This window comes from Nocardia sp. NPDC004151 (genome assembly GCF_042874235.1).
Taxonomy (GTDB): Bacteria; Actinomycetota; Actinomycetes; order Mycobacteriales; family Mycobacteriaceae; genus Nocardia.
In genome coordinates, this window is sequence record NZ_JBIAMR010000019.1 from 1 (window position 1) to 55,362 (window position 55,362).

The window sequence follows — 55,362 nt, forward strand, 5'->3', positions numbered from 1 at the left end:
TCCCGGAGGACCAGGCGGCCATTCTCCTGGAGCCCTCGAGGGCAGAAACCCATCAGCCACACCCGGTCCTCCTGGACCGCCTAAATCTTAAGGAACCCCATGACCAGACCCGAGTCCGCTGCTCGGCCCGCCGGCGCCCCGCCGGAGCCCACACGCGCCGGCAGCACCCTCGCGGTGCTGGCCTACACCGGCGTCGTCGCCTCGCTGATGCAGACCCTGGTGGTCCCGCTCCTGGGCGACCTGCCCCGAATCCTGAACGCCTCCGCGTCGAACGCGTCATGGGTCGTCACCATCACCCTGCTGGTGGCGGCGGTGGCCACGCCGGTCGCGGGACGGCTCGGCGACATGTACGGCAAGCGCCGCATGCTCATCGCCTCGACCATTCCGATCATGGTCGGCTCGATCGTGTGCGCCGTGTCGACCTCGCTGATCCCGATGATCATCGGGCGCGGGCTGCAGGGCCTGGGCGTGGGCACCATCCCGCTGGCCATCGCCCTGCTGCGCGACGTGATGCCGCCCGAGCGCCTCGGTTCGGCCATCGCGCTGATCAGCTCGTCGCTGGGCATCGGCGGCGCACTCGGCCTGCCGATCGCGTCCGCGGTCACCGAGTACAGCAACTGGCGTGTGATGTTCTGGGCCGCAGCGGTTCTCGTGGCGATCGCCACCGCGCTCATCGTCCTGGTCGTCCCGGAGGGCACCTCCGAAGGACCGTCGGGCCGCTTCGACGTGCCCGGCGCGCTACTGCTCGGCGCGGCCCTGGTGTGCCTGCTGCTGCCGGTGTCGAAGGGCGCGGCGTGGGGCTGGACCAGCGGCTCGACCCTCGGGCTGTTCGCCGCGGCCCTGGTGCTGCTGCTGGTGTGGGGCTGGTGGGAACTTCGGGCCCCCGAACCGCTGGTCGATCTGCGAATCACCGCCCGCCCGCAGGTCCTGGTCACCAACCTGGCCAGCATCGCGGTCGGCGTCGGCCTGTACGCGCTGCAACTGAGCCTTCCGCAGCTCATGCAGCTGCCCAAGGCGCTCGGCTACGGCCTGGGCCAGTCCATGGTCATGATGGGCGTGTGGATGGCCACCGGCGGCATCATGATGATGGCCATCTCGCCGATCGGCGCGAAGCTGTCCGCGGCGCGCGGCCCGAAGACCACGCTGGTCACGGGCACGCTGATCATGGCCGCCGGTTACGGTGTGGCACTGCCGCTGATGGGGTCCATCGGAGGCCTGGTGGTCGTCAACATCATCTGCAGCACCGGTGTCGCCTTCGCCTACGGCGCGATGCCCGCGCTCATCATGGGCGCGGTGCCGCAGTCGGAGACCGCGGCCGCCAACAGCTTCAACACCCTGATGCGCTCGATCGGCACCTCGGTGTCGGCCGCGGTGGTCGGCGCGGTGCTGGCACAGATGAGTGTGCAGATGGGCAGCCACAGCATCCCGACCGAGCACGGCTTCCGCACGGTGTTCCTGATCGGTAGCGTCGTGTGCCTGGTCGCCGCGCTGATCGCGGTGCTGATCCCGGCGCGGCGCGCGGTGCAGTCCGTACCCGCGCAACGGCCGGAGACCGCGAAAGCCCTCGCGGAGAACTGATTCCGAACCGGATCGGACGAGGCACAGCCATCCGTCCGCCGCGGCCACGAAGCCTCGGCGACGGATGGCTTACTTGTTCTCGCCGCTGTACTTCGCGCCGAGTTCGCGGAACCGGTCCATGGCCTCGGCCGCGCGCATCTTGTCGTTGGAGCGGATGGCCATCATCGGCACGTACTCGTCGTGGACCAGTTCCAGCCGGGCCCAGGACTTCTTGTCCGGGAAAGAGATCCCGCGGATGTCCTGCCACCCGAACTCGCTGTCGCCGACGATATTGCGCACCATGACCCCGCGCTTGCCGACCCGCACCCGGGGCCGGGTCAGGGTCAGCACACCCGCCGCCAGCACCAGGCCGAACGCCGCCAAGCCGATCTGATCGGAGACCCGGAAGTTGACGCCGGTGGAGCCCTGGCGCAGCACGATGCCGCCGAAGATGAAGACGGCGGCCAGCACCGCGGCCACGATCCGCACGGTGATGATGGCGTGGCGCGGGCGGACCTCGAGGTCCCACTCGCTGTCGGTGTTCGCGGCGGTGTCGGGCTTCGTCTGTGCCATGGGTGGATCGGACTCCGGCTTCTGCTGCTCGCTAACGGCCCGCGTCGGATGCTCGGCAGGCCCTTCCGTCGTCGCGGGGTCGCGCGGCGGTTCCTCCTCGGAGCCGCCGCGCTTCCAGATCCGGACGACGGGCATGACTAGGCGGTGAGTTCGCGCAGGGTGAGCGCGGCGTCCAGCGCGGCCGCGGCCGCCTGCTCGCCCTTGTTCTCCGCCGAACCCGGCAGGCCCGCGCGGTCGAGCGCCTGCTCCTCGGTGTTCACCGTGAGCACGCCATTGGCGACCGGAGTGCCCTCGTCCAGCGACACCCGGGTCAGGCCCGCGGTCACCGAATCGCACACGTACTCGAAATGCGGTGTGCCGCCCCGGATCACGACGCCGAGCGCGACCACCGCGTCATGGCTGCGGGCCAGCGCCTGCGCCACCACGGGCAGCTCCATGGCGCCGGCGACCCGGACCACGGTGATGTCGGCGACGCCCGCCTCGCGGGCGGTCTTCTCCGCGTTCGCGACCAGCGCGTCACAGATGGTGGTGTGCCAGCGCGAGGCCACGATCCCCAGCTTGAGGTTCTTGGCATCGGCGAGCTCGAAAGCCGGTACGCCGGTACCGCTCATCGTTGTTCCGCCCTCTCGGTTGTCAGTTCGCGGTCTCGCCCAGGTCCAGGTCTTCCAGGCCGACCAGGTCGTGGCCCATCCGATCCCGCTTGGTGCGCAGGTACCGCAGATTGTGCTTGTTGGCGCGCACCGGCATGGCCACGCGCTCACTGATGCTCAGACCGTAGCCCTCGATCCCGGCGCGCTTGTCCGGGTTGTTGGTGAGCAGCCGCATGGAGGTGATGCCCAGGTCGACCAGGATCTGCGCGCCGATGCCGTAGTCACGGGCGTCGGCGGGCAGGCCCAGGTTCAGGTTGGCGTCCACGGTGTCGTCGCCGCTGTCCTGTAGCTGGTACGCCTGTAGCTTGTGCAGCAGGCCGATGCCGCGGCCCTCGTGGCCGCGCATGTAGAGCAGCACGCCGCGGCCCTGCTTCGCGATCAGCTCCATGGCGGCGTCGAGCTGCGGGCCGCAGTCGCAGCGCAGCGAGCCGAAGGCGTCGCCGGTGAGGCATTCGGAGTGCACGCGCACCAGTACGTCGCGGCCGTCGCCGATCTCGCCCATCACCAGGGCGACATGCTCGGCGTCGTCGTATTCGCTCTCGTAGCCGATCGCCAGGAAGTCGCCGAACTCGGTGGGCAGCTTGGCCTCGGCGACCTGCTTGACGTGCTTCTCGTTGCGGCGGCGCCAGGAGATCATGTCGGCGATGGAGATGAGCGCCAGATCGTGTTCGTCGGCGAAGACGCGCAGCTCGTCGGTGCGCGCCATATCACCTTCGTTCTTCTGGCTCACGATCTCGCAGATCACTCCGGCGGGGCTGAGTCCGGCCATCCGGGCCAGATCCACGGCGGCCTCGGTGTGGCCGGGGCGGCGCAGCACACCACCGTCCTTGGCACGCAACGGAACCACATGCCCCGGACGAGTCAGATCATCGGATTTGGCGGTGGGGTCGGCCAGCACGCGCATGGTGGTGGCGCGGTCGGCGGCCGAGATGCCGGTGCTGATGCCTTCCCGGGCATCGACGGCGACGGTGTAGGCGGTGCCGTGCCGGTCCTGGTTGACCGCGTACATCGGCGGCAGGCCCAGGCGATCGCAGTCCGCCCCGGTGAGCGGCACACAGATGTAACCGGAGGTGTAGCGGATCATGAAGGCCACCAGCTCGGGGGTCGCCTTCTCCGCCGCGAAGATGAGGTCGCCCTCGTTCTCCCGGCCCTCGTCGTCGACGACGACAACCGCCTTACCGGCGGCGATGTCGGCGACTGCGCGCTCTACGGTGTCGAACCTGGTCACGTCTGTTGTGCTCCATCTCGAATTAGGTGCCTCATTACAGTAAGGCAGTGCCCGAATTGCGCCGCCTCCGGCGTCGCGGGCCCGGTCAGCCGCGCTGTACGAGCCGCTCGACGTACTTGGCGATGATGTCGACTTCGAGATTCACGACGGTGCCGACGGGGGCGGCGCCCAGGGTGGTGAGCTCGCGGGTGGTGGGGATGAGCGAGACCTCGAACCAGTCCTTGTTGCCGTCGGCGAAGGCGTCCTCGGCGAGGCCGATGCCGGAGACGGTCAGCGAGATGCCGTCGACGGTGATCGAGCCCTTCTCCACGACGTAGCGGGCAATGCTGTCGGGCAACGAGATTCGCACGACCTCCCAGTTCTCGTGCGGGGTGCGCGAGACGATGGTGCCGGTGCCGTCCACGTGACCCTGGACGATGTGCCCGCCCAGGCGGCTGTTCACCGCCGCGGCGCGCTCCAGGTTCACGCGGGAACCCGCGGCCAGGGCGCCGATGCTGGAGCGGTCCAGGGTCTCGGCCATCACATCGACGGTGAACGTGTCGCCGACGACCTCGCGGTCCACCACGGTGAGGCAGACGCCGTTGACGGCGATCGAATCACCGTGTCCCGCATCGGAGGTCACCAGGGGGCCGCGGATGGTCAGCCGCGCCGAATCGTCCAGCCGCTCGGTGGCGACGATCTCGCCCAGCTCCTCGACGATGCCTGTGAACATGCGTACCTCTCCCTGATCGCGACTGCGTACTCGCTCGAGCCAACAGCGCGCCCCGCACGCGGTATTCCCGCGCGGACGGCCGTCCCCCTCAGCCTAACGACGCGCAGTCGTAGGCGACATGCGGCCTCGTTCACTGGAGCGTTGGATACCGGTGGATGGACGAAATCGGGCATAAGCCAACTTGCGATCAGTAAATTGCTTGAATTGCTTGGAATCACCTATTACAGGATCGGAATCTAGTGGATTTATCCATGGTCTGACCGGGCCCAACGGCGGTTGGTACCCAATCCACGACTCGCTCACACCTGAATCTTGCGCGGCAGCGAAAACGGTCGCAAGATTGTTATGCAGCTGATTCCAACAGTTCAACTCTCCGCGAGCAGTTCAGAGCAGAACGGTCAACGCGTCCACGGCGATCGGGCCGGGTGACGATCCACACCAGCAAACGAACCGAAGGAAGTTGGACCCCGCGCGGGTCGGATCCAGGTGGCACACAACACAATCGGCACAGTCAGGGGTGCGGCGTGACAACGCTTCTCGATTCGACACTCGAAGTTCGCTGCGTGCAGTACCGACGCGAATTTCACCTGCCGGCATCGATCGATCCGACATCACGGCACATCCTGCTGGAGATAGGCAGCCGTTACGGGGCCGTCACCATGCCCGCCGACCTCGGCGAACGCGTCCGCCAGCAGCTCACCCAGGCTGATCTGGCCGGGCCGGTGGTGCACCACCCCCGGGCCCGGCGCTGGACCTTCATCACCGGTCCCGCCCGGCCCGAGACGCTCAGCACCGCGGTGACCGCGGCCCTGTTCCGGCTCTACGCCACCATCGCCTGCCCGGGCGCCCAGGTCGTGCTCCCCTCCGCCGAGGACGAGCGCACCGGCTACCGCACCTGGATCCGGTCGCCGGAGACCACCGACACGGTGCCACCGCTGGAATCGGTGATCGAAGCGCTCCTCGAGCACTGAGCGCCGATCCCGGCGGCGGCCGCGAGCTATTGGGCCGCCGCCGCCTCGACGGCGATCACCTTCTGCCGCAAGGCTTCCACCGTCGCGGCCGGATCAGGGGTGCCGTACACCGCGGAACCCGCCACGAAGCAGTCGATTCCGGCCTCGGCGGCCTGCTCGATGGTGTCCATATTGATGCCGCCGTCGATCTCCACCACCAGGCGCAGCTCACCGGCGTCCACCAGGCGGCGCACCTGACGGGCCTTGTCCAGCACGTGCGGGATGAAAGATTGTCCGCCGAAACCGGGTTCGACGCTCATCACCAGCAGGGTGTCGAAATCACGCAGGATCTCGAGGTAGGGCTCGATCGGGGTGTTCGGCTTCACCGAGAGCCCGGCCTTGGCGCCCGCCGCGCGAATGTCACGAGCGACCGCGATCGGGTTGTCGGTGGCCTCGGCGTGGAAGGTGACGTTGTAGGCGCCCGCCTCCGCGTACCACGGGGCCCAGCGCTGGGGGTCCTCGATCATCAGATGGCAGTCCATCGGAATGTCGGTGACCTTCAGCAGGCTCTGCACGATCGGCGGGCCCATCGTCAGGTTGGGCACGAAGTGGTTGTCCATCACATCGACGTGCACCCAGTCCGCGCCCTCGATCGCCCGCAGCTCGGCGGCGAGATTCGCGAAGTCGGCGGACAGGATGGACGGGGCGATCATCGGGGCCGGACGCTGGAACGGGGAGGAAGAGGTGCACACACGCGGCAGTCTATCGGCACCGCCGAGTGCGTCCCGCGTCACGGGAATGGCTGATTGCCGCGCACCGGAATGGGTAGCCTCTACAGGGTGATCAACATTTCGGCGGAACAAGGGTTGCGCGGCACACCGGTCGAAATCGGTGTCGCCGCCTCCGTATCCCAGTTGCCCATCGTGCGCGGACTCGCCGAAACCCTGGTGCTGCTCAGCGATTTCACCCTCGACGAGGTGGCCGACATCCGGCTCGCCGTCGACGAGGCCGCCTCCACCCTGATCGCCATCGCCGCCCCGGGTTCCACGCTGCAGTGTCTGTTCACCGTCGGCGAGTCCGACCTGATCGTGCGGGTCCGCGGCACCGCCGCCGCCGAAGGGCTACCCGACCAGCGCAGCTTCGGCTGGCACGTGCTGCGGACCCTCTGCGACGAGGTCACCGCCACCCAGGAACCCTTCGATCCGGCGATCTCCGGATACCCGACGGCGGTGGAGTTCCGGCGGGTCCGGGGGAAGGCGTAGTGACCGGAGAAGACGTGTTCCCCTCCCCCGACGACGCGGCCCGGCCCGAGGATCCGACCGCCGACACCGAAGCCCCCGAAAGCCCCGAATCCGAGGAACCGGCCGAGGACAGCGCCGAGGAGACCGTCGACGCCGAGGAGGCGGAGGAGGTCGCGCGCAGCGTCTCCGGCTACGACGACGTCGCGCTGCTGTTCGAGGAACTCGCGGCCGCCGCACCGGGATCCGCGGGGCGCGCCGCCCTGCGCTCACAGCTGATCAACCGGTGCATCCCGCTGGCCGACCACATCGCCCGCAAATTCAGCGGCCGCGGTGAGCCTTTCGACGACCTCACCCAGGTCGCGCGGGTCGGCCTGGTGCACGCGGTGGACCGGTTCGACATCTCCCGCGGCTCCAACTTCCTGTCCTTCGCGGTGCCCACCATCATGGGCGAGGTACGGCGCTACTTCCGCGACAACACCTGGGCCATGCGAGTGCCGCGGCGCGTCAAGGAAACCCACCTGCGCATCGGCTCCGCGATCGACGCGCTCTCCCAGCAGTTGGGCCGCTCCCCCACCGCCAAGGAGATCGCCGCCGCGCTCGACATCGACGCCGACGAGGTCACCCAGGCGGTCATCGCCGGAAACGCGTACCAGCCCAGCAGCATCGACGCCGTCTCCGTCGGCCGCGACACCGAGGCGTCACTGCTCGACACCCTCGGCGAGGAAGAATCCCAATTCGACCGGGTCGAGGAGTACGTCGCCATCCGCCCGCTGCTGGCCGGGCTGCCGGAACGCGAACGCCGCATCCTGACCATGCGATTCTTCGAATCCATGACGCAGACGCAGATCGCCCAGCAGATGGGCATCTCCCAGATGCACGTCTCCCGCATCCTGTCCAAGACCCTGGCCCGCCTGCGGGAGCAGTCCGCCCGCGAGTGACCCCGCCACTCGAGGCGGGCGACCTCGACGGATCGGCCACGCCTAGATTGGAGCGGCGCACAGCGACTGGTGGATCTGCGATGTCACCCGAATCCTGGTGGCCGAACAGCCCTTGCGCGCCGGACATGCATGCTCCGCCAGCGGGGACATCCCACGTGCGAAGGGGCCCGGCCAACCGAGGTGGAAGCAACCCGCCTGGGTGAGCGCTCCGTCATTCGGATGGTGCTGCTCGCGGCGGATCATAGCCGGCCAGGTGGACCGGCGACTCGGACCGCCGAGGCCGGGCCGAATTCGACGGCGAGGTCGATGCGGGGGCGGTCCGCACGGGATTGCCGGTGGCGCGGTTGGTGCCGAGGTAGCTGCTGCGACCGGTTGAGACGGCGCCCCGGACCCCGACAGGACATGCGAAAGCCCCTGCGGCGGTGAGTAGTAAATCACGCCGCAGGGGCTTTCGGTGTTCGAGCGGCTACGCGTCCAGTGGCTTGCGCAGGGCCGCGAGGAACATGGCGTCGGTGCCGTGGCGGTGCGGCCACAACTGAGCGCCGGGGCCGTCGCCGAGTTCCGGGACGCCGGGGAGCAGCTCGCGGGTATCGAGCTGTTCGGCGCCGGTGCGGCGGACCATGTCCGACACCACCGAGACCGTTTCCGGCAGGTGCGGGGAACAGGTCGAGTAGACCACCACGCCGCCCGGGCGGACGAGATCCCATGCGGCGGTGAGCAGTTCACGCTGCAAGGTGACCAGGTCACGGACGTCGGAGGGCTGGCGGCGCCAGCGAGCCTCCGGGCGGCGGCGCAGCGCGCCCAGGCCGGTGCACGGGGCGTCGACGAGGATGCGGTCGAAGCCCGGGGTCAGACCCGAGTCGCGGCCGTCGGCGACGTGCACGTCGACCGGCATGCCGCGAGTGGCCTTTCGGACCAGGTCAGCACGGTGCTCGGCCGGTTCGACGGCATCGACGCGGAAGCCGTCGATCTCGGCGATCGAGGCCAGAAAAGCGGTCTTACCGCCCGGACCGGCGCACAGATCCAGCCAGCGACCGCCGTCCTCACCCTCGAGGGGCGCGCGGGTAACCGCCAGTGCCACCAGCTGACTGCCCTCGTCCTGCACCGCGGCCATGCCCTCGCGGACCGGTTCCAGCTTCGCCGGATCGCCGCCGTCGAGGTACACCGCGTACGGCGACCAGCGGCCTTCCTCGCCGCCGGTGATCAGCGCCAGCTCCTCGGCGGTCATATCGCCGGGCCGCGCCACCAGATGCACCAGCGGCCGTGCGTCGTCCGCTTCGAGCACGTCACGCAGCTCGCCCGCCCGCGCGCCGAGCGCGTCCGCGAACGCCTGCGCGATCCACACCGGATGCGCGAATTCGAACGCCAAGTGCCCCAATGGATCCGACGGCGCGAGCCGCTCCACCCACTCCTCCGGAGTGCGCTCGGCCACCCGCCGCAGCACCGCGTTCACGAACCCGGCCCGCCCCTGCCCGTACTCGGCCCGCACCAGCGCCACCGACGTATCGACGGCCGCATGCGCCCCGATCCGGGTCCGCAGCAACTGATAGGTCCCCAGCCGCAACGCATCCAGCAACGGCCCGTCGATCTCCTCGACGGCGCGGCCCGCGCAATCGGCGATCACCGCGTCCAGCAACCCCACCGACCGCGAGGCTCCATACGCCAGCTCGGTCGCCAGCGCCGCGTCGCGCCCACTGATCTTCCGCTCCCGCAACAACCCCGGCAGCACCAGATTCGCGTAGGCATCCCGCTCCCGCACCGCCCGCAGCACATCCCGCGCCACGATCCGGACCGGATCGGCCCCGGCCTTCTCGGCCCGCCGAGCCGCCGCAGCTCCGGGCTCGCCACCCCGCGCACCAGCGTCTACCCGCTTGCCGCCCCGATCGCCGTGCGAAGGCCGCGCGCTGCCGGAGGACCTGCCCCGTCCGCCGCCGGTCTTGCCGCCGAACGAGTCACCGCCACGGCCGCCGGATGGCCGGCCACCGGTCGCCTCACGCTCCCGCCCCGTACCCCGCTCATCTCCACCGCGAGACCCGGCACCGGACCGACGGGAACCCGAATCATGGTCTCCCCCGCCGGATCCGCGACGGTCGTCGTCGGTGCGACGGCCGCCACCCGGCCGATCCCAGCCGCGGTCATCCCCACCCGCTCGACCACGACCGCCGGACGCGCCACGCCGGTCACCGCCGGAAGAACGGCCACCCGAGCCGGAATCACGCCCGCCACCGCCGAATCCACCGCGTTCGTCGTCGTTCCAGCGTCCGCCACCGGACCGCTCCCGACCACCACCGCGGTCCGCGTCGCGCCCACGCGCGCCGCCGAAGGACCGGTTCGAGCCCGAATCGCGGTCGCCCGCACCGGATCCATGACGGTCGTCATTGCCGCGTCCGCCACCCGCACCGTCCCAACCACCACGACCCGCGCTGTCGCGACGGTCATCGCCGAAGGAGCGTCCACGCGGGCCTCCGCCCGGACGATTCAATCCAGCATTACGTTCTCCGCCGCGCCGGTCGTCATTGCGACCGCGATCTCCGGTGTCGCCGCCTGCGCGTGAGCCGTAGCCCTCGCGGCCGCGCAGGCCGCCCGAGGAGCGGTTCGAGCCCGAATCACGCTCGCCGGCGGGGCGATCGCCGCGGCCGTAGCCCGCGCGGCGGTCACCGCTGTCGGCGCCGCGGGTCGTGTTCGAGTCGTCGGCCGCCCCGGCCGAGGAGCGGCGGAAGGGGCGGCGGGGAGGGTTGTTGTCGGGGTTGGTCATTCGGTCACCGTGCCGGGTTCCAGGCGGGCGCCACGGGCCCAGTCGAGGGCGGGCATCATGCGTTTGCCCTGGGGCTGGACCTGGGTGAGGCGGACCGCCGTGGTGGCGGTGCCGATGAAGACGCCGGACTTGCGCACGTCGATGGTGCGGGGCGGGAGGGTTTCCTCCACGAGTTCGACGGGGCCGAGTTTGAGGCGTTTGCCGTCGATCTCGGTGAACGCGCCGGGCGCGGGGGTGACCGCGCGGATGCGGCGGGAGATGGCGAGGGCGGGCTGGTCCCAGCGGATGCGGCCCGCTTCCGGTTCCACCTTGGGGGCGTAGGAGATGCCGTCCAGGGGCTGCGGAACCGCTTGCACGGCACCGTCTTCCACGGCGTCGAGGGTGGATTCCAACAGCACCGCGCCACTGTCGGCGAGACGCTCGAGCAGGGTGCCCGCGGTGTCGGCGGGCGCGACCTTCTCGGTCATGGTGCCGAAGACGGGCCCGGTATCGAGGCCCTTCTCGATGAGGAAGGTGGACGCACCGGTGTACTCGTCACCCGCCAGCAGCGCCGACTGCACCGGCGCCGCGCCGCGCCAGGCGGGCAGCAGCGAGAAGTGCAGGTTGATCCAGCCGAACCGGGGAATCGCGAGCACCGTTTCGGGCAGCAGCGCGCCGTAGGCCACCACCGGGCAGCAGTCCGGCGCGAGTTCGGTGAGCTGGGCGATGAACTCGGGCTCGGACGGCTTGCGCGGCGTGAACACCGGAATCCCGTGCTCGTCGGCCAGCTGCCCGATGGGCGAGCGGGTGATCTTGCGGCCGCGTCCGGCCACCGCGTCGGGCCGGGTCACCACCCCGACCACCTCGTGTCGCTCGGATTCGATGAGTCGCCGCAGCGACGGCACCGCCGGTTCAGGGGTTCCCGCGAAGACCAGACGCATATCAGCGGCTCCGTTCCCGGCTACCGGCCGAGGCGCGGCGACCGCCGCCGATCTCGGACGCGGGCAGCACCGTGATTCCCTGTGTGAACCAAGACGATTCGCGAATCGTGCGCATGGCCTCCTTGCGGAAGGCCGACTCCAGCCGCTGCAGGAACAGCACGCCGTCGAGGTGATCGGTCTCGTGCTGCACGCAGCGCGCCAGCAGCCCTTCGGCCCGGAACTCCACCGGCTTGCCGTCCATGTCGACGCCGCGCGCCCGCACGGTCATCGGCCGGGTCACGTCGAAACGCACGCCCGGGATCGACAGGCAGCCCTCGGGCCCGGTCTGGGTCTCCTCGCCCTCGACCTCGAAGACGGGGTTGATCAGATGCCCCTGGGCATCACCGGTGTCGTAGACGAATACCCGCAGCCCGACCCCGATCTGCGGGGCGGCCATGCCGACGCCCCCGCTCTCGTACATGGTGTCGATGAGGTCGGTGACCAGCTGGCGCACCTCCCGGTCGAACGTCTCGACCTCCGCCGCGCGGGCGCGCAGGATCGGATCGCCGAACAGGCGGACAGGCTGGATGGTCACGGGCAGCTCCCGATAGCGAACGAATACGGTCGTCTCATTTTACGGACGCCCGTGACCACCCCGATCAGGAATGCGCCGCCAACACGACATCGCTGATCCCGGTGCCGAACGGCACCGGGACGCAGGCCGGTGTCACGGCGTGTCCGGGATCGAGCAGATTGACCGCCAGCTGTTGCGCGAACGGGTCGTAGACCAGGTGGAAATGCCCGGTCAGGTCGGCTTCGCACAGATCCTGCAGCACGATATTGGTCGCGCCCGGACCGCGCAGGGCGATATTGGTGTTGGGCTGGATCATCTCATCCACCCGGCTGCCGATGGTCGTGTATTTCACACCCGGCACCGTGTCGCCACCCGCGTTGAGGTCGGTGATGAACGGCGATCCCGCGGCCTGCTGGACGGCGGCGAGCGAGGAGCCGAACTCGACGAGCTTGTAGATGCCCGGCACCGCGTCGGCGATCGGCACCAGCCCGTACATGATGCCGCCGTAGCTGGGCGAGGCCATCCCGATCCACTGCCCGACCTTGGGCGCGCCGCCGAGCTTGTTGATCCAGTAGCGAGTCACGCTCGCGCCCTGGGAGAAACCGACCAGATCCACCTGCGTGGCGCCCGTGGCGGCGAGCACCTGGTCGACGAAGACGCCGATCTGCGCGGAGCTGGCCCACACGTCCTCGGTGCCGAAGGTGTCTTTGCCGGGCTTGCCGCCGTAGTTCAGAGCGAAGACACAGATCCCGGCCTTGGCGAGCAGCGGGCTCAGGCCCGCCCAGTCGGAGTAGGCCGAGGAATCGGTGCCGTGGGCCAGGATCACCGGCCGCGGGTGTTCGGCGGTGGGTTTGCAGCCGAAGTCGTTGGCGCCCTGGGGCGCAGCGTCCGGATGCTCTTTCAGATACTTGGCCGCCGCCAGATGCCCGGTCTGCGGCGGCCCCTGCTGGGCAGGCACCCGCAGGACCGGTGCGGCGGCCGGTTCGGCCCGCGCGTAGGTCCCTGACGGGGTGGCGGCTGTACCGATCACGGCGGCCGCCAGCACCACTACCCCCACCGGCGCGACGCGATGCAAGAATCCGCGCGTCCGGTTCCTCTTTTGTCCCATGTCACAAGATCGCATGGGGCGCTGTTGTCCCATGTCACGATCTTGACCGGTTTCGAGCCGAAAGTCCCGGCGGTTTCCGGTGATTCGGACCCGTCATTTTTCGGGTGTGTCGTCCTCGGCGAGGATCCGGTACAGCGAGCGGCGCGCTTCGGTGAGCACCTCGGCCGCCTTGGCCGCCTGATCCTTGGTGCCGACGGCGGCCACCTGGGCCACCGCGCCCATCAGCTGACCGACCAGTCCGCGCAGGTCCAGGGCCTGATCGCCGACGCCGTCCTTGACGTCCTGCCAGGGGTCGCCCAGATCGGCGCGGTTGGCCTCGACGTACTCGAGTCCGGCGTCGGTGAGCTTGGCCGTCTTGCGACCCGACACCTTCTCGATGAGCACCAGGCCCTCGTCCTCGAGCTGCGCCAGCGCGGGGTAGATGGAGCCAGGGCTGGGACGCCAGACATCCTCGCTGCGTTCGCGAATCTGCTGAATCAGCTCGTAACCGTGCATGGGCCGCTCCTGCAGCAGGAGCAGGATGGCGGCGCGGACATCGCCGCGCCGGCCGCGTCCGCCGCGGCCGCGACCGCGACCGAAGTGTGGACCGGGCCCGAAGCCGGGACCGAAGTCAGGGCCGAATCCGCGGCCGTGGCCGTGGCGGTGCGGGCCGAATTCACCGCGCGGGCCGCGGGGCCCGCCTCGACGCATCCGCGGATGTTCGGGGCCCTGCCGCTCGTCGCCGCGTCGCCGCCAGGGGCCGCGGCCCCGTTCGATGTTGTCCATGTGTTCCATGGTCGTGCCTCCTTCAAGGCTCGTCGTTGCATTTGCTGCTATCGACGATATATCGACAATCTATCCGCAGCAAGGGTGAATTGGAACACGAACCGACTGGTTTGTAAGTTAGGGAGACAGGAGGTCGTGCGCGCGGACCGCATCCCACAGTCCGGTCGCGCGATCGTCCGTCGGCAGCGGGTCGACCAGAGCGAACGCGCAGCCCAGCGCCTTGGCGCCGCCGTCGGCCTCCAGGCTGTCACCGACCATGAGGGCCCGGCCGGGAGCCACGCCGAGGACATCGAGAGCCGCCGCGAAGATGCGCGCATCCGGCTTCATGGCACCGACTTCGTACGACAACGCGAATTCATCGATATATCGGAGCCAGCCGCGGTCGGCGAAGGCCGGGCGGATATCGAAGGCGATATTGCTGACCACCCCCACGCCCAGACCGCGCTCATGGAGTGCGCGCAGCACCTCGCCGGTATCCGGATACGGCGACCATTCCCCCGGGTCGCGCATGAGTTCGTAGAGCCGGACCGCCTGCGACTCGGGGACACCGGACCGCTCGAGCACCTCGAGGTAGGCGCGGCGATGCAGCACGGGATCGAGATCCCGGTTCTCCCAGGCAAATTGGCCATCGGCGTCCAACTCGACGAACCGCCCGACGGGAGCGGTCATCCGGCGCATGATCTCGGCGACCTCATGGGTGTCGAGCAGGCGGCCGGCGGCATCGGTGAGGCGCGCGCCATGAAAGGCCGCGTCGTCGAATCGGAAGAGTGTGCCGGAGAAGTCGAACAGCACCGCGTCGATCGCCATGCCGCCACCCTACACAGCAAACACAGAGCTAACCGCCAGGCTCCCCTACTCCTCAACTTGTCTGAGGACTTTGCTAGGCTCGGGGCATGACGGACCCGGTGCTGAACGTGAGCGACGTGACGGTGGTGCGGAGTGGAAGCCCCATCCTGCAAGGGGTTTCGCTCACCGTGCACGCCGGTGAGCACTGGGCGCTGCTGGGCCCCAATGGCGCGGGCAAGACCACGCTGCTGCGCATGCTCGGCGCGTTCGAACATCCCACCAAGGGCGCTGTGGAGGTGCTCGGCAAGCGGCTGGGGCGCGTCGACATGCGCGCACTGCGGGCCGGCATCGGGCACGTCGATCCGCGTCATATGCCCAGTGGCACACTCACCGTGCGCGAGGTCGTGCTGACCGGCGCGACCAATACCGCGGCCCTGATCCCCCGCTGGCAGGCCTCCCCGGAACAGCTCGCCGAGGCGGACCGCCTGGTCGATCTGCTCGGCCTGTCGCACCGCCGCGACGCGGACTGGCAGATCCTGTCCCAGGGCCAGCGCGGCCGCACCCTCATCGCCCGCGCCCTCATGCCCAGCCCACGCCTGCTGCTGCTCGACGAACCGGCCACCGGGCTGGATCTGGCCGGGCGCGAACAACTCCTGGAGCGCGTCGACCTGCTCCAGCGCACCCACCCGGAGCTGGCGTCGGTGCTGGTGACCCATCACTTGGAGGAGCTTCCGCCGGGCACCACCCACGCCATGTTGCTGCGCGATGGCCGGACGGTCGCCGCCGGCGCGGTCGACGAGGTGATCACCACCGCCCACATCAGCACCTGCTTCGACCATCCGGTGCGGATTCTGCGCGACGAGGGCCGCTGGAGCGTCAGACCCGTTCAGCCGCAACTGAACTGATCCGCGATTTTCGACTCAGGTCGCCGGGACCAGCGAGTCGATCCAGCGTTCCAGGCGAGCACCCTCGGCCGCCATCATGGCCGGGTCGCGGAAAGTATTCGTGAGCAGGGAAATTCCCTGATAGGCGGCCAGCAGCGCGACCGCGAGTTCACGAGAGTCACTGCGCCCCATCGCCGCGAACTGCGCGTCGATCCACTCCAGCAGCCCGCGCATGACATCGGCGAGCTCCCGGTCGAGGCCGTCCGCCCGCTTGTCCAGTTCGGTGGCGAGAGTGCCCGAGGGGCAACCGAATCGGGCGGCGACGTCGCGCTGCTCCACCCAGCCCCGCACCAGCGCCTTCAATCGCGATGCGGGGGCGTCGATCCGATCCAGGACGGTGATGATCTCCTGGGCCGTGCGCGCGTGCGCGCCGATCGCCGCCTGGACCAGCTGATCCTTGGTCTTGAAGTAGTAGTACACATTGCCGACCGGCACGTCGGCGGCGCGCGCGATATCGGCGATGGTCGTCTTCTCCACGCCCTGCTCGTGGAAGACCTTGGCGGCGGCATCCGAGAGTCGTTCGCGCTTCCCCGACGCCCGCACCACTGAGTCAGTCATACGACTAACTATAGACAACGGCCGGTCATATGGCCTATCGTTCGATTTAGTCAGCCAACTAACTCAGGAGTGAGACGGATGATCGTGGTTACCGGAGCGACCGGAAACGTCGGCAGCGCGCTCGTGCGCGAACTCGCGGAAGCCGGTGAGAAGGTGGTCGCCGTCTCGCGCGGCGAGAAGCCGATCGACCAAGCGCGGGGAGGCGGAGCGGCCCACGGCGCCGAGCACCGCCGCGCCGACATCGGGGATCTCGACAGCCTGGCCGAGGCGGTGACAGGTGCGGACAGCTTGTTCCTGCTCATCACCGGAGCGCAGCTGGTCGAGGGGCCCGCGCCGGCAGAGGTGCTGAAAACCGTTGCGGCGGCGGGCGTCCGGCGCGTGGTGTTCCTGTCCTCGCAGGGCGCGGTGACCCGGCCGGACAGTGACGGATACGCGCGGACGCTGGCCTTCGAACAGGCGCTGGCCGCGTCGGAGCTGGCGTGGACGGTGCTGCGGCCGGGCGGGTTCTTCACCAATACGTTCGCCTGGATCGAACCGGTCCGTGCCGGGCGGATGATTCCCGCGCCCTTCGGGGATGTCGGTCTGCCGCAGGTGGATCCGGGCGATATCGCGGCCGTGGCCGCGGCCGCGCTGACGCGGGACGGCCATCACGGGCAGAGCTACACCGTGACCGGACCGGAACTCGTCACTCCGCGCGATCAGGCGGAGACGCTGGCGGGAGTACTCGGGGAGCCGTTGCGGTTCGTGGAGCTCAGCCGGGCGGAGGCCAGGGTCAACATGCTGCGCTTCATGCCGGAGTCGGTCGCGGACCACACCCTCAGCATTCTCGGCGAGCCGACGCCCGAGGAGCAGCTGGTCAGCGGTGATGTCGAGCGGGTCCTCGGACGTCCCGCGACGGGGTACGCACAGTGGGCAGCTCGGGTCGCTCCAGCCTTCCGCTGAGTTCGACCGTTGGATATTTCGTACGCATCCGCTTATCGTCTATGTATGCATACGAAATCATTCTCCGAAGGCACCGTGCTCATGCCCTGGAATCCCGGCCCGAACGATCGGCGTCCGGGTCCGGTATTCGTCAGCGTGACCGACTTCCTCGCGGACTCCGAGGCCGAGGCACGCGACATCTATACGGCGGGGCTGGAATTGGGCCGGACGTGGCCGGTCATGCAGGGCGCGGTGGGTTTGTGGTTGTGGGGCCGGCCCGCGGAGTTCCGGGGCGGCTCGATCTCGGTGTGGGAGTCCGAGCGGGACATGCGCCGTTTCGTGCGCTGGCCCGTCCACACCGAGATCGTGCGGGCCTGGCGCGGCCGCATCGGGATCGGCCTCGACTCCTGGCAGGCCGACACCTTCGACGCCGACGCCGTCCTGACCCGCGCGGGCGACACGATCGACAGGCCGCACCGGCTCGCCGCATAGTCTGGTCCGCATGACAGACCGTCCGGACCTCGCAGCGATGATCGTCCCCCTGGGCCGCGCCCTCATGGCGGCCGAGCAACCGGTGCTGGCCGCGCACGGGCTGACCATGTGGGCGTATGTCGTACTGCTGCATCTCGATGAGGGTCCGGCACGGGGTCAGGGCGTGCTGGCACAGGAGATCGGGGCGGACAAGACGCGGATCATCGCGGTGCTCGACGACCTCCAGGAACGCGGGCTCATCGCACGTCGCCCCGATCCGGCTGACCGCCGGGCCCGGCTGCTCGCGCTCACCACCGAGGGCCGCCACCTGCGCGATGCCGCCCAGGCCGAGATCCAGGCGCAGGAGGATCGGCTGCTCGCCAAGCTGCCCGCCGCCGACCGCCGCGGCTTCCTCAACGCGCTCACCGCGCTCGCCGCCCTCCCCCGCGACGAAATCACCGGTCCCTGACCAGGGTCAATGAGCTGGCCAGGCAGCGATCGGGACAGAATTCGGTGCCCGGAACTCCCTGATCTCGTTGTCGGTCAGCCGATGTCGATCGGGTCGATCTGGACGCGCAGGGGGGCGTCGGAGCGGTGGGTGCTGCGGATGGCCTGGGCGGCGGTGAGGGCGCGCGACAGGGCGGCCCCGCCAGAGCGGTCGGCGCGCAGGATCATGCGTTCCACCTCGGCGGGAGAGTCGCCGGAGGAGAAGGGCTTTCGGGCGCCGGGGGGCAGCGGCACCGGGCCCAGGACTTCGACGTCGCCGGGAAGCTTGGCCTCGCCGAGCAATTCGGCGATGGAGTCGGAGGTGCCGTCGATGGCGGCGAAGCGGACCGCGGGCGGGAAGCGGACCTCGACGCGCTGGTCGAGTTCGAAACCGGCGTGCCACACCGGGTCCCAGCGGACCAGGGCCTGCACGGTGGGCAGACCGGCGTCGGCCATGACGATGACGCGGCCGTCGGAGCGGACCAGGGCGGCGGCCGACATCCAGCGGCGCAGGGCGTCCTCGGCGGCGCGCAGGTCGGCGCGGCCGAGCAGGGCCCAGCCGTCCAGGAGCATGGCGACCGCGTAGCCGCCGGGCACCGGAGGTTCCGCGCCGATGGTGGAGACCACCACCTGCGGGCCCTCGGGGACGGAGTCGAGAATCGCGGAACCGCCCGAACCCCGCACGGGCACACCGGGAAAAGCGCGACCGAGCTCCTCGGCGGTGCGGGACGCACCGATGACGACCGCCCGCAGGGCACGCGACCCACACGATCCGCAGCGGAACGCCGCCTCGGTGATTCCACACCAGCGGCAGGCCGGGCTCTGCGCCTCCGCGACACCTTCTCGCCCACTGCGCAATGCGCCACGTGACGCGGGCGCGGAGTCAGGGAGGGCCAGGGGTCCATTGCAGTGGCGGCAGCGCGCGGGGGTCCGGCATTTCGCGCACGACAGGGCGGGGATGTAGCCGCGCCGCGGTACCTGAACCAGTACGGCCCCACCGGCTTTGAGCGCCTTACGCGCCTCCATGAACGCCACCGCCGGAATACGGATCGCCTGCGCGATCGGATCCCGCTCCAGCGCGGCGTCGGTGTCGCCGGGCGCGGTGATGCGCGGCATGGCCTGCCGCACCACGGCCCGATCCGCGAGCAGGTCGTGCGCCCACCCGGATTCGACGATCGCCTGCACCTCGGCGGTCCGCGCGAACCCGCCCGCCACGAACGCCGCCCCCGTCTCGTGAGCCCGCAGCATGGCCACCTCCCGCGCATGCGGATACGGCGACCGCGGTTCCGCGAACGTGTCGTCCCCGTCGTCCCAGATGGCGATCAACCCGAGATCCCGCACCGGCGAGAACACCGCACTGCGTGTCCCCACCACCACCTTCGCCTGCCCCCGCAACACCGACAACCACCGCCGATACCGCGCCGACGGCCCCAGACCTGCCGCGAGCCCGACCGCCGACTCCCCCATCAGCGCAACGCATTCCGCCAGCACCCGATCCAGATCCCGCTGATCCGGCACCATGATCACCGCGCCGCGCCCACCGCGCACGGTCACCGCCGCCAACTCCGCCAGCCGCTTGGCCCAGTCCTCCCCCGGCAACGCCTGCCACCCCGCCCGCGGCCCGCGCCCGGCCGCCAGCGCACCCAGGAACGAGTGCCCGTGCACGTACCGGCCCCACTCGGCGAACTCGGACACCCACGACTGCGGCGAGGCAGCGCTCACTACTCGCGGCCCGGACTCGCCCTCCGGCCCGGTATCCCCCTGCGACGTGGCCACGCCCTGCGACCCGGTCTCACCGTTCGGCCCGGTCGCGCCATTCGACGCCGCCGACAGGTCATCGGTTCCGCCCATGCGCACCGGCTCGATGCCCGTGCCGCCGACCGCCTCGACCCCGGTGACGGCATCGCCATCGCGGGCCGGATCAGCGATCGTGCCGGCCGCCGCGGGCTCTTCGACTACGGCGGCACTGGCGATCGGTGCAGGGTCGGCGGCGTCTCCGGACGTGGCACCTTCGGTACCGCTGCCGCTCGGTGCGGTGTGGGAATCTGCGGCCGGGGACTCGACGTCTCGCGGATCTGCCTGTGCGGCAATGCCGTCAGCGGTTCGGTGTGCCGAGCTGACCGACGCGGCGGCCGCATCGCCCGGTTGCTCCGGGCCGGAGGGCGCGACGGCGTCGCCGGGCACCGCACCTTCGGTGGCGCTGTCGCTCGGTGCGGGGTCGGAGTCAGCGGACGCGGCCTCGACGTCTCGCGGATCAGCCTGCGCGGCAAGGCCGTCAGCGGTTCGATGTGCCGAGCTGACCGACGAGGCGGCCGCATCGCCCGGCTGCTCCGGGCCGGAGGGCGCGACCGCGTCGAGGTCGACCACACCGCCCAGTGCTGTCACCGGATCGACGGCGGTGCTCTTCTTCGCGGTGCGCTTGGGCTTTTCGGGCTTGTCCGTGTCCTCGGTTTCGACCTTGGCGTGGCGGGGCGGGATGGCCAGGCGCAGGACGTCGGCCCGGGTGCCGGCGTAGCGGGCCGCGACGGCGGTGACGAGCTTCAGGATCTCGGGGGTGAGGACGCGCTCGCCCGACACCACGCGATCGAGGCGGACGAGTTTGCCGGTGTGGGCGGATCTTTCGAGGCGTTCGAGGAGGTAGCCGTCGATGAGGCGGCCGGAGAAGCGAACTCGGACCCGGACGCCCGGTTGTGCGATCTCGTCCAGCTCAGGAGGGACGACGTAGTCGAAATCGCGGTCCAGGTGGGCGGGTTCGAGAAGGGGCAGGACGCGGGCGATCGGGCGTGACACGCCAACGACGGCGGGAGCGTCGGGCTCGGAGGGGGACTCCGTGCCCGACGCTCCCGTCGAGAACTGTTGGGTGCCGGTCAATTACAGCCCGGCGGCCGCGCGCAGCTTCTCCGCGCGGTCGGTGCGCTCCCACGGCAGATCGACATCCGTGCGGCCGAAGTGGCCGTAGGCGGCGGTCGGCGCGTAGATCGGGCGCAGCAGGTCCAGGTCGCGGATGATCGCGCCGGGACGCAGGTCGAAGACCTCGCCGATGGCGTCGGAGATCTTGATCGGGTCGACCAGCTCGGTGCCGAAGGTCTCGACGAACAGGCCGACCGGGGCCGCCTTGCCGATGGCGTAGGCGACCTGGACCTCGACCCGCTCGGCCAGGCCGGCGGCGACGACGTTCTTGGCGACCCAGCGCATGGCGTACGCGGCCGAGCGGTCCACCTTCGACGGGTCCTTGCCGGAGAAGGCGCCGCCACCGTGGCGGGCCATGCCGCCGTAGGTGTCGACGATGATCTTGCGGCCGGTCAGGCCCGCGTCACCCATCGGGCCGCCGAGCACGAACTTGCCGGTCGGGTTGACCAGCAGGCGCACGTCGGAGGTGTCGAGCGGGTTGGGCAGCTGCAGCTCGGACAGGACCGCGTCGACGACCTTCTCGCGGATGTCGGGGGCCAGCAGGTTGTCCAGGTCGATGTCGGCCGCGTGCTGGGTCGAGATGACCACGGTGTCGAGGCGCTTGGGGATGGCGCCGTCGTACTCGATGGTGACCTGGGTCTTGCCGTCGGGCCGCAGGTACGGCAGCACGCCGGTCTTGCGGACCTCGGTCAGACGCCGGGACAGCTTGTGCGCCAGCGAGATCGGCAGCGGCATCAGCTCGGGGGTCTCGACGGTGGCGTACCCGAACATCAGGCCCTGGTCGCCCGCGCCCTGACGGGCGATCTCGTCGTCCTCGCCGCCCACGCGGGCCTCGTGCGAGGTGTCCACACCCTGGGCGATATCGGGCGACTGCGCGCCGATCGCGACGTTCACGCCACAGGACGCGCCGTCGAAACCCTTTGCGGAGGAGTCGTATCCGATCTCCAGGACCTTCTCGCGGACGATGGTCGGGATGTCGGCGTAGGCCGAGGTGGTGACCTCACCGGCCACGTGCACCTGACCGGTGGTCACCAGGGTCTCCACCGCGACCCGGCTGCGCGGATCGGCCGCGAGCAACGCGTCGAGGATGGAATCGCTGATGGCATCACAGATCTTGTCGGGATGACCTTCGGTCACCGACTCACTGGTGAATAGGCGGCTGCCAGACGTGCGCACAGTTGTTCCCTCTCCCTCAACGGGTTTCTCGTATCGGGTGGCGACAGTAGCGTCTCCGCGCCATCGCACAACCCTTTGTCTCAGGTTATTCCAATATGTTCGTCACAGGGGCGAACCACCACCGTGACGAGCACATTGCGACTCGGACACCCGCCGCGACCTGCGCGGCGAGCGTCCGAACCCTGCGGTGCCGAGGCTTCAGCGGAGCAAGGGACCGAGTGCGTCCAGCACTCGGCTAGCCAATAGGGCCTTGGACCCGTGGTCCAGGGCGATCTCGGTGCCGTCGGCGCCGAGCAACCAGCCGTCGTTGGTATCGACCTCGAAGGCCTTCCCTTCCCCGACGGCGTTCACGACCAGCAGGTCGCAGCCTTTGCGGGCCAGTTTGGCCCGGGCGTGGGTGAGCACGTCGGCGTGCTCGTCCCCGGTCTCGGCGGCGAAGCCGACGATCGCGGTGCCCGGTAGGTGCCCGTCGCGACGAGCCTGTACCAACCCGGCAAGGATATCGGGTGTCTTGGCCAGCTCGATCGAATTCGGTTCGCCCGCACCCTTTTTGATTTTGGACGCGGCGACGTTGACCGGCCGGAAGTCGGCGACCGCGGCCGCCATGATGACGGCGTCCGCGCCGAGCGCGTGCTTGTCGACGGCCACCTTCAGCTGGTCGGCGGAGGTCACGTGCACCACCTCGACGGCGGCGGGAGCCTCCAGGCCGATGGTGTTGCCCGCGATCAGCGTCACCTGCGCGCCACGCTGGGCGGCCAGGCGGGCGATCGCGTAGCCCTGCTTGCCCGAACTCCGGTTGCCCAGGAAGCGGACCGGGTCCAGCGCCTCACGTGTGCCACCGGCGGAGACCACCACCCGGCGGCCCTCCAGGTCGCGCGGCAGCGCGTCGGCGCGCTCGAGCAGCAGACGGGCCAGACCGAAGATCTCCTCCGGCTCGGGCAGCCGGCCCGGACCGGTATCGGTGCCGGTCAGGCGGCCCGAGGCGGGTTCCATCACGGTCGCGCCGTGCGCGCGCAGCATCGCCACGTTCGCCCGGGTGGCCGGATGCTCCCACATCTCGGTATGCATGGCCGGGGCGAACAGGACCGGACAGCGCGCGGTCAGCAGCGTCGCGGTGAGCAGGTCGTCGGCGCGGCCTTGTGCGGCGCGGGCCATGAGGTCCGCGGTCGCAGGAGCGATGACGACCAGATCGGCCTCCTGACCGAGGCGCACGTGCGGCACCTCGGGCACATCGGCGAAGACACCGGTGTGCACGGGATGGCCGGACAGCGCCTCGAAGGTGGCCTTGCCGACGAATTGCAACGCCGACTCGGTGGGAATGACACGAACCTCGTGCCCGGTTTCGGTGAACCGGCGCACGAGGTTGCAGCTCTTGTAGGCGGCGATACCGCCGCCGACGCCGACGACGACTCGGGTCACCGCGGTTTTACTCCCCTTCGGAGTGCTCGAGCAGGTCGGCGTGGATCTCGCGCATGGCCACCGACAGCGGCTTCTCCTGCAGACCCGGCTCGACCAGCGGACCGACGTATTCGAGAATGCCGTCGCCGAGCTGGTTGTAGTAATCGTTGATCTGCCGCGCGCGCTTGGCCGCGTAGATGACCAGCGCGTACTTGGACGAAGTCCGCTCCAGCAGTTCGTCGATCGGCGGGTTGGTGAGGCCGACCGGAGTGTCGTAGGCGGGAACGGTCTTGAGGTCCGTACTCACTAGGAAGGCTCCTGCGGGGTTGTTCGGAAGGATGGCTTCCCGGCTCACTTCGAAGACGAGCCGGATGTTCGGGTTCCGCGGTTCGAGAACTAGGACCCCGAATTTGTGCTAACGAACAACGATACCAACTGCTCGCAGGCGCTGGTCACGTGGTCGTTCACGATCACGATGTCGAACTCGTCACACGCGGCCAGTTCGGTGCGCGCGGTCTGGAGCCGACGCTCGATGACCTCGGGCGATTCGGTCCCGCGCGAGGTCAGGCGGGACACCAGCTCGTCCCAGCTGGGTGGGGCCAGGAAGACCAGCAGGCCCTCCGGCATGGATTCGCGGATCGAGCGCGCGCCCTCGAGGTCGACCTCGATCAGGACATGGTGTCCGGAGGCGAGCGCTTCCCGCACGGGTGCGGCCGGGGTGCCCGACCGCTGCAGTCCACCGTGGATATCGGCCCATTCGAGCATTTCGCCGCCGTCGATCATGGCGTCGAATTTCTCGCGGGTGACGAAGTGGTAGTCCTGACCGTCGACCTCCCCGGGCCGCGGAGCCCGGGTGGTGGCCGACACACTGAATACCAATTCGGGCAGTCGTTCGCGCACGCAGCGCACGACGGTGGACTTGCCGACGGCCGAGGGGCCGACCAGTACTACCAGTCGACCCTTCCGAGTGTGTTCGACCACCCTCGGATTATTCGGCGCTGAAGTCGAACCGGGCCAGCAGCGCCTTACGCTGCCGGTCGCCCAGTCCGCGCAGGCGGCGGGTGGGAGCGATCTCGAGCTCGCTCATGATCTCGGCAGCCTTGACCTTGCCAACCTTCGGCAGGGCCTCGAGCAGGGCCGAAACCTTCATCTTGCCGAGGACTTCGTCCTTCTCGGCGTCCGCAAGGACCGTCTTCAGATCGGTGCCACCACGCTTCAAGCGCTCCTTGAGCTCCGCCCGAGCGCGGCGAGCGGCAGCCGCCTTCTCCAAAGCAGCGGCGCGCTGCTCGTCAGTCAGCTGGGGAAGGGCCACGGTTCCTCCGTCTCATCGTTCATTGCTTGATCTACCTCCGGTAACCCGGTGGTCTCAGCGACCGTACCCACGACGCTTGCCGATTGCGAACCCACCCCCCAGGTCAGCGCGTGATTCGGCGCGCGACCGGGCCGGATGCACACCGCCGCGGGCGCCGCCGCACCGGGCGCGCCCCGCGGCCGCGCACGGCCGCGAATAGCCTTGCGGCCAGGGCTTTTTGGGGTTCTCGACCGCGCGTTCGAGGGGTCGGACTGGCCCCGGATGAAACCGTGACCGAGCTGTAATCACGCGACCTGGATTTTTCTTGGATTTCTCGGCGTGTCGTTCGAATCCGTAGCGCGTGTCGCGCATCACCGGGGCTCGTTCCGAGACCTTGAAAACTCGCAAATCAGACACCTTTCGATGCAGGTCGGACCTGGTGCGGCCACCCGGGACGACGCCCGAGCGGCCCGTTTCCGCCCCTCACGCGGCCGCTGACGCGCGAAACCCGGCCGATACATGCGAGAACCCGCCCACCGCCCGGGCGGGCGGGAGCGGGTCGATCCGGACAAGCGTTCGATCGGGCCGCCGGATGGGTTCGCCGAGAGCGAACAAGGATCGGATCAATCCGCGTACTGGCACAGCTCCACGAGCGTGCCCTCGGGGGCGCGCACGTGACCCACACGCATGCCCCACGCCGGCTGGTCGGCGGGCTCGCCGACGACGACCGCGCCACGCTCGCGCAGCACGGCGATCGCCTTGTCGACGTCGGCGACCCGCAAAACCACCACGGCCGTATCGATTTCGCCGCGCGGCCGGTGCTCGGCGCCGATGGCCGCGTCCATGTAGGCGCGGGTGAACAGCGCGAGATCCTGCGTGCCGACGGCGAAGCAGGCGTAGGGCCCCTCCCCGGTCTCAGGCACGTCACCCTCGATCTCGGCCTCGAGGCGCAGACCCAGCACGTCGCGATAAAACCGGAAACTGGACGCGAAATCGTCGACCAGGATGCGGGTTTGGGCGTACGAGAGTAGGCCGAGGGCAGCATCCGACATGAGAAATCCCACCTTTCTACCGAGCGGTCCGGTTCAGGCCGGCCAGAAATCCCGCACCCCGGGCGCCGCCTCCCCACCCTGCCGCACCCCCGCCTCGTAGGCCGGCACCAGCGCGTCCGCGCTGAACAGGTTCGGGCCGAAGGCGGCGATGGCATCGGTGTCGGGGGCGATGAACATCGTTGCCGCGCCGCCCAGGTCACGGTCGGAGGGGGCGTGCGGGAACAGGTGCGCCAGGGGTTCGACGACCAGCATTCGCTCGGCTCCGGCCGCCAGATCGGCGTTGATGGGCGAGCGCATGCCGCCATCGAAGTAGTGGACCCCGTCGATCGGAATGGGCGGGAAGACACCGGGAACCGAGGTGCTCGACGCCAGCGCCTCCGGCAGGGTGGCCTTGCCGCTGGGCGTCCAGGCCTGCAGTTCCCCGGTGTCGACGCTGATCGCGGTGATCAGCAGATCGCGCTGGGGCCAGTCGCCGTGGCCGACGAACGCGCCGATGCGGGCGATGTGCGTGGCCGGATCGCCGAGATTCATCTCCAGGGCGCGGGCGCCCGCGCGACGACGCGCCTCGGCCGGGTCCAGGCCGGGCGTGCCGAGCAGGCCGAGGATCTCGCCGAAGCTGTCCGGGTCGAACGCGATCGGCTCGAGTTCGGCGGTCTCGGTCGAGGGTCGCCGCAGCAGCAGGCTCAGGTCGACGTCGGCGGCCAGGGCCGCGCCGACGACCGCTCCGGCGGAGGTGCCGACGATCCGGTCGGCCGCGGCCGGGTCGATTCCGGCCGCGCGCAGGGCGATGACGACGCCCGCCATCCAGCTCAGGCCGACCGCACCACCTCCACCCAGGACGAGCGCACGGCGAATTCCCTTGGGCGGCATCGCGGCAGACATGAGGCCACTGTATCCGCCGAGGCAAGGAAGCGGAGGAAATCCCTCCGAAAAGACTCGCGGCACCGGATCGGACCCGGTGCCGCGAGTAACTCTGTTCTGGAATCAGCGCTGCAGGAAGGCGAACTCCTCCGACAGCTCGGCGACCTTCTCCTTCAGCGCGGCCACCGACGGACCGGCCTTCAGCACCTCACGCGAGACGTTGGGCAGCACCGCGCCCAGGTCGCGCGCGGGCACCAGGGCGCGAATGGAGTCCGCTCCCCCGCCCTGCGCGCCCACACCCGGCATCAGGATGGGCCCGTTGAGGGCGCTCAGGTCCGGGGCCTCGGTCAGGGTCGCGCCGACAACCACACCGACGGAACCGAATTCGGCCCCGACATTGGCCGCGGCGGCATCGTCGACCATGCGCTGGGCGATGGTGCGGCCGTCCGCACCGGTGATGCGTTGCAGCTCCGCGCCTTCCGGATTGGAGGTCGCGGCCAGCACGAACACGCCGCGCCCGTTGGCCGCGGCCAGCTCCAGAGCCGGTGCGAGCGAACCGAATCCGAGGTACGGCGACACCGTGACCGCGTCGCTGCCCAGCGGGCCGTCAGCGAGCCAGGCGTGCGCGTAGGCGTCCATGGTGGAGCCGATATCGCCGCGCTTGGCGTCGGCCAGCACCAGGGTGCCCGCCGCCCGCAGCGCCGCGATGGTCTCCTCCAGCACCATCATTCCGGCCGAACCGTAGGTTTCGAAGAACGCGACCTGCGGCTTGACCAGGGCGACCCGGCCCGCGAACGCCCGCACGCAGGCGTCGGCGAACTTGGCCACCCCGGCGGCGTCCTCGCTCAGGCCCCAGGCCCGCAGCAGCGGCGGATGCGGGTCGATGCCCACGCACAACGGTCCGTGCGCGCGCATCGCCTCCCGCAGCCGTAGCCCGAAGCTGGTCATCCGCGCAGCACCGCGTGCAGTTCCTGCAGGGAGCGCACGCCGATGCCGCCGCGGATGGTGGCCTCGATGCCCTGCACGGCCGCGGCCGCACCCTGCACGGTGGTGATGCACGGGATGTTCGCGCCGACCGCGGCGGTGCGGATCTCGTAGCCGTCCACGCGCGGACCGTTGTTGCCGTAGGGCGTGTTGAACACGATGTCGACGTCGCCGTCCTTGATCATGTCCACGATGCCGGCCTCGTCGGGCGCGTTGTCGGACTGCTTGCGCACCCGATCGCACGGAATGCCGTTGCGGCGCAGCATCTCCGCGGTGCCCTCGGTGGCGAGGATGCGGAAGCCCAGGTCGTGCAGGCGCTTGACCGGGAACACCATGGCGCGCTTGTCGCGGTTGGCGATGGACACGAACGCGGTGCCCTCGGTCGGCAGCGACCCGTAGGCGGCGGACTGCGACTTGGCGAAGGCGGTGCCGAAGTCGGCGTCGATGCCCATGACCTCACCGGTGGACTTCATCTCCGGCGAGAGCAGCGAGTCGATGCCGGAACCGTCCGGGCGGCGGAAGCGGTGGAACGGCAGGACCGCTTCCTTGACCGCGACCGGGGCCTCGATCGGCACGGTGCCGCCGTCGCCCTCGGCCGGGAGCAGGCCCTCCTTGCGGAGGTCGGCGATGGTGGCGCCCAGCGCGATCCGCGCCGCGGCCTTCGCCAGTGGCACCGCGGTGGCCTTGGAGACGAACGGCACGGTGCGGCTGGCGCGCGGGTTGGCCTCGAGGACGTAGAGCACGTCGTCCTTGAGCGCGTACTGCACGTTCAGCAGACCCTTGACGCCGATGCCCTTGGCCAGCGCGGCGGTGGAGCGGCGCACGGCCTCGATATCGCTGCGGCCCAGGGTGATCGGGGGCAGGGCGCACGCCGAGTCACCGGAGTGGATGCCGGCCTCCTCGATGTGCTCCATGACGCCGCCCAGGTAGACCTCGTCGCCATCGCACAGGGCGTCGACGTCGATCTCGATGGCGTCCTCCAGGAACCGGTCGACCAGCACCGGGTGGTCCGGGGTGATCTCGGTGGCGCGGGAGATGTAGTCGGCGAGGGTGGCCTCGTCGTAGACGATCTCCATGCCGCGGCCGCCCAGCACGTAGGACGGGCGCACCAGCACCGGGTAGCCGATCTCGGCCGCGATCTTCTTGGCCTGCGGGAAGGTGGTGGCGGTGCCGTACTTGGGGGCCGGAAGACCCGCCGCGACCAGCACATCACCGAACTCGCCACGGTCCTCGGCCAGGTCGATGGCCGCCGCCGAGGTGCCGACCACGGGCACGCCCGCGTCGGTGAGGCGCTGCGCCAGGCTCAGCGGGGTCTGCCCGCCCAGCTGGCAGATGACGCCCGCGACGGTGCCGGACTCGGTCTCGGCGTGGTACACCTCGAGCACGTCCTCGAAGGTGAGCGGCTCGAAGTAGAGGCGGTCGGCGGTGTCGTAGTCGGTCGAGACCGTCTCCGGGTTGCAGTTGACCATGATGGTCTCGTAGCCCGCGGCCGACAGCGTCTGCGCGGCGTGCACACACGAGTAGTCGAACTCGATGCCCTGACCGATGCGGTTCGGGCCCGAGCCCAGGATGATGACCTTCTCGCGCTCCCGCTGCGGCGCGACCTCGGACTCCGCGGCGGGATCGAGCTCGTAGGCCGAGTAGTGGTACGGGGTCTTGGCCTCGAACTCGGCGGCGCAGGTGTCGACGGTCTTGAACACCGGGCGGATCTGCAGTCGGTGGCGCAGCTCGCGCACGCCGCCCTCACCGGCGAGTTCCGGTCGCAGCGCGGCGATCTGGCGATCGGAGAGGCCGTAGTGCTTGGCGGTGCGCAGCAGCGGCTCGTCCAGCACGGGGGCGTCGATGATCTCCTGACGCAGCTCCACCAGGGCGGCGACCTCGGCGACGAACCAGGGGTCGATGCCGGAGGCGGCGGCGGTGTCCTCGATGCTCGCGCCCAGGCGCAGCGCACGCTCCACCTGGTAGATACGGCCCTCGGTGGGGACCTTCAGGTCGTCGAGAATGGCCTGCGCGTCGGTCCATTCACCGTCGGGCAGGGTCCAGAAGCCGGTGGCCTTGGTCTCGAGCGAGCGCAGCACCTTGCCCAGGGCCTCGGAGAAGTTGCGGCCCATGGACATCGCCTCGCCGACCGACTTCATGGTCGTGGTCAGCGTGGTGTCGGCGCCCGGGAACTTCTCGAAGGCGAAGCGCGGAGCCTTCACGACCACGTAGTCGAGCGTGGGCTCGAAACAGGCCGGGGTCTCCTTGGTGATGTCGTTGACGATCTCGTCGAGGGTGTAGCCGATGGCCAGCTTGGCGGCGATCTTGGCGATCGGGAAGCCGGTGGCCTTGGACGCCAGCGCCGACGAGCGCGACACGCGCGGGTTCATCTCGATGACGATCAGGCGGCCGTCGCGCGGGTCCACCGCGAACTGGATGTTGCAGCCGCCGGTGTCGACGCCGACCTCGCGCAGGATGGCGATGCCCAGATCGCGCATCTTCTGGTACTCGCGGTCGGTGAGGGTCATGGCCGGGGCGACGGTGACCGAGTCACCGGTGTGCACGCCCATCGGGTCCACGTTCTCGATCGAGCAGACGATGACCACATTGTCGTTGCGGTCGCGCATGAGCTCGAGCTCGAATTCCTTCCAGCCCAGGATGGATTCCTCGATGAGCACGTTCGCGGTCGGCGAGGCGGCCAGGCCACCGCCGGCGATGCGGTCGAGGTCCTCGTGGTTGTAGGCCATACCCGAGCCCAGGCCGCCCATGGTGAACGACGGGCGCACGACGACCGGGAAGCCGAGTTCGGCGACCGTCTCGCGGACCTCGTCCATGGTGTAGCAGACCTTGGAGCGCGCGGACTCGCCGCCGACCTTGGCGACGATGTCCTTGAACTTCTGGCGGTCCTCACCACGCTGGATGGCCTCGAAGTCGGCGCCGATCAGCTCGACGTCGTACTTCTCGAGGATGCCGTTCTCGTGCAGGGCGACAGCGCAGTTGAGCGCGGTCTGACCGCCGAGGGTCGCCAGGATCGCGTCGGGGCGCTCCTTGGCGATGACCTTCTCGACGAATTCCCAGGTGATCGGCTCGACATAGGTGGAGTCCGCGAACTCCGGGTCGGTCATGATGGTCGCCGGGTTGGAGTTGACCAGCGACACGCGCAGGCCTTCGGACCGCAGGACGCGACACGCCTGGGTTCCCGAATAGTCGAACTCACAAGCCTGGCCGATGACGATCGGGCCCGAGCCGATCACCAGGATGTGGTTGAGGTCGGTACGGCGTGGCATCAGGCTCCTTCCATCAGCATGGCGAAACGGTCGAACAGGTAGGCGGCGTCGTGGGGTCCGGCCGCGGCCTCGGGGTGGTACTGCACGGAGAAGGCCTTGCCGTTCACCAGTTGAACACCTTCGACGACACCGTCGTTGGCGCAGACATGGCTGACCTCGGCCTTGCCGAAGGGGGTGTCGAAGACCTCGCCGCGCTCCCCTTCGAGGGCGAAGCCGTGGTTCTGCGCGGTGATCGAGATCCGGCCCGAATGGTGTTCGACGACCGGCACATTGATGCCGCGGTGGCCGAACTTCATCTTGTAGGTGTTGCGGCCCAGTGCCCGGCCCAGGATCTGGTTGCCGAAGCAGATGCCGAACAGCGGGATGCCCTCGCCCAGGACGCCCTGGGTCAGCGCGACCTGCGCGTCGGCGGTGGCCGGGTCGCCCGGGCCGTTGGACAGGAACACGCCGTTGGGGTTCAGTTCCTTGATCTGGTCCAGGGTCACGTTGGAGGGGACCACGTGCACCCGCATGCCGCGCTGGGCGAACATGCGGGGGGTGTTGGACTTGATGCCCAGGTCGACCGCGACCACGGTGAAGCGGTGCTCGCCGATCGGGTCGATGGTGTACATCTCGTCGGTGGAGACCTCACCGGCCAGGTCCGCGCCCAGCATGGACTGCTGGCCGTTGACCCGGGAGACCAGCTCCTCGTAGTCGGCCAGCGAATCGCCGGAGAAGATGCCCGCCTTCATGGAACCGGCGTTACGCAGGTGCCGCACCACCGCGCGGGTGTCGATGCCCGCGATGCCGACGATGTTCTGGTTCTCCAGCTCGGCCTGCAGGGTGCGGTTGGCGCGCCAGTTGGAGGCGCGGCGCGCGGGGTCGCGCACGGCGTAACCCGCCACCCAGATCCTCGAGGACTCGTCGTCCTCGTCGTTCCAGCCGGTGTTGCCGATCTGCGGCGCGGTGGCCACCACGATCTGGCGGTCGTAGCTGGGGTCGGTGAGGGTCTCCTGATAGCCCGTCATGGCGGTACAGAACACCGCCTCACCCAGGGTCTGCCCGACGGCGCCGAAGGTCGTCCCGCGGAACACGCGGCCGTCCTCGAGCACCATCACGGCAGTATTTCCGCTGCTCATGCCTCGTCTCCCGTCTTCGTAGCTGCTGCGGTCCATGCCGGGTACACCGCTTTGTCGTCACCGCGGAAACCGGTATCCACCTCGGTCCCGGTCGGCAGCGTCCAGCGAATCACCAGCACACCGTCTTCTGTCATCACTTTGCCCGCGTGCCCGCGCTCGGCGCGCACCGCGGTGATGGATTCCTGCGGAATCCAGATCGTCGCCGCGCCATCCCGCTCCAGCAGGATGCCGCGTTCGAATCGGGTCAGCTCCGCGGTGGCACGGAAACCCAGGTCGCCCACCGTGATTCGCTGAATCCAGCTGGGGGCGAGGGTGCTGCCGAGGTAGAGCCCCGTGGTGGGCTCCAACAGCTGCGCGCCGCAGTCGGCGGGCACCGCGGGCAGGTCGCCGATCGCGCCCGCCTGCTTCTTGGCCCGGCCCGTCCACGCCCAGTACATGAGTCCCAGGCACAGCACGAACAAGGCCAGCAGAATCAGTACTTGCAACAGTCGCATGACGGTTCTCCGTGTCCATTGAGCAATGAGCGGGGAGCCTGCGTGGTTACGCAAGCTTCCGCCTCCGGCTCCTGACCGTTCATTGCTGGATTCCCCACCCGCCGCTAACCGGCGACGATCCTGCCATCCCGGGCGGTGAGCCGGCCGCGCAGGAAGGTGGCGGTCACCTTCGCGGGCAGGGTCATCGCCTGGAAGGGCGTGTTGCGGGCGATCGAGGCGAGTTCGTTCGCCTCCACCGTCCATTCGGCGGCCGGGTCGATCAGCGCCAGGTTGGCGGGTTCGCCGACCGCGAGCGGCCGGCCCTGATCGTCCAGGCCCACGATCCGCGCCGGGTTCTCGCTCATGACCCGCGCGACACCGCGCCAGTCGAGCAGTCCGGGGTTGACCATGGTCTCCACGATGATCGACAGCGCCGTCTCCAGGCCCAGCATGCCGGGACGGGCGGCCGCGAACTCGCAGCACTTGTCCTGGTCGGCGTGCGGGGCGTGGTCGGTGGCGACACAGTCGATGACGCCGTCGGCGAGGGCCTGCCGCAGCGCGGCCACGTCGGAGGATTCGCGCAGCGGCGGGTTCACCCGGTTCACCGCGTCGTAGGTCTCCAGCCGCGAGTCGTCGAGCAGCAGGTGGTGCGGGGTCACCTCGGCGGTGATCGAAATGCCCTGGGACTTGGCCCATTTCAGCAGTTCGACGGTGCCGGCGGTGGAGGCGTGGCAGATGTGCACGCGGGCTCCGGCGTCGCGGGCCAGCAGGGCGTCGCGGGCCACGATGGACTCCTCGGCGGCGCGCGGCCAGCCGGCCAGGCCCAGACGGGAGGCGGTCGGGCCCTCGTGGGCGACGGCACCCTTGGTCAGGCGCGGCTCCTCCGCGTGCTGGGCGATGAGCACGCCCAGCGAGTTCGCGTATTCCAGGGCGCGGCGCATGATCAGCGGGTCGTAGACGCAGTGGCCGTCGTCGGAGAACATGCGCACCGCGCCGACGCCGGCGGCCATGGTCCCCATCTCGGCGAGCTGCTTGCCCTCGAGGCCGACGGTGACCGCACCGACCGGGTGCACGTCGACCAGGCCGACCTCCTGGCCGCGCTTCCACACATGGTCGGTGATGACCGAGGTGTCGGCGACCGGGCTGGTGTTGGCCATGGCGAACACCGCGGTGTAGCCGCCCAGAGCGGCCGCGGCGGAACCGGATTCGATGGTCTCGGTGTCCTCGCGGCCCGGTTCGCGCAGGTGGGTGTGCAGGTCGATGAAGCCCGGCAGTAGGAACTGGCCCTTGCCGTCGACGATCTCGGCGTCCGGGGCGCTCAGGCCCGCACCGATCTCGCGGATCTCACCGTCGGCCAGCAACACGTCGACCGCGTCGCCTTCGCCGTAGAGACGGACGTTCTGGATCAGGATGCTCATGCCACCACCTCGTCGGTTCCGACCAGCAGGCGGAACAGCACCGCCATGCGCATATGGACTCCGTTGTTGACCTGTTGCAACACAGCCGCTTTCGGGGAATCGGCGACGGAGAAGCCGATCTCCATGCCGCGCAGCATGGGGCCGGGGTGCAGGACCACCGCGTGCTCGTCGAGCATCTTCATGCGGCGCTCGTTGAGGCCATAGCGGATCGAGTACTCACGCGCCGACGGGAAGAAGCCGCCGTTCATGCGCTCGGCCTGCACGCGCAGCATCATGACCGCGTCCGCGCCGGGCAGTTCGGCGTCCAGGGAGTCCGAGACCCGCACGGGCCAGGCCTCCACACCGACCGGCAGCAGGGTGCGGGGCGAGACCAGTACGACCTCGGCACCCAGGGTGCTGAGCAGGAAGGCGTTCGAGCGAGCCACCCGGCTGTGCAGGATGTCGCCGACCAGCACGATCCGCTTGCCCTCCAGGTCGCCGAGGCGCTGACGCAGGGTCAGCGCGTCCAGCAGCGCCTGGGTGGGGTGCTCGTGGGTGCCGTCACCGGCATTGATGATGGCCGGACCGGGACCTGCGTAACCGCTGGCGGCCTCGTCCATTTCGGCGAACCAGCGCGCGATCTGGTGCGCGGCGCCCGAAGCCGGGTGGCGCACGATGAGCGCGTCCGCGCCCGCGGCGTGCAGGGTCAGGGCGGTGTCGCGCAGCGATTCGCCCTTGGAGACCGAGGAACTCGACGCGCTGACATTGATGACGTCGGCGCTCATCCACTTGCCCGCGACCTCGAAGGAGACCCGGGTGCGGGTGGAGTTCTCGAAGAACACGGTCATGACCGTGCGGCCACGCAGCGTCGGGAGCTTCTTGACCTCGCGGCCCAGCAGCGCCTGTTCGAACCGCTCGGCCTCGTCTAGCAGGCCGTTGGCGGTCTCGCGGTCCAGGTCGGTGACCGAGAGCAGGTGCTTCACTGGGCGTCACCCTCCTGGCGCAGGTACACGCCGTCGCGGCCGTCGTGCTCGCGCAGCAGCACCGAGATGTCCTCGGTGCGCGCGGTCGGCACGTTCTTGCCGACGTAGTCGGCGCGGATGGGAAGTTCGCGGTGGCCGCGGTCGATGAGCACGGCGAGCTGCACCGCGCGGGGGCGGCCCAGGTCGCGCAGGCCGTCGAGCGCCGAGCGCACGGTGCGGCCGGAGAAGAGCACGTCGTCGACGAGCACGACGAGGGCATCCTCGATGCCACCTTCGGGCACGGAGGTGCGCTCGAGCGGACGGTGCGGCTTGGAGCGCAGGTCGTCGCGGTAGAGGGTGATGTCGAGGGAGCCGATCGCGGGGCGGACGCCGGAGAATTCCTCGATCCGGCCGGCCAGGCGATGGGCCAGAGTGGTTCCGCGGGTGGGGATTCCGATCAGCACCACGCGGGCAACCTGCGGATCACCGGAGTCCAGGGCGGTCTTCTCGATGATCTGGTGCGCCATGCGGGCGATGGTCCGGCCGACGTCGGAATCGGAGAGCAGCTCGCGTCCGGTCTCGACCCGGTCCGGGTCGTGCCGCTGCGAGAACTCGGCAGCGCTCGACTTGGCCGCCCGGTCTTCGGGCACAGCCATGCCGACCTCCTTCCCCGCCTCACGGGACGGTCCGTTAAAGGATGTCTTTCGGGCAGTGACCCTACCAGCGCTCGAATGCGCCCCCGACCCCGCACCCCCCGCGCGTCCGCGGTCGGCGCATCACCGCCGAACCCGCCGCGACCTGCCGGAACCCGCGTTCGCCGGGGTTACCGGCAACTCCGCGGCAATACGGTCGTCCGGCCAGTGTGGCGGGGTTCACGCCGCCTGATCACTCCCGCGGTCCTAGCTACCGGCCGGTTGTCATACACCGTATATCGACGTGTGCGATGCTCGGAGAGTGAGCAATGACGCTGAATTCACCGAACCCGCCCGGGTCAACTTCCGCGGGTACGGCGGCATCACCATCGCCGGAGACAGCTGGGGACCCCAGGACGGCCCACTGGTGGTATTTCTCCACGGCGGCGGGCAGACCCGCGGGTCCTGGAAGGACTCCGGACTGGCCTTGGCCAAAGCGGGCATGCACGCGGTGCTGCTCGACGCGCGCGGCCACGGCGACAGCGACTGGGATCCGGACGGCAACTACCGCCGCGAGGCCATGGTCGAGGATCTGATGGTGGTGCTCGAACAACTGGGCAAGCCCGCCTTCATCGTCGGCGCGTCCATGGGCGGGCTCACCGGCCTGATGGCCACCACCCACCCCGAGGCCGCGCGCATCACCGGACTGGTCCTCGTCGACGTCGTGCCCCGCCCCGAACGCAAGGGCGTCGAGCGCGTCATCAACTTCCTCTCCAGCAATCCCGAGGGCTTCGCCAGCCTCGAAGAGGCCGCCGACGCCGTCGCCGCCTACCTCCCCCACCGCCGTCGGCCCCGCAATCCCGAAGGGCTGCAACGCAATCTGCGCAAGCGCGAGGACGGCCGTTGGTATTGGCACTGGGATCCGGCCATGATGGGCGGCCCGCGCGACGGACGCGGCGAGGAGATCGACGTCCACACCGAGGCGCTCGAGAACGCGGCGAAGCAGCTGAGCATCCCGACCCTGCTGGTGCGGGGCGCGCTCTCCGACGTGGTCAGCGAGGAGGGCGTGACGGCCTTCCGCGCCCTGACCCCGCACGCCGAGTACATCGAGATCGGCACCGCCGCCCACACCGCGGCCAGTGACGCCAATGACGAATTCACCGACGCCGTCGTCGATTTCGTCCGCGCCCACATCGGCGACCAGCAAGGCTGACCGCCCTTACGGCAGCATCCTGTCGAGCAGGCGGTCGAGCAGTTCGACCGCCCGCTCCCGGGTGGCGCCGCCCGCCAGCACGAACTGGGTGATGCTGCTGACCCCGCCGACGATGATCTCGGCGTCCAATTCCGCCGTGTGCGCATCGGATTCGGGCCCCCGAACGCGCAGCAGCTGGTCGGTGATCACGGTGACCAGATAGCGCGGCGGCCCCATCATCTCCTCGGAGGTGACGGTGTTCCCGGTCAGATTGGCCGCGTGGAAGGCCGCGAACACCAGATTGTCCTGCCGCCGCCGATCATCGAGCGGCAGGAGTCCGACCGCGAAGGTCCGGATGATCTCCCGCGGCGTGGCCTCGGGCCCGAGTTTCGTGAACTGCTCGGTGAACCCCACGCCGAAATCCGCCACGACCGCTGTGTGTGTGGCGAGCATCAGATCCCGCTTGGTGCCGAAGTAGTACTGGATCAACCGCACCGAGATCCCCGCCTCGGCCGCCACCGCTTGAAACGTGGCGGCGTCGAGTCCACCGGTGGCGATGACAGTCCGTGCGGCGGTGGTGATCTCCCGTCGCCGCTGCTCGTGATCGACCAAACGGGGCATCTGACCAGCTCTCTCACGACGTTCTACGGGTGGAAGCTTTTGATGGTACGCCCATACCATTTTTATGGTACGTTCATATCACCAACGAAGGTGAGCGGGGAGGCGCGAATGGCCAAGATCGGGCAATGGAAGAACGAGGCGGCACGCGACGCCTACATGGAGGCCTACGCCGCACTGTCGGCGCTGTGGACGATTCCCTCCAGTGAGTTCGATATCGAAACCTCTTATGGGACAACACATGTCCGCACATGCGGCGCCGGATCGGGTGCGCCGCTGGTCCTGATCCATCCGCTGGGCGGCAACGGCGCCTGCTGGTATCCGATCATCGAGCGCCTGGCGGCCGAACGGACGATCTACGCCCTGGACACCATCGGCGCGCCGGGACTCAGCGTGCAGACCGGGCCGATCACGTCCGGAGCCGACTACGGACTCTGGCTGGACGAGACCCTGGAGGCGCTGGGACTGCCGCAGGCGCATGTCATGGGCTATTCCGACGGTGGGTGGCGAGCGTTCATGGCCGGGGTCGACGGTTCGGACCGGGTGGCGAGCCTGATGATCGTCGAATCGGGCGGGGCCGTGGCCAAGACGCCATGGCGGGTGTTGTTCACGATGATCCGATACGCGATGCCGCCGTCGGAGAAGAACATGCGCAAGGCCGCGCAGTGGGCCATGCCCGGCAGTGTGGTCGTGGACGAGGAGATCGCGTGCTCGCGCGCCGCGCTCGGCTACCGCACCCGGACGCCGTGGCCGCAGCGGCTGACCGACGAGCAACTGCGGTCGATCACCGCGCCCACCCTGCTCGTCTACGGATCCGAGTCGGTGCTCGGCGATCCCACGGACGCCGCGACACGGGCTCGAGCGCACATTCCGCACTGCGAGGTGGAGATCTACCCGGGCGCGACGCACGGCCTGCTGTTCCAGGGACCGTTCAAAGACGCTGTGCTGGAGCGGATTCTGCGATTCGCGGCCGCCCACGACCCGGCCGAGCTGCGGCTCGCCGACTAGACGTTCAACGACGAACACCAAGGAGATCACATGGCCAAGATCGGGCGATTCAAGAACGCGCAGGCCAAGGCGGACTACCTGCGGGCCTACGACGACCTGGCCGCGCAGTGGCCGGTGGCGGCGACCGACCTCGATATCGAAACCTCTTTCGGCACAACGCGGGTGCGCAAGTCCGGCACCGGCGAGGGTGCGCCGATCGTGCTGCTGCCCGGGATGCCGGGGATGGGGTTGTTCTGGATGCCGTTCATCGAGGCGTTGTCGCGCGACCATGTCGTGTACACGGTGGATCCGCTGGGGTGGGCGGGGCGCAGTGAGCAGACCGCGCCGCTGAAGGGGCCGGACGACATCGTGCGGTGGCTGATCGAGGTGTTCGACGGGATCGGGGCCCAGCGGGTGCATCTGGCCGGGTATTCGGGGGGATCGTGGCTGTCGCTGCTGTTCGCGTCGCAGCGGTCGGATCGGCTGGCCAGTATCACCATGCTCGAACCCGATGCGGCGTCGTTCGCCAAGCCGAAGTGGGGACTGCTGTTCAAGTTCCTGCTCGGCGGGATCAGACCCACTCGGGAGAAGATGGAGAAGTTCGTCGAGTGGTTGACTCCGGGGGTGAAGCTCTCCGAGGAGATGTGGACTCTCACGTTGGCCGCGTTGAAGTTCCGCATCGCGATGCCGTGGTCGCGGCTGCTGCCCGACGAGCAGCTGTCGAGAGTCACCGCGCCGATGCTGGTGCTGTTCGGGGAGCAGACGATCGCCAATGACGCGCACGCGGCCGCGGCGCACGCGCGGGCGTGCATTCCGGCAGCCGATATCGAGATATACCCCGGGGTCGGACACGAAATGCTGTGGGCGATACCGGAAACGGTGATTCCGCGCTTCCTCGGATTCGTGGAGCAGCACGATCAGGTGCGGGCCTGATCAGGCCGTCGCGCAGAAGATGACCGCCGTAGGGGTGGCGAGGACCGCGTGATCACCGCCGCCCCTGCCACACACCGGCAACCTGGAAAGACAGACCATCTGGCGAACGTATGTTCGATTCGATGGTAGCGTCGTGCGCATGTCGACGCCACTACAGGGATCGCTGTTCGACGGGTTCGGCGAAGTCGAGCTGGGCGGCTTGGACGGCTTGCGGCGCACCGAGCTCGGTGACGGCGCGTGGGTGGATGTGCTGCCCGGATGGTTGAGCGGGGCCGACGAACTGTTCGAGCGACTGGCGGCCGGTGTGCCGTGGCGGGCGGATCGGCGGGCCATGTACGACCGGGTGGTGGATGTGCCGCGGCTGCTGTCGTTCTACGACGAGGGGCGCGAGCTACCCGACCCGATCCTCACCGAGGCGCGCAGCACGCTGAGCGCGTACTACTCCCGCGAACTCGGCGAGCCGTTCACCACGGCGGGCCTGTGCTACTACCGCGACGGGGACGACAGCGTCGCCTGGCACGGGGACACCATCGGGCGCGGGGCGACCGACGACACCATGGTGGCGATCGTGTCGGTGGGTGCGGCCCGGTCGCTGCTCCTGCGCCCGCGCGGCGGCGGGGCCAGCGTGCGCTACGCGCTCGGGCACGGGGATCTCATCGTGATGGGCGGCTCGTGCCAGCGCACCTGGGAGCACGCGGTGCCCAAGACGCGGCGGCCGGTGGGGCCGCGCATCAGCATTCAGTTCCGCCCGCGCGGCGTCCGGTAGCGCGGGGTCCGGACGTGTGGAAGCCCCGGTGATTCGGCAGTCGAGCTCCGGGGGTTCCCGTGAGTCACGGGCGGCGGGCGAAGTCGGGGACCGGTTCGGGGACGACGGCGCGGGCCACCAGGAAGACCGGGAGGCTGCGCAGGACCGGGATGCGGCGGAAGACGCGCAGCGGTAAGGGCGTTCGCGGGAGGTCGGCGATATTCAGCCGGCCCGACACCGCGGGCCGCACGACCTGCGCGTGAGCCAAGCGCTGCATGCCCTGGATGACGGCGGTGGGCAGCAGGCGGCGGCGTTGGACGCGGGCCAGGTCGGCGGTGGTGACGGTGTGGGACAGCAGTTTCGGGGCCAGCAGGCGGGCGGCGGCCACCGCGTCCTGGACGGCCAGGTTGATGCCGACCCCGCCGATCGGTGACATGGCGTGGGCGGCGTCGCCGAGGCAGAGCAGTCCATCGGCGTACCAGTGGTCGAGCCGATCGAGTTTGACGTCGAGGAGTTTCACCTCGTCCCAGTCACGGACGGCGTCGGCGCGGTCGGCCAGCCACGGGACCACCTCGGCGAGGCCGCGCATGATCTCGCCGACCGGCGTCTCGGCCCGCAGGTGCGCGTCACTGCCTTTCGCGATGAGGGTCGCGCTCTGCCAGTAGTCGCCGCGGTCGAACAGGACGGCGACGCGGTCGGCGCTGACCACCGGGATCAGGCCGGCGGGATCGGTGCCGTGGCGCGGGATCCGGTACCACCAGGCGTCGAAGGGCGTCGCCCATTGGCGACCGCCGAGACCGGCCGCCGCGCGCAGCGCCGAACCGCGGCCGTCGGCGGCCACGGTGAGGTCGGCGTGGATCTCGCCGGTCGCGCCGTCCGCGGTGCGATAGCGGACGCCGGTCACCGTCGGGCCGGTGCGCAGCAGGTCGATGGCCTCGGTCCGCATGCGCAACCGGAAGGTCGGTTCGTTGTCGCCCGCGCGGGCGAGCAGATCGAGCAGATCCCACTGCGGCACCATGGCGATGTACCGGTGCCGCCCCGGGATGTGGTCGAAGCTCGCCAGCGGCACCAGCCGCCCGCCGATCGGGGTCTGGATCGAGGTGAGCCGTCGCTGCGGCAGTTTCGCGAAATCCTCGCTCAGGCCGAGGGCGTCGATGAGGTCCAGGGTGGTGGGGTGCACGGTGTCGCCGCGGAAGTCGCGCAGGAAGTCACCGTGTTTCTCCAGTACGGTGACCTCGACGCCCGCCCGGGCCAGCATCAGGCCCAGGAACATGCCCGCCGGTCCCCCACCGGCGATGAGACAGGTCGTGCGTTCCATCGGGACCTCCCGAGCCGAAGACGCCGTTACCGTCGATGGTAGGACGAGTCCGGTTCGGGCACTGCCGTCGCACCGCGGCTAGCGGTCGCGGTACAGGACGAAGAAATACGGTTCGTCGAGTCCGCGCATGTCCATGACACCGAGCAGGGTGTCGGCGTCGACGCGGCGGAAGATGTCGATGATCGGCAGGTGGTCGTAGATCATTGCGGCGCTGGACTTTCCACGGAACTCGAGATTCCGCAGCCGAGCCTTCGGGGTGGCCGTCCGCAGCATCGGCCGCAGCACGCCGAGGGAGCGGCGGACCGGGGACAGGGCCGTCACCGACACCTTGCCCGCCAGGAACAGTGGCACCCGGCGCGGGTCGACCGGGAAGATCTCGCCGTCGGGGGCCCGGAACAGCAGCGGCTGGACATGGTCGGCGCTGTCGAACTGCTTTCCGTACCAGCCTGTTTCGACCAGCATGCCGTCCCACGGATGGCCGGTGCCCACTTCCGCGCCCCGCCAGCGACCGGTGGTGACCTCGTCCACGGCCACCGCCGGCAGGCTGTCGAACAGATCCCAGGCCTGGGCCGCGGTGGCCGCGCCCGCGATCAGGGTCTCCAGGCGCGCGGCGCCGTCCGTCGCCGGGTCGGCGGCAACCATCATGATCTCCTTGGTGAGAGTGGACGACAGGATTTCTCTCACCCTAGTGGCGGCCCCGGTGGTGGCCGGTAGAGCTCCAGTGACATTCTGACGACCGGATTGGCCGAAGATGTCGATACCGGTTCCCGCGGGGCCGCGGGCCGTTCAGCCCAGGGCCGCCGGAGATTCGGCGTGCGGAACGAGCAGTCGCGGACTGCCCGAGCCGTCGGCCGGGACCGCCCAGATGTCGGCGTCATCGCCGCCGCGCGAGACCGCGTAGCCGATGGTGTTCGGGTCCAGCCACGCCGCTTGGTCGTCCACGCTCCGGGTTTCGGCCAGCGGGGTGCGGACGCCCGAGGCCAGGTCCAGCACCGAGAGCCGCCAGCCCTTCGCGGGGTCGCCGTCGATCGCCGACTTGAACGCGATCCGCTTGCCGTCCGCCGACAGCGACGGGCATTCCACGTTCTGCGCGATGGTGCGGACGGTCTTCGCCGCCATATCGCCCTGCACGAGGTAGCGGCGGCCGTCGGTGGACATGGTGACGTAGAAGGTGTTGTGATCCGCGGCGAAGGTGATACCCCAGAAGTTGAGATCGGCGGCGGTGTAGGGGCGGCCGTCGACCACGACCGACAGGAATTCCAGGGAATCGATCATGTCGCCGGTCGTCAGGTCGACCAGCCCGGCGCGGGTGGAGAAGCGGCCATTGTTGTAGGAGTCGCCCGCCACGAACACCGTCCAGGCCGCCATCCGCCCGTCGCCGGACAATCGGGTGCGATTGGGCACGCCGACCAGCGGGATCTCCCGCGTCACGGTCAGATCGGCGTCCAGGATGGCGGCCTGGAAGGTGGCCAGCGGGCCGTCGGGCCGCAGGCAGATGCCGGTCCCGGCCGCCGCGGCCACACGCAGGCATTCGAGTTTCGACACCGAGCGCGCCGCGCCCGGATCGGCGGCGGACACCATCGCCACATGGCCCTTGCTCTCGGCCGCGGTGCTGCGGAACAAGATTCGGGGCCCGGGCGCGATGTTCAGCGCCTCGTAGGCGGTGGCGGGTTGCGCGCGCGTCCCGGTGACCACGCCGTAGCCGACGGCGACCGCGGCCAAGACGACCGCCCCGAGCAGGGCCAGCACGATCCGGCGGTTCACGCGTGCTCCTCCGCGGTCTCGGTGACGTCCTCGACGGTCCCGGCGGCCTGGATGCCGCGCAGCAGCACGGCGATCACGACCACGGCCACCGCCACCAGACCCGCGGCGACCCGGCTCGCGTTCTCCGGGCCCCACAGACTCCAGGCCAGCCCGAACAGCACCGACGACACCAGATACGACAGCGCCTGCCCGGTTTGGATCAGCGCGATCCCGGTGGTGCGCAGGGCTTTCGGCAGCACCGGACCGGCCAGCGCCATGAGCACGCCGTCGGTCGCGGCGTAGAACAGGCCGTAGAGCGCGAGCACCACCACCAGCAGCGCGGTGCCGCCGAACGGACCGAACAGCAGCAGGTACACCAGCACCAGCGCGGTGTAGCCGCCGAGCACCACGGTCCGGCGGCCGATCTTGTCGGCGAGCATGCCCAGCGGGGTGGCCAGCACCAGGTACGACAGGTTGGTGCCGACCGCCAGCAGCGGGAACCAGCTGACGCTCAGGTGTTCCCGCTGCTGCAGCAGCAGGTAGACGAAGCCGTCGCCGATGGTCACCAGTCCGGCCAGGCAGGCCGCCGCCACCAGCCGCCGCACCGGTGCGAGCCGGATCAGTCCGCCCAGCGCACGGGGCGACACCGCGCCCTTGGCGGGTTGCTCGTCGCGGTGGTCGCGGACGAACAACACCAGGATCAGGACGCCGAACGCGGCGATGCAGAAACTGGCGACGAACACCGCGTCGTAGGCCTGCGCGGTGGCGGCGAGAATGCCGATCGCCACCAAGGGACCGGCGAACGCGCCGATGGTGTCCATCGTCCGGTGCACGCCGAACGCGCGGCCGTAGAGCCGCGGCGGGGTGGACAGCGTGATCAGGGCATCGCGGGGCGCGGTGCGCAGGCCCTTGCCGGTGCGGTCGACGGCGATGACCGCGCCGATCGCGCCGACGGCGCTGCCCGCGGCCAGCATGCCGAGTTTCGCGACCGCCGACAGGCCGTAGCCCAGTCCGGCGATGAATTTGCGGCGGTTGGTCAGGTCGGCGACGTAGCCGCCGATCAGCCGCAGCAACGCGGTCGCGCCGGTGTAGGTGCCGTCGACGACGCCGTAGGCGGCGGGGCTCAGGTGCAGTCCGACGACCAGGTACACCGGCAGCACCGCGGTCATCATCTCCGAGGAGATGTCGGTGACCAGGCTGACGGCGCCGAGCGCGAACACATTGCCGCTCAACAGGAAGAACGCCTTGCGGCGCGACGGTGTCGCGTCGTCGCCCCCGGAATGCGGGCGGTCGATCGTGGACATGTACATGGGTGTACTACCTCAGGGAGTCGCGGGGAAGCCGCTCGGGACACATCGTCGGGTCCGCGAGCGGGTCATGTCAGCTGCCGATCGGTCCGGTTGCCCGGTGAACGGTCAGTTCCACACGTTGGTGATCTCCGCCGCGGGGTTCAGGTGGGTCAGGCCGTAGGCGCTCTCGATGGTGCTGAGCACGTTGTAGTGGTTGATCTGGTTGGAGAAGCTGCCGACCTGGGTGTGCGCGCCCACGAAGGTGGTGAAGATGTGGTTGGACGAACCGCCGTTGTCCTCGTCGAAGGTGACGATGAGCAGGCTGTTGTGGGTCTTGGCCCACTGCGCGTAGGCGTCCATCTTGTTCTTCAGCCAGGTGTCACCGGTGCCGACCGAGCAGTCGTGCATGTCGTTGCACATGTCGGGGGCGATGTAGGAGACCGTCGGCAGGGTCGAGAAGTCGGTCGGGAAGGTGCTGAACCGGACGTTCGCGCTCGCGGGCACATTGCTGAAGTTCGGGACCGCGTTGTGCTTGCGACGGTAGGTGCCGCTCGAGCAGCCGGTGTAGCCGTCCGAGGGCATCGCCTCGGAGTAGCTCTTGTAGCTCTTGCCGGCGGTGAGCAGCTGGTTGGCGATGTTGTTGCCGCTGTAGGTGTGCGGGCAGCTGTCGTCGGTGACGCCCTGGGTGGAGCCGGAGAACATCGCGAGGTAGTTGGGCTCGCTCGGGTGGGTGACGCCGTAGGACTGGGTGAACTTCGCGCCCTGCCCGGCCAGGTTGTTGAAGTACGGCGCGCTGGAGCTGCCGTTGATCTGCGAGTACGAATGGTTCTCGAACATCACCAGCACGATGTGGTCGAACACCGGAACGCTGCCCGCCGCAGCGGCTTCCGACGAATTGACGACCGCGGACGTCGCCATACCGATGAACGCGGCGGCCGACATGACGGTGGCAGCGATGCGCTTCCTGAACACAGATCCTCCTGAAGGACTCGAGCGGGCCCCGGCAGCACCGCCAGGGCCGCGCAATATTAAGAACCGCCATGCGCCGGAACGACGAATGCTCTGCGGCCATCCGATGTGGGGAAAGTGAACAAATCGCATGGCCACTTTCCGCCGACTCGGACCGAGTCCCCCTGCCGCAGCACGAGTTTCGAGACAGCAAACCGGTCACCACCAGTGTTTTTGTCGAAACTACAAAAAGTTGGCGAAATCGCTGGCGTTCCTAGTTTTAGTCATCTAACCTAAAACCATGACGACAGCGCGAGAGACCGCGGAGACCATCCGGGCGGCTCGGCGGCCCGAAGACCTCTTCGGTTCCGCCGCAACGGATTCCACGAGCAGACAGGCGGCTCGACGCCGGTATCACCGGCTGGCCGCGCTGGTGCACCCCGACCGGGTCGAGGCCGTCGACGCGGCGGCCGCGGGCGCCGCCTTCGCCCGGCTCTCCGAGCTGTACCAGCGGTGGCTGGACCTGGACGAAGCCGCCTTCGAGGTGACCGGGGCGCGCGGGCGGCATCCCGTCGGGGCGCTGCACGCGGCCGGATCCATCGCTGACGTGTACCGCTCCGGCTCGGATCGGGTGGTGAAGATCCCGCGCCGAGGGGCCGCCAACCGGTTGCTGGCCGGTGAGCGAAACGCCTTGCGCGACATTGCGACCGTCGCCGCCGAGCACGCGTGGCTGCGGCCGTACTTCCCCGAACTCGTCGACGCCGTCGACCATCTCGACCCGGGCACCGGCGAGCAGCGCACGGTCAATGTGCTGGCCGGCCTGACCGACGGGTTCGTAACGATGGAGGAGGTCCGCGCGGCCTATCCGGACGGGCTCGACCCGCGCGACTACGCGTGGATGCACCGGAGGCTGCTGCGCTGCCTCGCCGGGGCGCAGCTGGCGGGCTGGGTGCACACCGCGATCAGCCCCGCCAATGTGCTGGTGCATCCGAGACTGCACGGAATCGTACTGGTGGGCTGGTCTTTCGCGACCCGGCCGGGCAATCCCGCGGCGGCCACCCTGAAGTCGCTGGACTATCCGCCCGAGATCCGCGACGCGGTCTCCCCCGCCACCGACGTCCACCTCGCGCATCGCCTCATGCTCACCATGCTCGGCGACCGCGCGCCCGCCCCGATGCGCGCCTACGCCACCGGGTGCCTGCAAGCCGATCCCGGACTGCGGCCCGAGGCCGCGGACCTGCTCGGCGAATTCGACGATCTGCTCGACCGGCTCTACGGGAAGCGCCGCTTCCGGCCCTTCGAGCTCACGAAAGGTAAGTGATAGCAATGGGTTACGGAAGCTGGGACGACAGCGCCTACGACGCGGCGCGGACCTTCCGCGCGGCCTCGGGACTCGACGACTTCGGCTACACCGCCGACATGCGGTCCACGCCGTGGGAGCAGTGGAAGGCGCACCCCACCCTGGATCCCTTCGGGGTGGGCATGCGGGAGTCGCGCGACTCCGACGACCACGGGAACTCGCTGCCCATCGCGGTGCTGTTCGACGTCACCGGGTCCATGGGCCGGGTGCCGCGGGTCATGCAGGAGAAGCTGGCCAAACTGCACGGACTGTTGCAGCGCAAGGGTTATGCCGACGATCCGCAGATCCTGTTCGGGGCCATCGGCGACGCCGACAGCGACCGGGTGCCGCTGCAGGTCGGGCAGTTCGAATCCGACAACCGCATGGACGAACAGCTGCGGCTGATCCTGCTCGAAGGCGGCGGCGGTGGGCAGAAGTCCGAAAGCTACGAGCTGGCGGCGTATTTCATCGCCCGCCACACCGTCACCGACGCGTGGGAGAAGCGCGGACGCAAGGGCTACCTGTTCATCGTCGGCGACGAGCTGAACAAGAAGCGCCTGCCCGCGCGCCACATCCAGGCCGTCATCGGCGACGACGTGCGCAGCGACATCGCCGTCGACTCCATCTACCGGGAGCTGGCCGACCGGTGGAACGTGCACTACATCCTGCCCAATCAGTCCAGCTACTACCGGGATCCGGAGATCGCCGAACACTGGCAGGAGCTGCTGGGCGAGCGGTTCCTGCGGCTCGACGATCCGGCCGCGGTGTGCGAGCTCATCGCGCTGACCATCGGGATCGGCGAGGACCGCGTCGATCTGGGGGCCGGGCTGGCCGACCTGCGCGATATCGGGTCGACCAGTGAGGCCGACGCGGTCGGCAAGGCGCTCGCGCCGCTGGGCGGAGTCCGCCGCGGGCGCAGCGTGGGCGCGCTGCCCGCCACCACCGGGACCGACGACGTCGATCTCTGATCACGAAAGACGAAGGGAAAGCTCATGTTCGGCGACCGTCACCTGATCGTGGTGGACCTCGGCTTCGGTGACGCCGGGAAGGGGGCCACCGTCGACTGGCTGTGCTCACCGCGGGCCGGGCTCGACGTGTCCGCGGTGGTGCGGTTCAACGGCGGGGCGCAGGCCGCCCACAATGTGGTCGCCGACGGCCGCCACCACACCTTCCGGCAGTTCGGGTCCGGCACCCTGTCCGGGGTGCCGACCCTGCTGTCGCGGCACATGCTCGTCGAGCCCCTGGCGCTGGCGGCCGAGGCCCGCGAACTCGCCGCGCTGGGGGTCGCCGATCCGCTGTCGCTGCTCTACGCCGACGAACGCGCCCTGCTCACCACGCCGATCCACGGGGCCGCCAACCGCTGCCGGGAGGATACGAGGGGTACCGCCCGGCACGGTTCGTGCGGCATCGGCATCGGGGAGACCGCGAGCTACGCCCTCGACCACGACGCGCCGCGGGTCGCCGACTGCGCGCGACCGGATGTGCTGCGGCGCAAACTGATCGCGCTCGAGGAGCACTACGCGCCGCTGCTCGCCGGTGGGCGGCACCGCTACGATCCGATCGACGATCTGGTCGCGGCGTACACCGCCTTCGCCGGCGCGGTCGCCATCCTGCCCGGAGAGCAGCTCGCGGGGTTCGCGCGCAGCGGGCGGCTGGTGTTCGAGGGCGCGCAGGGCGTGCTACTCGACGAATGGCGCGGAACCCACCCGTACACGACCTGGTCGACCGTGGAACCCCGCAACGCGCGAGACATGCTGGCGCGCATCGGGGCTCCCGGCTACGTGCTCGGCGTGACCCGGGCCTACCTGACGCGGCACGGAGCGGGGCCCTTCCCGACCGAGGACCCCGCGCTGTCGATTCCCGAGCCGCACAATGGAACCGGCGTGTACCAGGGCGCGTTCCGGCGCGGGCACCTCGATCCACTGCTGCTGCGCTACGCGATCGACGCCTGTGGCGGGATCGACGGGCTGGCCGTCAACCACCTCGACGCGGTCGGCGACATCCGCACCGCCACCGGGTATCTCACCGCGGACGGCTGCGTCGACCGGCTCGACTGCGGGGTCTGGCAGGACCTGGAGCACCAGCGGGGGCTCACCGATCTGCTCAGCGCCGCCACCCCGGCCCTGGCCGACCTGCCCGGCGACGTCCCCGGCTACCTGGAGGCCGAACTCGGCGCGCCGGTGGTGCTCACCGCCCACGGCCCGGATCGAGCCGATCGCACGGTCCGGATCACCGCTCAGGCATGATTGTCCATTTGTGGAGCAACAATCCGCGGTATCCATCGACGTGATCGCCCTGCGCTACGGGCCCGACGACCCCACCGCCACGCTCGGCATCGCCGCGCGGCGGTGGGAACCGTTCGCCGGCGAACTCGCGCTGCCGGGCGTGCTGCTCGGCCTCGGCGAACGCCTCGCCGAGGCCGCCCACCGCGCGGTGCGCACCAAACTCGGGGTGCCCGAGGACGCCATCCTCGCCGCCGGACAGGTCGCCACCTTCGACGAACCCAACCGCGACCCGCGCGGGCCGACCCTGTCCATCGCCATGTGGGCGGTCGTCGGCGCACACGAATCCGACACCGCGACCTGGGTACCCTTCGACGCGGTCCCGCCGCTGGCGTTCGACCACAATCAGATCGTCGCCGCCGCCCGGGACCGGCTCGCCGACATGCTGTGGAAGGACCTGACTTTCACCCGCGCCCTCACCGGCGACCAGTTCACCGCCACCCGCGCGGTCGGCCTCACCACCGCCCTGCACGGCGCCAAACCCGATCCGGGCAACCTCAACCGCACCCTGGCCGCGCTGCCCGGCCTGTCCCGCACCGGCGAACGCGTCCGTGTGAAAGCCACCGGCCGCCCGGCCGCCGTGTGGTCCTTCGCCTGAACACGGTCCGGGACACCACCGCCGAGACCCTCCGCGCGACGAGCCGCCGGCACGGAAACGCCGGCCGGGAACTGGCCCGGATCATCACCGACAACGGCTTCGAACCCCACCTGATCCTGTCCATCGCCCGCGGCGGGCTCTTCGTCGCCGGATCCCTGGGCGGGCTCGTCCCGCGGGCCGCCGCGCATCCCAACCGGCGACCGGGCAGCCCAGCGCTGCCCGACGTGGTGCCGCGCGAGCGCTGGGCTCGGTGAGTGTCAGGGGATCAGCACCGGGCGGCCGCGCAGCTGTCCCCCGGCCAGTAGGCGGTGGGCGTCCGCGACGCGGTCGAGTGGGAAGGTCTCGGCGACGCGCGGGGTCAGGCGGCCCGCGTCGACCAGGGCCGCCAGCTCGGCCAGGCGGCGACCATCGGCTCGAATCCAGGTGTTGGCCACCCGGATTCCGCGCAGGGCCGCCGGTTCGGCACCGCCCACCAGGGCCGTGAACGCACCGGACGAACGGACGGCGTCGAGCGCCTCCACGCCCAGCACCGCCGCGTCGAGCGCGCCGTCGACACCGCCGGGGACCAGCGCCCGCACCGCGTCACCGAGTCGTTCGCCGCGCGGGACGAAGAACTCCGTGCCCAGCTTGCGCACCGCGTCCGCGTCGGCGGACCCTGCCGTCGCGACCACCCGAATGCCCTGGGCCACGGCCAGTTCCACCGCGTAGCCGCCCACCGCACCGGCCGCGCCGGTGATCAGCACCGTCGCGCCGGGGGCCAGGCCGAGCAGGTCCAGGGATTGCGCGGCGGTGAGGGCGTTCAGCGGAACCGTCGCCGCCTCGATCGCGGAGACCGTGCGCGGCGCGAGGGCGACGGCTGACGAATCCAGGATCACCTGATCGGCGTGTGTGCCCAGGGCTACATCGAGCCGATCGGAGAGGCCGAACACCGCGTCACCGATCGCGAATTCCGTGACACCGGAACCGATATCGTCGATGGTCCCGGCGACATCCCAGCCCAGGCCGACCACCTCGCGCGCCGGTATCAGACCGGCCTGGGCCAATCCGCCCGAGCGGGTGTGCAGGTCGGCCGGCTGCACGGCTGCCGCGGCGACGCGGATCCGCACCTGCCCGGGACCGGGCGCGGGCAGCGGCGCCTCGGCCACCTCCAGCACCTCGGGTCCTCCGAACGATCGAACGATGACGGCGCGCATGTGAAATCTCCTCTGCTGTACGGTTTCCCACCCTGTCACCGAACCTAGGGAGTGTTACTCTCCGTCGGGAAGTACGCACCTGGGAGTGCGTACCGAACGTCAGGGAGAGTCATGGCGACCAAGACCGCCGCCCAGCGGCGCACCGAGGCCCGGCGCGACTATGACGCCTACATCCAGGAATGCCCCACCCGGCACCTGCTCGACCGGATCAGCGACAAGTGGGTCAGCCTGCTGCTCAACGCACTCGCCGACGGTCCCCGCCGATACAGCGATCTCAATCGCATCGTGGCCGGAGTCAGCCAGAAGATGCTCACCCAGACCCTGCGCGGCATGGAACGCGACGGACTGGTGAGCCGCACCGTCACCCCGTCGGTCCCGGTGCGGGTCGACTATCGGCTCACCGCACTCGGGCAGAGTTTGCTGCCGGTCATGCGGGCGATCAAGAACTGGGCCGAGACGCATATCGAGGATGTGCTCGCGGCCCGCGAAAGCTACGACGCCGCGGGCTGATCGATCACCGAGCGGACCAGTTGCCGGACACCGCCGAGGAGGCGGTCAAGCTGACCCGAACGGACCAGGTAAGGCACCAGTTCACCGCCCAGCGGCGCGAGCAGCAGGCCGCCGACCACCTCGGCGTCGAGATCGGGGCGGATCTCGCGTAGCAGGGTGCTGATGTGGCCGGCCCAGAAGGCGTGGAATTCATCGCGGCGTGGGTGGGGCGGGAGCGCCTGGTAGGCGACGTTCAATTCGAGGTCGTCGGCGATCAGCCGGGTCATGGCGTCGAAGTAGGCGAGCAGGCGGTCTCCCGCGGGCGCGCCCGGGCCCAGCGGTGGCGGACCACTGGTCACCGCCTCCATCAAACCGACCGCCCCCTCCGCGACCAGCTCGTACAGCAAGCCCGCCCGGTTGCCGAACCGGTGGAACAGCGTGCCCTTGGCCACCCCCGCCGCGGCGGCGATGCGGTCCATGGTCGCCGCGTCCGCACCTTCCTCGGCTAACAGCCGGCGGGTCGCCGCCAGGATTGCCTGCCGGTTGCGAGCCGCGTCGGCGCGTTCCTTGGGCGGATTCATATCACCACTTCCATTGACAACTTGACCGCCGGTCAATATCTTCGCAGACACAACTTGACCGTCAGTCAACTTATGAGGTTCTCAATGCAAGCAATCCTATTGACCGGTACCGGCGGGCCCAACGTCCTGGTGGCCGGAGAGGTTCCCGCACCACGCCCACAGGCCGGGGAGATCCTGGTGCGGGCCGAGGCGATTCCCGTGCTGTTCCCCGAGACCATGATGCGGTCGGGGGCGTTCCCGCTGCCGGTGCAGTTCCCCCTCGTGTTCGGCACCCAGGCCGCCGGCGTCGTCACCGAAGTCGGGGCGGGCGTGGACGCCTCACTCGTCGGGCAGCGAGTCATGGTGAGCAGCAACAGTTTCGGCACCTACGCCGAACAGGTCTGCGTCCCCGCCGAGGCCGCCACCCCGATTCCCGACGGACTGAGCACCGACGCCGCCGCGGCCGTCGCCATGAGCGGATCGGTCGCCATTCCCCTGCTCGAGACCGCGCGGCTCACCGGCACCGAGACCATCCTCGTCGAGGCGGCGGGCACCGGCGTCGGGGCCTACCTCACCCAGCTGGCCAAGGAGCACGGCGCGGCCCGCGTCATCGCCACCGCGGGCGGGCCCGAAAAAGCCGCGCGGGCACGCGAATTCGGTGCCGACCTCGTCGTCGACCACCACACGCCCGGATGGACCCGGCAGCTCGCCGACCTACTCGGCGGCGCGACGCTGGACGTGGTCTTCGACTCCGTCGGCGGCGAATCCGCGCTCGAACTCCTGGACCTGATGACCCCGCTGCGCGGGCGCATGCTCAGCTACGGCTTCCTGTCCGGCGCGCCCGCGCAGGTCGGCGCCATGGATCTGATCATGCGCGGCCTGACGCTCACCGGCTGCTCCGGTCCGGCCTGGCTGGCCGGGGTGGCGGCGGCCCGCGAACCCGCGCTGCGGCGGGCGGCGACGGGTTCGCTGACGCCGCTGGTGGATCGGGTGCTGCCGCTCGACCAGGCCGCGCACGCCCACCGGCTGCTGGAGGATCGCGCCGCCCAGGGCACGATCATCCTGCGCGCCGGCTGAGCGGAGCTCAGAGGTCCTTCAGGCAGAAGGTCGTCGGCTGCTCGGTCAGTGTGATGACCTTGTCGGCTTCCTCGCCGCACAGGTTCTCGTCCGACTGGCCGTCGATCCGGGTCAGCACCTGGAAACTCGCGTTGCTGGTGCCGCATTCGGCGTACTGATAGCCGGTCATCATGCTCTCGTGATAGCAGGCGCCCGGCTGGAAATTCGGCGCCAGACACAGGTAGGCCATCGAGGCGCCGTTGAGCGTCTCCTCGTAGGAGGTGTAATCGGCGGCGCACTCGGCCTTGGCGCTGGAATGCTTGGCCACCTTGTACACCGCCTTCGGGGAGGCGCAGTCCACCGGCTCGGTCTTGGAATTGATCATCGACCCCTCGATAACGTTGATGCAATCACCGACCTTGGAGCGTCCGGTCTCGGACTTCCCCGCGTCCTTGATGCTGTCCGCACCCTTCTGCACGACCGAGCAACCCGCCAGCGCCAGTGCGAAAACCGCCACGGCCACCGGAATCAGCCGCCACCAGCGCCGCGTTCCCGCCGAACTCACCTGCATCGTTGCCACGAACCTCTCTCACCGGTCATCATTCGAACCTCGACAACCAAACCCGGACCGCGATCGGCGAGCATCCGTGGAACCACGGGATCGGCCCGGCATCGGCACCGACCCGGCATCGGGCTAGGCTCCGCTCGGGGCCGTTCGCTCGGAAAGGAGTGCGTGATCGAGCCATTCGTCGGCCGCGTTCACGAACTCTCGACGCTGGACGCGACCTACTGCACGCCCGGCCGGCACCGCGTGTTCCTGGTCGAAGGCCCGGCGGGTATCGGAAAGTCCAGACTCCTGGCCGAATCCGTGCGGCATGCCCGCGCGGCGGGGCTGCGCGCGATCACGGTCGCGGCCACCGAGTACGAGCGGTCCACGCCCCGCCAGGTGCTGCTGGATCTCGCCGACCAACTCGACCACGACGCCGACGGTCACGACCCCGGCAACGGCGATGCCCGGGTGGTCGATCCCGGCGGCCACACACCGGATCACGGGATCGCGACGGCCGATACCAGGGAGTCGGCGCGGTGGCTGCGGCACCGGCTCGCAGGCACTCCCACGGTCCTGATCATCGATGACGCGCATTGGGCAGACCCGGCGTCACTGCGGGTGCTGGCCGTGCTGATCCAGCAGTCGCCGATGCCCGCGACCGTGGTCCTCGCCTATCGGACCGGACAGTTTCCCGCCGAACTCGGTGCCGCCCTGCGGACCCCGCGCGCCGACGTGACCCACCTGAGCGTGCCGCCGCTGTCCACGGACGAGGCGACCGCGCTGCTCCCGGACCTGACGCCGGCGCAGCGGGCCCGGCTCGTCGCCGCGGCCCACGGCAATCCGCTGTACCTGCAGGTCCTGGCCGAACTCACGCCCGCGGAACTGGATCAGGCGCTGCGCGACGATCGCGTCGACACCGGGTTCGGGCACGCGGCACTGGACCGCACCCTGCGCGCCGAACTCGCGCATCTCCCGCCCCGCGAACAGCTCGTCGCCCAGGCGGCCGCGGTGTGCGGCGCGACCGCCGACACCGAACTGCTCAGCGCCACCGCCGAAGTCACGCACACCGACCTCGACGCCGCGGTCGACGACCTCGCCCGGCGCGGCTGGCTCACCGTCACCGGCGGCACCGTGGCCTTCCGCCACCCCCTCATGCGCACCGCGGCCTACCGCCTCGCCGGCCCCGCCTGGCGTGCCGCCGCCCACGGCCGCGCCGCCCGCTTCCTGCGCACCGTCGACGCCCCGGTCCTGGTCCGCGCCCGCCACCTCGAGCACGCCTTCGGCGGCCGCGACGACCTCGCCGCGGCCGAACTGATCCGCGCCGCCGAACAAGCCCTCGCCACCGCCCCCGCCACCAGCGCCCGCTGGATCGAAGCCGCCCTCCGCCTCACCCCGAACTGTGCCCCCGACCCCAGCTCACCTGGTGCCACCGCTGCCCTCGACGTCGACGCGGACGCGACACGACTGCTGCTCGGGCGGGCGCTGCTGTTGTCCGGGTCCGCCGAGCGGGCACGGGACGTGCTGGAACCGCTGCTGCCGGCGACGGACGTCCCCGCGGTGCCGACGAGCAACGAGGCGGTGTTGCTGTACGCGCGATGCGAGCGGATTCTCGGCCGGATCGACAGTGCGCGACAGCTGCTGGCGTCGGCGGTCGAACGGCTGAATCCGGGCGAGAGTGGTTCGGTGCAGCTGGAACTGGCGATTCTGGAGTCCCAGGACAACCGCGATCGGGAGGCGGAAGTGCGGATCCAGGCGCTGTTCGCGTCAGGGGCCGTGCGGGATCCGGCGATTCGAGCGGCGGGACGCACCCTGCGCAGCATGGGACAACTCAACGGCCTGGACCTGAGCGCGGCGCGGGCCGAGTATCGCATCGCCGAACGAGAATT

57 protein-coding genes (1 of these 57 only partly in view) are annotated in these 55,362 nt (G+C 69.7%); 21 read left to right on the top strand and 36 right to left on the bottom strand.

Annotated features, from left to right (window positions below; translation table 11 throughout):
• Positions 1-99 precede the first annotated feature (99 nt).
• Positions 100-1,578 (top strand): MFS transporter, encoded by a 1,479-nt coding sequence (locus ACFYTS_RS31490; RefSeq protein WP_387309115.1) that lies wholly within the window; start codon positions 100-102, stop codon positions 1,576-1,578.
• A 69-nt stretch (positions 1,579-1,647) separates the two neighbouring features.
• Here the strand turns inward: ACFYTS_RS31490 and ACFYTS_RS31495 are convergent, their stop codons facing one another.
• The 4 genes from ACFYTS_RS31495 to ACFYTS_RS31510 all read right to left on the bottom strand — a co-directional run bounded on the left by ACFYTS_RS31495 (position 1,648) and on the right by ACFYTS_RS31510 (position 4,720).
• Positions 1,648-2,130, bottom strand: coding sequence for a PH domain-containing protein (locus ACFYTS_RS31495; RefSeq protein WP_357286200.1), 483 nt, complete (start codon positions 2,128-2,130; stop codon positions 1,648-1,650).
• 137 nt (positions 2,131-2,267) lie between these two features.
• A complete protein-coding gene (ribH, locus tag ACFYTS_RS31500) occupies positions 2,268-2,741 on the bottom strand; it encodes a 6,7-dimethyl-8-ribityllumazine synthase (RefSeq protein ID WP_357286197.1) in 474 nt (157 codons plus the stop codon).
• A 22-nt stretch (positions 2,742-2,763) separates the two neighbouring features.
• Positions 2,764-4,008: a bifunctional 3,4-dihydroxy-2-butanone-4-phosphate synthase/GTP cyclohydrolase II gene (locus tag ACFYTS_RS31505; protein ID WP_357286194.1), complete on the bottom strand. Its 1,245-nt coding sequence runs from the start codon at positions 4,006-4,008 to the stop codon at positions 2,764-2,766.
• A gap of 85 nt (positions 4,009-4,093) precedes the next feature.
• Entirely contained in the window at positions 4,094-4,720 is a 627-nt protein-coding gene (locus ACFYTS_RS31510) for a riboflavin synthase (protein ID WP_357286191.1), read from the bottom strand.
• 563 nt (positions 4,721-5,283) lie between these two features.
• Between ACFYTS_RS31510 and ACFYTS_RS31515 the strand changes: the two genes are divergently transcribed.
• Positions 5,284-5,691 carry a hypothetical protein gene (locus ACFYTS_RS31515; RefSeq protein ID WP_357286189.1) on the top strand — a complete coding sequence of 136 codons (408 nt, stop codon included), beginning with the start codon at positions 5,284-5,286 and terminating at the stop codon, positions 5,689-5,691.
• A gap of 26 nt (positions 5,692-5,717) precedes the next feature.
• Here the strand turns inward: ACFYTS_RS31515 and rpe are convergent, their stop codons facing one another.
• A complete protein-coding gene (gene rpe, locus ACFYTS_RS31520; RefSeq protein WP_387309191.1) occupies positions 5,718-6,383 on the bottom strand; it encodes a ribulose-phosphate 3-epimerase in 666 nt (221 codons plus the stop codon).
• 126 nt (positions 6,384-6,509) lie between these two features.
• Here rpe and ACFYTS_RS31525 point away from each other — a divergent pair, with 126 nt between their 5' ends.
• Together ACFYTS_RS31525 and ACFYTS_RS31530 are read left to right on the top strand one after the other, a co-directional pair.
• Positions 6,510-6,932 (top strand): anti-sigma factor, encoded by a 423-nt coding sequence (locus tag ACFYTS_RS31525; RefSeq protein ID WP_379097892.1) that lies wholly within the window; start codon positions 6,510-6,512, stop codon positions 6,930-6,932.
• Positions 6,932-7,849 carry an RNA polymerase sigma factor SigF gene (locus tag ACFYTS_RS31530; protein ID WP_387309116.1) on the top strand — a complete coding sequence of 306 codons (918 nt, stop codon included), beginning with the start codon at positions 6,932-6,934 and terminating at the stop codon, positions 7,847-7,849. Before ACFYTS_RS31525 ends, ACFYTS_RS31530 begins: the two co-directional genes overlap by 1 nt.
• Positions 7,850-8,315: 466 nt before the next feature.
• On the opposite strand, the gene ACFYTS_RS31535 is transcribed toward ACFYTS_RS31530, so the two are convergent.
• Positions 8,316-9,632, bottom strand: coding sequence for an RsmB/NOP family class I SAM-dependent RNA methyltransferase (locus ACFYTS_RS31535; protein ID WP_357286183.1), 1,317 nt, complete (start codon positions 9,630-9,632; stop codon positions 8,316-8,318).
• 279 nt (positions 9,633-9,911) lie between these two features.
• Between ACFYTS_RS31535 and ACFYTS_RS31540 the strand changes: the two genes are divergently transcribed.
• Entirely contained in the window at positions 9,912-10,403 is a 492-nt protein-coding gene (locus tag ACFYTS_RS31540; protein WP_387309117.1) for a hypothetical protein, read from the top strand.
• 197 nt (positions 10,404-10,600) lie between these two features.
• On the opposite strand, the gene fmt is transcribed toward ACFYTS_RS31540, so the two are convergent.
• From fmt to ACFYTS_RS31565, 5 genes are all read right to left on the bottom strand, one after another.
• A complete protein-coding gene (fmt, locus tag ACFYTS_RS31545; RefSeq protein WP_357286178.1) occupies positions 10,601-11,524 on the bottom strand; it encodes a methionyl-tRNA formyltransferase in 924 nt (307 codons plus the stop codon).
• 1 nt (position 11,525) lies between these two features.
• Positions 11,526-12,098: a peptide deformylase gene (gene def, locus ACFYTS_RS31550; protein WP_357286176.1), complete on the bottom strand. Its 573-nt coding sequence runs from the start codon at positions 12,096-12,098 to the stop codon at positions 11,526-11,528.
• Positions 12,099-12,162: 64 nt separating this feature from the next.
• Entirely contained in the window at positions 12,163-13,185 is a 1,023-nt protein-coding gene (locus ACFYTS_RS31555; protein ID WP_387309118.1) for an esterase/lipase family protein, read from the bottom strand.
• A gap of 93 nt (positions 13,186-13,278) precedes the next feature.
• Positions 13,279-13,875 carry a PadR family transcriptional regulator gene (locus tag ACFYTS_RS31560; protein ID WP_387309192.1) on the bottom strand — a complete coding sequence of 199 codons (597 nt, stop codon included), beginning with the start codon at positions 13,873-13,875 and terminating at the stop codon, positions 13,279-13,281.
• A 192-nt stretch (positions 13,876-14,067) separates the two neighbouring features.
• Positions 14,068-14,757, bottom strand: coding sequence for an HAD family hydrolase (locus ACFYTS_RS31565; protein ID WP_387309119.1), 690 nt, complete (start codon positions 14,755-14,757; stop codon positions 14,068-14,070).
• 86 nt (positions 14,758-14,843) lie between these two features.
• Between ACFYTS_RS31565 and ACFYTS_RS31570 the strand changes: the two genes are divergently transcribed.
• The gene (locus ACFYTS_RS31570; RefSeq protein WP_387309120.1) at positions 14,844-15,641 is read left to right on the top strand and encodes an ABC transporter ATP-binding protein; all 798 of its coding nucleotides are present in this window, start codon (positions 14,844-14,846) and stop codon (positions 15,639-15,641) included.
• A 15-nt stretch (positions 15,642-15,656) separates the two neighbouring features.
• Here the strand turns inward: ACFYTS_RS31570 and ACFYTS_RS31575 are convergent, their stop codons facing one another.
• A complete protein-coding gene (locus ACFYTS_RS31575; RefSeq protein WP_387309121.1) occupies positions 15,657-16,238 on the bottom strand; it encodes a TetR/AcrR family transcriptional regulator in 582 nt (193 codons plus the stop codon).
• A gap of 78 nt (positions 16,239-16,316) precedes the next feature.
• Here ACFYTS_RS31575 and ACFYTS_RS31580 point away from each other — a divergent pair, with 78 nt between their 5' ends.
• The 3 genes from ACFYTS_RS31580 to ACFYTS_RS31590 are packed head-to-tail and all read left to right on the top strand — an operon-like array spanning position 16,317 to position 18,099.
• Entirely contained in the window at positions 16,317-17,180 is an 864-nt protein-coding gene (locus ACFYTS_RS31580) for an SDR family oxidoreductase (RefSeq protein WP_387309122.1), read from the top strand.
• Positions 17,181-17,225: 45 nt separating this feature from the next.
• On the top strand, positions 17,226-17,651 hold the full coding sequence (locus ACFYTS_RS31585) for a hypothetical protein (RefSeq protein WP_387309123.1): 426 nt from the start codon (positions 17,226-17,228) through the stop codon (positions 17,649-17,651).
• A 10-nt stretch (positions 17,652-17,661) separates the two neighbouring features.
• The gene (locus ACFYTS_RS31590; protein WP_387309124.1) at positions 17,662-18,099 is read left to right on the top strand and encodes a MarR family winged helix-turn-helix transcriptional regulator; all 438 of its coding nucleotides are present in this window, start codon (positions 17,662-17,664) and stop codon (positions 18,097-18,099) included.
• 74 nt (positions 18,100-18,173) lie between these two features.
• Here the strand turns inward: ACFYTS_RS31590 and ACFYTS_RS31595 are convergent, their stop codons facing one another.
• The 15 genes from ACFYTS_RS31595 to pyrR all read right to left on the bottom strand — a co-directional run bounded on the left by ACFYTS_RS31595 (position 18,174) and on the right by pyrR (position 35,660).
• Positions 18,174-20,906: a primosomal protein N' gene (locus tag ACFYTS_RS31595; RefSeq protein ID WP_387309125.1), complete on the bottom strand. Its 2,733-nt coding sequence runs from the start codon at positions 20,904-20,906 to the stop codon at positions 18,174-18,176.
• Between the two features lie 81 nt (positions 20,907-20,987).
• Positions 20,988-22,202, bottom strand: coding sequence for a methionine adenosyltransferase (metK, locus tag ACFYTS_RS31600; RefSeq protein ID WP_357286156.1), 1,215 nt, complete (start codon positions 22,200-22,202; stop codon positions 20,988-20,990).
• A gap of 198 nt (positions 22,203-22,400) precedes the next feature.
• Entirely contained in the window at positions 22,401-23,621 is a 1,221-nt protein-coding gene (gene coaBC / locus ACFYTS_RS31605; RefSeq protein ID WP_357286153.1) for a bifunctional phosphopantothenoylcysteine decarboxylase/phosphopantothenate--cysteine ligase CoaBC, read from the bottom strand.
• Between the two features lie 7 nt (positions 23,622-23,628).
• Positions 23,629-23,907 (bottom strand): DNA-directed RNA polymerase subunit omega, encoded by a 279-nt coding sequence (gene rpoZ / locus ACFYTS_RS31610; RefSeq protein WP_213556271.1) that lies wholly within the window; start codon positions 23,905-23,907, stop codon positions 23,629-23,631.
• 89 nt (positions 23,908-23,996) lie between these two features.
• Positions 23,997-24,581 (bottom strand): guanylate kinase, encoded by a 585-nt coding sequence (gene gmk, locus ACFYTS_RS31615; protein ID WP_357286150.1) that lies wholly within the window; start codon positions 24,579-24,581, stop codon positions 23,997-23,999.
• Between the two features lie 7 nt (positions 24,582-24,588).
• The gene (gene mihF, locus ACFYTS_RS31620; protein ID WP_033086940.1) at positions 24,589-24,912 is read right to left on the bottom strand and encodes an integration host factor, actinobacterial type; all 324 of its coding nucleotides are present in this window, start codon (positions 24,910-24,912) and stop codon (positions 24,589-24,591) included.
• A gap of 602 nt (positions 24,913-25,514) precedes the next feature.
• The gene (locus ACFYTS_RS31625) at positions 25,515-25,943 is read right to left on the bottom strand and encodes a VOC family protein (protein ID WP_387309126.1); all 429 of its coding nucleotides are present in this window, start codon (positions 25,941-25,943) and stop codon (positions 25,515-25,517) included.
• 33 nt (positions 25,944-25,976) lie between these two features.
• Positions 25,977-26,825 carry a patatin-like phospholipase family protein gene (locus ACFYTS_RS31630; protein WP_387309127.1) on the bottom strand — a complete coding sequence of 283 codons (849 nt, stop codon included), beginning with the start codon at positions 26,823-26,825 and terminating at the stop codon, positions 25,977-25,979.
• A 102-nt stretch (positions 26,826-26,927) separates the two neighbouring features.
• The gene (gene pyrF, locus ACFYTS_RS31635) at positions 26,928-27,752 is read right to left on the bottom strand and encodes an orotidine-5'-phosphate decarboxylase (protein WP_387309128.1); all 825 of its coding nucleotides are present in this window, start codon (positions 27,750-27,752) and stop codon (positions 26,928-26,930) included.
• A complete protein-coding gene (gene carB, locus ACFYTS_RS31640; RefSeq protein WP_357286140.1) occupies positions 27,749-31,054 on the bottom strand; it encodes a carbamoyl-phosphate synthase large subunit in 3,306 nt (1,101 codons plus the stop codon). The genes pyrF and carB overlap by 4 nt, the downstream gene beginning before the upstream one ends.
• Positions 31,054-32,172 (bottom strand): glutamine-hydrolyzing carbamoyl-phosphate synthase small subunit, encoded by a 1,119-nt coding sequence (gene carA / locus ACFYTS_RS31645; RefSeq protein WP_357286137.1) that lies wholly within the window; start codon positions 32,170-32,172, stop codon positions 31,054-31,056. The genes carB and carA overlap by 1 nt, the downstream gene beginning before the upstream one ends.
• Positions 32,169-32,666, bottom strand: a complete 498-nt coding sequence (locus ACFYTS_RS31650; protein WP_357286134.1) for a transporter — start codon at positions 32,664-32,666, stop codon at positions 32,169-32,171. Before ACFYTS_RS31650 ends, carA begins: the two co-directional genes overlap by 4 nt.
• Positions 32,667-32,770: 104 nt before the next feature.
• Entirely contained in the window at positions 32,771-34,063 is a 1,293-nt protein-coding gene (locus tag ACFYTS_RS31655) for a dihydroorotase (protein WP_387309129.1), read from the bottom strand.
• Positions 34,060-35,025 (bottom strand): aspartate carbamoyltransferase catalytic subunit, encoded by a 966-nt coding sequence (locus ACFYTS_RS31660; RefSeq protein WP_379097828.1) that lies wholly within the window; start codon positions 35,023-35,025, stop codon positions 34,060-34,062. Before ACFYTS_RS31660 ends, ACFYTS_RS31655 begins: the two co-directional genes overlap by 4 nt.
• Positions 35,022-35,660: a bifunctional pyr operon transcriptional regulator/uracil phosphoribosyltransferase PyrR gene (gene pyrR / locus ACFYTS_RS31665; RefSeq protein WP_357083329.1), complete on the bottom strand. Its 639-nt coding sequence runs from the start codon at positions 35,658-35,660 to the stop codon at positions 35,022-35,024. Before pyrR ends, ACFYTS_RS31660 begins: the two co-directional genes overlap by 4 nt.
• Before the next feature lie 298 nt (positions 35,661-35,958).
• On the opposite strand from pyrR, the gene ACFYTS_RS31670 reads away from it, so the two are divergent.
• Positions 35,959-36,849, top strand: coding sequence for an alpha/beta fold hydrolase (locus ACFYTS_RS31670; protein ID WP_387309130.1), 891 nt, complete (start codon positions 35,959-35,961; stop codon positions 36,847-36,849).
• Between the two features lie 6 nt (positions 36,850-36,855).
• On the opposite strand, the gene ACFYTS_RS31675 is transcribed toward ACFYTS_RS31670, so the two are convergent.
• On the bottom strand, positions 36,856-37,449 hold the full coding sequence (locus tag ACFYTS_RS31675; protein WP_357286122.1) for a TetR/AcrR family transcriptional regulator: 594 nt from the start codon (positions 37,447-37,449) through the stop codon (positions 36,856-36,858).
• A 108-nt stretch (positions 37,450-37,557) separates the two neighbouring features.
• On the opposite strand from ACFYTS_RS31675, the gene ACFYTS_RS31680 reads away from it, so the two are divergent.
• The 3 genes from ACFYTS_RS31680 to ACFYTS_RS31690 all read left to right on the top strand — a co-directional run bounded on the left by ACFYTS_RS31680 (position 37,558) and on the right by ACFYTS_RS31690 (position 40,132).
• Positions 37,558-38,454: an alpha/beta hydrolase gene (locus tag ACFYTS_RS31680; RefSeq protein WP_357286119.1), complete on the top strand. Its 897-nt coding sequence runs from the start codon at positions 37,558-37,560 to the stop codon at positions 38,452-38,454.
• A gap of 30 nt (positions 38,455-38,484) precedes the next feature.
• A complete protein-coding gene (locus tag ACFYTS_RS31685) occupies positions 38,485-39,366 on the top strand; it encodes an alpha/beta fold hydrolase (RefSeq protein ID WP_387309131.1) in 882 nt (293 codons plus the stop codon).
• Between the two features lie 139 nt (positions 39,367-39,505).
• Positions 39,506-40,132 carry an alpha-ketoglutarate-dependent dioxygenase AlkB gene (locus ACFYTS_RS31690; RefSeq protein WP_387309132.1) on the top strand — a complete coding sequence of 209 codons (627 nt, stop codon included), beginning with the start codon at positions 39,506-39,508 and terminating at the stop codon, positions 40,130-40,132.
• A gap of 64 nt (positions 40,133-40,196) precedes the next feature.
• Here the strand turns inward: ACFYTS_RS31690 and ACFYTS_RS31695 are convergent, their stop codons facing one another.
• The 5 genes from ACFYTS_RS31695 to ACFYTS_RS31715 all read right to left on the bottom strand — a co-directional run bounded on the left by ACFYTS_RS31695 (position 40,197) and on the right by ACFYTS_RS31715 (position 45,433).
• The gene (locus ACFYTS_RS31695; RefSeq protein WP_387309133.1) at positions 40,197-41,429 is read right to left on the bottom strand and encodes an FAD-dependent oxidoreductase; all 1,233 of its coding nucleotides are present in this window, start codon (positions 41,427-41,429) and stop codon (positions 40,197-40,199) included.
• 78 nt (positions 41,430-41,507) lie between these two features.
• Positions 41,508-42,071, bottom strand: coding sequence for a DUF4334 domain-containing protein (locus ACFYTS_RS31700; protein WP_357286107.1), 564 nt, complete (start codon positions 42,069-42,071; stop codon positions 41,508-41,510).
• 144 nt (positions 42,072-42,215) lie between these two features.
• A complete protein-coding gene (locus ACFYTS_RS31705) occupies positions 42,216-43,193 on the bottom strand; it encodes a TolB family protein (RefSeq protein ID WP_387309134.1) in 978 nt (325 codons plus the stop codon).
• The gene (locus ACFYTS_RS31710; protein ID WP_387309135.1) at positions 43,190-44,476 is read right to left on the bottom strand and encodes an MFS transporter; all 1,287 of its coding nucleotides are present in this window, start codon (positions 44,474-44,476) and stop codon (positions 43,190-43,192) included. The genes ACFYTS_RS31705 and ACFYTS_RS31710 overlap by 4 nt, the downstream gene beginning before the upstream one ends.
• A gap of 111 nt (positions 44,477-44,587) precedes the next feature.
• Positions 44,588-45,433, bottom strand: a complete 846-nt coding sequence (locus tag ACFYTS_RS31715; RefSeq protein WP_387309136.1) for an alkaline phosphatase family protein — start codon at positions 45,431-45,433, stop codon at positions 44,588-44,590.
• Positions 45,434-45,710: 277 nt separating this feature from the next.
• On the opposite strand from ACFYTS_RS31715, the gene ACFYTS_RS31720 reads away from it, so the two are divergent.
• Genes ACFYTS_RS31720 through ACFYTS_RS31740 form a run of 5 tightly spaced genes read left to right on the top strand, consistent with a single transcriptional unit; the run spans position 45,711 to position 49,882 of the window.
• On the top strand, positions 45,711-46,730 hold the full coding sequence (locus ACFYTS_RS31720) for a hypothetical protein (protein WP_387309137.1): 1,020 nt from the start codon (positions 45,711-45,713) through the stop codon (positions 46,728-46,730).
• 5 nt (positions 46,731-46,735) lie between these two features.
• Entirely contained in the window at positions 46,736-47,716 is a 981-nt protein-coding gene (locus tag ACFYTS_RS31725) for a hypothetical protein (protein WP_357286096.1), read from the top strand.
• A 24-nt stretch (positions 47,717-47,740) separates the two neighbouring features.
• Entirely contained in the window at positions 47,741-48,994 is a 1,254-nt protein-coding gene (locus ACFYTS_RS31730) for an adenylosuccinate synthetase (RefSeq protein WP_387309138.1), read from the top strand.
• 10 nt (positions 48,995-49,004) lie between these two features.
• A complete protein-coding gene (locus ACFYTS_RS31735; RefSeq protein WP_387309139.1) occupies positions 49,005-49,628 on the top strand; it encodes an NUDIX hydrolase in 624 nt (207 codons plus the stop codon).
• Positions 49,613-49,882, top strand: coding sequence for a hypothetical protein (locus ACFYTS_RS31740; protein WP_387309140.1), 270 nt, complete (start codon positions 49,613-49,615; stop codon positions 49,880-49,882). The genes ACFYTS_RS31735 and ACFYTS_RS31740 overlap by 16 nt, the downstream gene beginning before the upstream one ends.
• A gap of 3 nt (positions 49,883-49,885) precedes the next feature.
• Here ACFYTS_RS31740 and ACFYTS_RS31745 read toward each other — a convergent pair whose 3' ends face one another.
• Positions 49,886-50,821, bottom strand: coding sequence for an NADP-dependent oxidoreductase (locus ACFYTS_RS31745; protein ID WP_387309141.1), 936 nt, complete (start codon positions 50,819-50,821; stop codon positions 49,886-49,888).
• A gap of 111 nt (positions 50,822-50,932) precedes the next feature.
• Here ACFYTS_RS31745 and ACFYTS_RS31750 point away from each other — a divergent pair, with 111 nt between their 5' ends.
• Positions 50,933-51,331 carry a winged helix-turn-helix transcriptional regulator gene (locus tag ACFYTS_RS31750; RefSeq protein ID WP_379097774.1) on the top strand — a complete coding sequence of 133 codons (399 nt, stop codon included), beginning with the start codon at positions 50,933-50,935 and terminating at the stop codon, positions 51,329-51,331.
• Here ACFYTS_RS31750 and ACFYTS_RS31755 read toward each other — a convergent pair.
• On the bottom strand, positions 51,313-51,891 hold the full coding sequence (locus ACFYTS_RS31755) for a TetR/AcrR family transcriptional regulator (protein WP_387309142.1): 579 nt from the start codon (positions 51,889-51,891) through the stop codon (positions 51,313-51,315). The two genes, ACFYTS_RS31750 and ACFYTS_RS31755, sit on opposite strands and share 19 nt — an antisense overlap.
• A gap of 84 nt (positions 51,892-51,975) precedes the next feature.
• Between ACFYTS_RS31755 and ACFYTS_RS31760 the strand changes: the two genes are divergently transcribed.
• Positions 51,976-52,947, top strand: a complete 972-nt coding sequence (locus ACFYTS_RS31760) for a zinc-binding alcohol dehydrogenase family protein (RefSeq protein ID WP_387309143.1) — start codon at positions 51,976-51,978, stop codon at positions 52,945-52,947.
• Between the two features lie 7 nt (positions 52,948-52,954).
• On the opposite strand, the gene ACFYTS_RS31765 is transcribed toward ACFYTS_RS31760, so the two are convergent.
• Positions 52,955-53,497, bottom strand: coding sequence for a hypothetical protein (locus ACFYTS_RS31765; protein WP_387309193.1), 543 nt, complete (start codon positions 53,495-53,497; stop codon positions 52,955-52,957).
• A 162-nt stretch (positions 53,498-53,659) separates the two neighbouring features.
• Between ACFYTS_RS31765 and ACFYTS_RS31770 the strand changes: the two genes are divergently transcribed.
• A protein-coding gene (locus tag ACFYTS_RS31770; RefSeq protein ID WP_387309144.1) for an AAA family ATPase crosses the window boundary here: on the top strand, positions 53,660-55,362 show its 5' portion. The gene runs 1,228 nt beyond the window's last position; only the first 1,703 of its 2,931 coding nucleotides appear in the window; it begins with the start codon at positions 53,660-53,662; the stop codon falls past the right edge of the window.

What these genes read in the sequence shown, in the direction of transcription:
- ACFYTS_RS31490 (WP_387309115.1), top strand. Translation starts at nt 100, where the DNA reads ATGACCAGACCCGAGTCCGCTGCTCGGCCCGCCGGCGCCCCGCCGGAG.
- ACFYTS_RS31495 (WP_357286200.1), bottom strand. Translation starts at nt 2,130, where the DNA reads ATGGCACAGACGAAGCCCGACACCGCCGCGAACACCGACAGCGAGTGG.
- ribH (WP_357286197.1), bottom strand. Translation starts at nt 2,741, where the DNA reads ATGAGCGGTACCGGCGTACCGGCTTTCGAGCTCGCCGATGCCAAGAAC.
- ACFYTS_RS31510 (WP_357286191.1), bottom strand. Translation starts at nt 4,720, where the DNA reads ATGTTCACAGGCATCGTCGAGGAGCTGGGCGAGATCGTCGCCACCGAG.
- rpe (WP_387309191.1), bottom strand. Translation starts at nt 6,383, where the DNA reads ATGATCGCCCCGTCCATCCTGTCCGCCGACTTCGCGAATCTCGCCGCC.
- ACFYTS_RS31540 (WP_387309117.1), top strand. Translation starts at nt 9,912, where the DNA reads ATGGTCTCCCCCGCCGGATCCGCGACGGTCGTCGTCGGTGCGACGGCC.
- fmt (WP_357286178.1), bottom strand. Translation starts at nt 11,524, where the DNA reads ATGCGTCTGGTCTTCGCGGGAACCCCTGAACCGGCGGTGCCGTCGCTG.
- ACFYTS_RS31555 (WP_387309118.1), bottom strand. Translation starts at nt 13,185, where the DNA reads ATGGGACAAAAGAGGAACCGGACGCGCGGATTCTTGCATCGCGTCGCG.
- ACFYTS_RS31560 (WP_387309192.1), bottom strand. Translation starts at nt 13,875, where the DNA reads ATGCGTCGAGGCGGGCCCCGCGGCCCGCGCGGTGAATTCGGCCCGCAC.
- ACFYTS_RS31565 (WP_387309119.1), bottom strand. Translation starts at nt 14,757, where the DNA reads ATGGCGATCGACGCGGTGCTGTTCGACTTCTCCGGCACACTCTTCCGA.
- ACFYTS_RS31570 (WP_387309120.1), top strand. Translation starts at nt 14,844, where the DNA reads ATGACGGACCCGGTGCTGAACGTGAGCGACGTGACGGTGGTGCGGAGT.
- ACFYTS_RS31575 (WP_387309121.1), bottom strand. Translation starts at nt 16,238, where the DNA reads ATGACTGACTCAGTGGTGCGGGCGTCGGGGAAGCGCGAACGACTCTCG.
- ACFYTS_RS31580 (WP_387309122.1), top strand. Translation starts at nt 16,317, where the DNA reads ATGATCGTGGTTACCGGAGCGACCGGAAACGTCGGCAGCGCGCTCGTG.
- ACFYTS_RS31585 (WP_387309123.1), top strand. Translation starts at nt 17,226, where the DNA reads ATGCATACGAAATCATTCTCCGAAGGCACCGTGCTCATGCCCTGGAAT.
- ACFYTS_RS31590 (WP_387309124.1), top strand. Translation starts at nt 17,662, where the DNA reads ATGACAGACCGTCCGGACCTCGCAGCGATGATCGTCCCCCTGGGCCGC.
- ACFYTS_RS31625 (WP_387309126.1), bottom strand. Translation starts at nt 25,943, where the DNA reads ATGTCGGATGCTGCCCTCGGCCTACTCTCGTACGCCCAAACCCGCATC.
- ACFYTS_RS31630 (WP_387309127.1), bottom strand. Translation starts at nt 26,825, where the DNA reads ATGTCTGCCGCGATGCCGCCCAAGGGAATTCGCCGTGCGCTCGTCCTG.
- pyrF (WP_387309128.1), bottom strand. Translation starts at nt 27,752, where the DNA reads ATGACCAGCTTCGGGCTACGGCTGCGGGAGGCGATGCGCGCGCACGGA.
- carB (WP_357286140.1), bottom strand. Translation starts at nt 31,054, where the DNA reads ATGCCACGCCGTACCGACCTCAACCACATCCTGGTGATCGGCTCGGGC.
- carA (WP_357286137.1), bottom strand. Translation starts at nt 32,172, where the DNA reads ATGAGCAGCGGAAATACTGCCGTGATGGTGCTCGAGGACGGCCGCGTG.
- ACFYTS_RS31650 (WP_357286134.1), bottom strand. Translation starts at nt 32,666, where the DNA reads ATGCGACTGTTGCAAGTACTGATTCTGCTGGCCTTGTTCGTGCTGTGC.
- ACFYTS_RS31655 (WP_387309129.1), bottom strand. Translation starts at nt 34,063, where the DNA reads ATGAGCATCCTGATCCAGAACGTCCGTCTCTACGGCGAAGGCGACGCG.
- pyrR (WP_357083329.1), bottom strand. Translation starts at nt 35,660, where the DNA reads ATGGCTGTGCCCGAAGACCGGGCGGCCAAGTCGAGCGCTGCCGAGTTC.
- ACFYTS_RS31675 (WP_357286122.1), bottom strand. Translation starts at nt 37,449, where the DNA reads ATGCCCCGTTTGGTCGATCACGAGCAGCGGCGACGGGAGATCACCACC.
- ACFYTS_RS31680 (WP_357286119.1), top strand. Translation starts at nt 37,558, where the DNA reads ATGGCCAAGATCGGGCAATGGAAGAACGAGGCGGCACGCGACGCCTAC.
- ACFYTS_RS31685 (WP_387309131.1), top strand. Translation starts at nt 38,485, where the DNA reads ATGGCCAAGATCGGGCGATTCAAGAACGCGCAGGCCAAGGCGGACTAC.
- ACFYTS_RS31690 (WP_387309132.1), top strand. Translation starts at nt 39,506, where the DNA reads ATGTCGACGCCACTACAGGGATCGCTGTTCGACGGGTTCGGCGAAGTC.
- ACFYTS_RS31695 (WP_387309133.1), bottom strand. Translation starts at nt 41,429, where the DNA reads ATGGAACGCACGACCTGTCTCATCGCCGGTGGGGGACCGGCGGGCATG.
- ACFYTS_RS31700 (WP_357286107.1), bottom strand. Translation starts at nt 42,071, where the DNA reads ATGGTTGCCGCCGACCCGGCGACGGACGGCGCCGCGCGCCTGGAGACC.
- ACFYTS_RS31710 (WP_387309135.1), bottom strand. Translation starts at nt 44,476, where the DNA reads ATGTCCACGATCGACCGCCCGCATTCCGGGGGCGACGACGCGACACCG.
- ACFYTS_RS31720 (WP_387309137.1), top strand. Translation starts at nt 45,711, where the DNA reads ATGACGACAGCGCGAGAGACCGCGGAGACCATCCGGGCGGCTCGGCGG.
- ACFYTS_RS31725 (WP_357286096.1), top strand. Translation starts at nt 46,736, where the DNA reads ATGGGTTACGGAAGCTGGGACGACAGCGCCTACGACGCGGCGCGGACC.
- ACFYTS_RS31730 (WP_387309138.1), top strand. Translation starts at nt 47,741, where the DNA reads ATGTTCGGCGACCGTCACCTGATCGTGGTGGACCTCGGCTTCGGTGAC.
- ACFYTS_RS31745 (WP_387309141.1), bottom strand. Translation starts at nt 50,821, where the DNA reads ATGCGCGCCGTCATCGTTCGATCGTTCGGAGGACCCGAGGTGCTGGAG.
- ACFYTS_RS31750 (WP_379097774.1), top strand. Translation starts at nt 50,933, where the DNA reads ATGGCGACCAAGACCGCCGCCCAGCGGCGCACCGAGGCCCGGCGCGAC.
- ACFYTS_RS31755 (WP_387309142.1), bottom strand. Translation starts at nt 51,891, where the DNA reads ATGAATCCGCCCAAGGAACGCGCCGACGCGGCTCGCAACCGGCAGGCA.
- ACFYTS_RS31760 (WP_387309143.1), top strand. Translation starts at nt 51,976, where the DNA reads ATGCAAGCAATCCTATTGACCGGTACCGGCGGGCCCAACGTCCTGGTG.
- ACFYTS_RS31765 (WP_387309193.1), bottom strand. Translation starts at nt 53,497, where the DNA reads ATGCAGGTGAGTTCGGCGGGAACGCGGCGCTGGTGGCGGCTGATTCCG.